Origin of the sequence: Clostridium beijerinckii, assembly GCF_008705175.1 — a bacterium.
Lineage (GTDB): Bacteria > Bacillota > Clostridia > Clostridiales > Clostridiaceae > Clostridium > Clostridium beijerinckii.
In genome coordinates this window covers 4,408,260-4,465,175 of record NZ_CP043998.1, presented here as the reverse complement: position 1 = coordinate 4,465,175, position 56,916 = coordinate 4,408,260, and the positions used below count along the sequence as shown (strand labels likewise).

Below are 56,916 nucleotides of genomic sequence, written 5' to 3'. Positions count from 1 at the left end.
AGATAGATAAAATAAATTCTAATATGAATATTTTAGATAGCGCAATAAAAGATATAAATGAAAAATCAGATAATGTTTCTTCGGCTGTACAAACTGCGTCTAGCTATTCTGAGAAGGGAAGCGAGGCACTCCATAAAGTTAACTCAAGTATGGTTAATATTCAAAGTTCAGTTAACGATACATCTAAAGTTATAGACAAGCTTGGAGAGCATTCACAAGCAATAGGGAAAATTACAGAAGTAATAAAGGGCATCTCAGAACAAACAAATCTGTTGGCTTTAAATGCAGCAATAGAAGCAGCACGTGCCGGAGAACAAGGAAAAGGATTTGCAGTTGTTGCTGATGAGGTTCGTAAATTAGCAGAACAATCTGGAGAAGCTGCGGGGCAGGTTAGTGCTCTTATAAATGGTATACAAAAAGAAACTGAAAATGTAGCTTTAGTTATGAATAAAGGCATAAATGAAGTTAATGATGGATCTAAAGTAGTGAATGAAGCTAATAGCTATTTTCAATTAATATTTAAATCTATACAAGAAGTTGCATCTAATATGCAGGAAGTAAGTAATGCTATAGATAATATGAATAAAACTGAAAAGGAAGTATTTATTAACATAAGTGATATTACACAACTTTCTGAGGCTGTAGCAGGAGAAACTCAAGGAATATCTGCGGCTACAGAAGAACAAGTAGCTTCAATTGAAGAAATGACAGCATCAGTTCAAAGCTTTAGCGATATGGCTACAACGCTTAAAGAATTAACAGATAAGTTTAAGACAAATTAATTCTATTTATCTGTAGTATAAATAAAACTTAATTGTAATCATCTAAGTTTTTTATAAATAAAGGTCTATTGCGTTAATAGATTAAAATTTAATATGCTCCCTTTTATGATTGATAGTTTTTTCATCTTAACTGTCTACCATATAGGGAGCATATCATTAATTTATAGTGCGATAGTCCTTTTTTGCTTATAAACCATGGAATAGTAGTGAAACTATTATACTTTATATAATAAAAATTTTAGTTTAGATAATATAGCTAAAATGAATTAATAAAACTAATAAATTCTAAATATTCAAGCCTTTGAGAATTTAAATAAGATTCGAAGTTTCTGATAATGAATCTATCTGAACTAGTTAAAATATTATTCTCGCACCACTTCTTATAAAATTTGTATCTATAACGTGCCGCTTCAGAAGATATTGAACAGTACGTTTCTATGTCATGAGAAGATCTAATATTCAACTTATGAAGAATTACTGGATTAGATAATAAAAGACCAGTAAAATAATTTGCTTCAGCCTCCATAATTTTATATTCAGATTCTGACAGGTAGTCATCAAATATTTTAGTATTATCAGATGAATAATGGCTACATAAAATATGACCTAATTCATGAGTTAAAGTCCATCTAATTCTTTCATCAGATTTAAAATCTAAATCATTATAATAAATTATATACTTATTTGAAGGTTTAAAATAATCAGTACATCCTTCGTCAGAAGTTAATATTTCAAAAGTTTCTTCTTTGGTTAAATTGTGATCAAGCATGAATCGATGATAAGAAACTATTTTTATATTATCGAAAGAACCTATTATTTCAAATACGTTTATAGGAAACTTACTAATATTTAATTTTATATAAATATCATTAACTATCTGTTTTATACGCTTATATCTAATCGTCGAAGTACTCATCAAAAGCAGACCTTAAAATTTTCATCATTTTTTCTTTGTTTTTAGGATCCATTTTTCTTCGAGCTCTCTCAATTCTTCTTATATCATCATCGCCAAATCCAGTGTCACTAATTCTCTTATCAGGAAAGTCTAATTCTTCTATATTATCAGACAATAAGTAATCAACAGTAGTATTTAAAGTATTTGCCAACTTAATTAATGTATCATTGCTAGCACCTTGTCTATTTCCTTCTATCATTCCTATAGTAGATTGACTTACACCAATAGCTTCAGCTAACTTTTGCTGTGTAATTTTTCTCTCTTTTCTAAGTAGTTTTACTTTATCACCTAACATTATAAATTCACCTCTTAAGATAATTTTATCATAGTGACCGATAAATTCAATAAAAAAATTAAAAAAATGAAAGTAATTTTATTATTAATCTATAAACCACATTATTTTCATAACATGAGGAGAAAATAATTAATAAAATTAACCTTAAAATTAAATAATTAAAGGAGAAAAATATGAAAATGAAGAAATCGGCAATTTTATTAACTGGCATAACAATACTCAGTTTCTTATTAATGAGAAATTTTCATGTTAATAATCTGAAGTGTATTAATCTAATAAAAAAAGAGGTTTTAGCTGTTAATAAAATTAATTATTTTAATATGGAAGTATCTTTACGTAATGAATCAAAACAATACGAAATAATTAATGAAGTTTATAGTAAAGATCATGTGAAGATTAATTACCCACAAGTAAAACATTATGCTGATGCAGTAAAGCTTGAATCCATAAATAAAGATTTAAAGAATGCAGCCCTAAGTATTATAAATATATATGTTGAGAATGATACAAATATTAATGATATAAGCATGGAAGTAAATTATGAAGTGAAAACTAAAAATAATAAATATATATCAATAGCTTTTAATGGACTAGTAAATATTAAAGGAACAGCATATCCAACTTCAATCTTTTATACGGTTAATATAGATTTAGAGAACGGTTTAACAGTTGGTCTTTCAGACTATGCTAATGCGCAGGGAGTACTAGAAAAATTAAAAAAGTTAGATGATGTTAAAATGCTTTCAGAGGATGATAAATTAATAGAAGCACAGAAGTCTGTTATAAAAAACATTAGTGATGATGAACTTTTAAATATATTAAAAGATGCTGATTTTCACGAGAAAGATGGTGTGATTGAAATTCCAAAGAAAGGAGCCTATAGCTATATGGAAGATAATAAAATAGTAATTAGCATTCCAATGATTCATGCTATAGGAGATCATGCGGAATTTATAATAGAAAAGCAATAGAAATCTTTAAGTAAAGTTTTTGTAAGATAAAAAATATAGTTGAGATTGACCACCTATATTTTTCAATTCATTGATGCTGTTTAGCCTCCGCCAGTAACATTTTTGAAAACTTATAATTCTAGTTTTTGAGCCTTATACATTTGAATAGTATAGAAAATGTAAGTAAGTTATTAAAAATTAAGAATTTAGTAATAAGAATATATTACTATTATATGATATAATTGGATAATGGATTTTGATGCAGATAATTATTTATTCAATTAAAATATATAATTTGGAGGGCGAAATATGGCAAGTGTATTAAATGATGAAGAAATACTATGTTCTATTAATTCTTACAAAGATATTAAAGCTTCAAGTAAAGTAGCAAATACGTTGGTTAATTTGCTAGCACAGGGAGTTGCAGGTGGAGTAGTAAATGATTTTAAATTGATTCTTACTCCTAAAAATTTATATATACAGGCTATTACTCATGCTGTTTGGGGAGGGCTATCTGATATTGCTTATACAGATAAAATATCAAGAGAAAATATAAAATCATTTAATGTCAAAAATGAAGATGCAAAAGAATATATTGAAATAATAACAAAAGATGATAAAGTAGCAAACTTTATTAGAGATAATGAAAAAAAGAACGATTTAGCATTAGTGATGTCGTCAATTTTAAAAGAAGGTAAATAAAATTCAATTGAAAAATCATTGAGAAAGTCATCTTGTATGGAAATGTCATTTAGTTAACTAAATGACATTATTTATATAGTGGCTTTTTTGATATAAGGTGAGTTTTAATGCTATTAGCCTAAACTATATATAGCTGTTCTTAAGCAGAAGTAAATCGCGTTTTGCTGATTGTAGTCTTAAACTTATAAATTGTACAAAATCTTAATTGGAATTTATAGTAATTATAAAAGTACAATCATTAAATACTAAATAGATCTTGTAGATTTATTCTCTTTTAAGATATAGTCACTTCTCCATTTCCAACTACAACTATTTTATATCCATCTTTAAGCGGAAGTAAATTATATTTCTGTGATTGAGGTCTCAATCGTAAAGACTGTATAAAATTTTGTTCGGAATCAAAAACAAGTATGTAAGCACGCTCATTATAAGAATCATTTTGAATAGTATAACTTGTATTAGGAGATAGTTTTAAATCTTCTAATGTGTAGAACCCCTTTTTTAAAACTCTAGATATGGACAGAGCCTGAATTGTTGAAATATTTAATGACAAAAATAAGAAAAATAATATTGAAACAGTAAATTTTTTCATAGATATGACCACCTTTATATTTTTTGCTAAAGTAAACTAATCTATATACTCTAAGAAATAGTAATTTCACCATCTCCAATTATTATTATCTCATATCCAATTTGGATAGGTGGTAAAGCATATTTTTCTGATTTAGGGACTAATCTTATAAATTCCTGAACAATTTCATTTGAATCAAAAAGCACTACAGAAACATATTCAGTGGGAGAGGTATTTTGTATTGTATGCAGAGCATCAGGGGATAAATTTAAATCTTTTGTTGTATAAAAACCCTGTCTAAGAATTCTAGGCTGATCGGCAGAAGCCGTTATTGTTATATTAAATAATAAGAAAATAAAAAATATAATGCTGATTTTTCTCATTAAAGTAATTAATCCACCTTTCTAAATTGAACTGCAAATATATTTTATTTTTTGAAGATAAAAAAAATATATTCACAAAACATAATTTTAAATATTTTAGTTCTTTGCTCAGTAACAATGCATTTCCAATTTTCATATTATGTTATGAAGAATATGCTGCATATGTAGCAGGGAGGGAAATTAATGACTGAAGAGCAATTTGTGGTGTTTCATATAGGAAAAGAGAGGTATGCGGTGCCAATAGAACAAGTTAATGAAATTATTGGCTATGTGGCTCCTAATAAAATACCATTGAGTAGAGAATATATACTAGGAGTCATAAATTTAAGGGGAAGAATAATACCGATAATTAATTTAGGTGAGAAGATCTGTATAAAAAATGAAAAAAGATATGATGAACAGAAAATAATAATTATTGAAGATAGTGAAGGCGTTTTTGGTGCCATGGTTGATGAAGTAGATGATGTTAAAAGGATTCAGAAAGATAGTATAAAAAAGATTAATTATGATGTATGTAACGGAAATGAATATATAATTGGAATTGCCAAACAAGATAATTATCTAATAGTTATATTAGATTTAAATTTATTTTGGAGGAAGTGTTCAAATGAAATTTACAATCAGAAATAAACTTATTGCTTCATTTGGGGTAATAATTTTGCTAACGTCTTTTTTAGGAGTGTATTCTATAATATCAATTAAAAATGTAAAAGATAAAGCAAGTGAAATTGCAGAAGTTTGGTATAAGAGGAGCGAATTGGCTCATACTATGGATCAAAATATGTCAGAATATAGACTTAGAGAATACAGACATGTACTAGAAGATGATCCTGACTTAATGAACGCTACAGAAAAAGAACTTCAAGATTTGAGAGAAGAGTTTGAAGATGAATTAAAAGAATATCAAGGAACTATGATATCAAGCGATGATATTGAGATATTTAAAGAAATTAAAGAGTATTATCCTAAGTATTTTGAAACTAGCAGGAAGACTATTCAATTAAGTAGAGAATCTCAAAATAAGGATGCATTTAATTTAATGTATGGAGAATCTAGACAGGATTTTGAGAATGTAAATAGCGCAATTGAAAAACTTGTTCAATATAACCAGGAACAGGCGAATTTGGCCAATATACAAAATGATCAAATTTATAATCACTCAAGATTAATGCTCACACTGAACGTAATAATTATAATAATAATCAGTCTTGTAGTAACAATATCTATAATAAATATTATTACAAAAAGAATAAACTTTTTGGTTAAATTTATTAATAAAACTGCGAATTTAGATTTAGTATTTGACCAAGCTGGTTTGAATATAATAAAAAGATATAAGGACGAATTTTACGATATGGGTATTGCAGTAGCAAACATGAGAAGAACACTAAGAGAACTTGTGGAAAGTATTAAACAGAACTCCGTAAATGTAGCATTAAATTCTGACGTTTTATCAAATATAATATCTGAAACATCTCAGTCAATAGAGGCTATAGCGAAGGCAATTGATGAAATGGCACAAGGTTCTACTGATCTTGCAAGGAATACTGAAACTGGAGTAGATAAATTAGAGGTTTTAGCAAAAGAAATTCATGATTCGGTAGAAAATACTAATTCAGTGAAGAATTATATAGAATTGGCGTTAAAATCAAATTTGGAAGGTATGGAGAATATAAATAAATTAAAAAGTGTTGTAGAATCAAACCATAAAGTAGCGGAAAATATACTTGATCAAGTTAGTGTTTTAAATAACAAATCTCAATCAATTGAGAAAATAACTGACGCAATTAAGGGCATTACATCACAAATTAATATATTGTCTCTTAATGCAGCCATAGAAGCAGCAAGAGCGGGAACACAAGGAAAGGGATTTGCTATTGTGGCTGAGGAAATTAGAAAACTTGCATATGAAGCCGCTGATTCAACAAAAGAAATAGATGCTATCGTTAGAGAGGTTAAGAAGGAAATAAATAAAACTAAATCAGAAATGATAACGGTAGGAAATATGGTAATTCAAATGGGTGAGGTATCAAATGATACTGAAAAGGCATTTAAAACTATAGAAAGTTCAGCATCTAATGTGGTTAAGCAAATAGATAGGATAGTAGTTAGTATAAATAGTATAGACAATAATAAAAATGATGTTATAGGAAGTATAAGCGATATGTCTGCAATAGCAGAAGAGTCAGCTTCTACTACGGAGGAAATATCGGCATCCATAGAACAACAGTCTGCAAGTATGGAACAAATAAATCAATCTGCAAAAGATTTAAAGAATGTTTCCATAGAGCTGCAAGATTTAATAGCTAAATTTAGAACTTAAACTAATGATGAGGTGTAGTAGGTATGAAGATTCTACACCTTAAATTTTTTTGAAGTATATGGAAGTTAATAAACAATGAAAGGAATGTTTACCAAATGTGTTATAATTGATAATAATAACAAAAGTTAAAGATATAATTTAAGCTTATGGGGGGCAAAAAATGCAAAACATATATCTTTTTATTTCTACTTTATTTGCATATTTTACGAAAGGTATAACTGGCTTTGGAAATACACTTGTTATGGGTTCGTTATTTTCCTTTGTAGTATCAAATAGGTTAACAACACCAGTAGATCTTCTATTTGGAATTCCAACAAATACATATATGGCATGGAAAGAAAGAAAAAATATCTCTTTAAAAATTGTCATTCCATTATCTCTCATGCTGCTGGCAGGTATTGTACCTGGAACATTACTATTAAAGGCTGGAAGCGATCGGATATTAAAATGTATACTAGGTGTTGTAATTGTTGGAATTGCAGTAGAAATGTTAACAAGAAAGCCTAGTAAAATTCAAAATAAGAAAGCTAGCATTATTTTTCTCATAGTAATAGGAGTAATTTCAGGAATATTAGCTGGGCTTTATGGAATTGGAGCACTTTTAGTTGCATATGTCAGTAGAACTACAGAGAATAAAAATGAATTCCGCGGAAATATTTGTTGTATTTTTTTAGTAGATAATATATTTAGATTTTTCTTATACTTATTTACAGGAATATTAACTAAGGAAGCATTAATTATGGCTTTATGTCTTTCTCCATCAGTTATTATTGGAATGATTATAGGAGTTAAAGTTGATTCAAAGATGGAAGAAGAAACAGTTAAAAAATCAGTAATTGCTTTACTTATAGCAAGTGGAATGATTTTATTTTTAAAGAGCTTTTTTAGCTAATAATGCATAACCCCAATAATAAAAGGACATTAGATATATCATTATTAAATTAATTTTTAAAATTAAAATTAGAATATTTAAGTAATATTAAAAACATATAATAAAGTAATGAAAACTATGTTATAATTTATATAGTATAGTTTTTACTATTGGATAAAATATATTAAATTTAAGGGGGAGTTAAATGACGAAAAAATATAATGATATTTGGGTTAAAGCAAGCAGAATATTATTTATGATAATAGGTTCAATTTTGGTAGCAGTAGGTTTAGAGATATTCTTGATACCTAATAATATAATAGATGGAGGCATGACTGGAATATCAATTATGGCAAGCTATCTAACAAAAGTACAACTAGGAGTATTTACATTTCTATTTAATTTACCATTTGTTATAATAGGATATAGGCAAATAGGAAAAACATTCGCTATTTCAACTATATTTTCAGTAATATGCTTGTCAGTTGTAGTAACATTGCTTCATCCAGTTCCAGGAATAACACAAGATGTACTTTTAGCCACTATATTTGGCGGAATTATAATAGGAGTTGGAGTAGGCTTGATTATAAGAAATGGTGGTTCTTTAGATGGAACAGAAATTGTAGCTATAATATTAGAAAAGAGAACTGCATTTTCTATTGGGGAAATAGTTATGTTTTTTAATCTTTTCATCTTAGGAACTTCGGGGTTTATATTTGGATGGGATAGAGCGATGTATTCTTTAATAGCATATTTCATTGCTTTTAAAACCATAGATATAACAGTTGAAGGCCTTAATGAGTCAAAAGCAGTAATAATTGTATCGGATAAAAATAATGAAATATCAGAAGCAATAATGGCTAGGCTTGGTAGAGGAATTACTTTGTTAGATGGAAAGGGCGCTTATAGTGGCACAGAAACAAATGTTATTTATGTGGTTCTATCAAGGCTTGAAATAGCAAAGCTAAAAAATATTGTCCATGGTTTTGATGAAGATGCATTAGTTACAATTACAAGTGTTGAAGGAACGGGCAAAAAATACGCAAAGAAAGCTATACATTAATTTATAGCAATCATAAAATATAATAAAAATATGTTAAATAATTGCATAAGATTATAGACTTAAAAGAGCCGAAATTAATTTTAGTTTTGGTTCTTTTTGCGTTCTTATTTACAAAATACCCTAAAAGTAGTAATATATATGCGAACGTATGTTTGTAATAGCGTCGTCTGATAATTTAAATATGTTTAGGTATTATATTGAAATAACCAAATTTAAACATTAAATGACATTATATATAAAGCTATAGGGAGATGGTTCTATGTTAACAGAAAAACAACAAGAAATATTGGATATTATAAAAAACTATATAGGCAAAGAGAAGATATCTCCAACGGTTAGGGAAATTGGAAAGTTAGCAGGATTGGCATCTACGTCAAGTGTACATGCACATATAGAGAGATTAGAAAGGAAAGGATATATCTATAGGTCAAGTAATTGCCCGCGAAGTATTCGAATAAAAGATAATATTTAATTAAGATGAATATTACAGAGCATAAAAGTTCAAAAAAATCAATAAAAACTTTAGATGGGACTATTAAATCTGTAAATGAAAATAGGAAGATTGTATTAGAAACATATCTCCCCAATAAAATTGATATCTTATTAATATGTAAAATTTTAAAGATTTTATAATATAAGACTATTCAAATGAATTTTAGATATTTTTTTGATTTGCTAGGAAAAGGTGATATTACCGCCTCCAATAATTATGATTATGGAACCAAATTCTAAAGGTTTTACAAGGTAATCAGGAGAATTCGGTTCAAGTCTCAAAAATTCCTGCATTTGTTGATTTGAGTCAAAAATAATGATAACAGATCTACCAGTAGGGGATGTATTTCTAACTTTATAAGTAGTATTTGGTATTAAGCCTATATCCTTAACTCTGTAAAAGCCTTCGGTTAAGGTCTTTGGGTTGGGATCAGCATAAGCGCTCCTTATACTCATACTAAGAGACATAAATAAGAAAACAGAAAATATAATAATAAATTTTTTCATTGGTACAACTACCTTTCATAGTTTTGTCTATAGAATCAAACTATTCTTTCTAGCTTTTCTTTAGTATGCGATTATTAAATAAAAATTATGTATAATTCACTCAGTGAAAGTACAGTAGAAGACATAATACTTCTAGCGGGTTTCTATCTACTATTTTTCTATATTTATATTTTGGATAGCCAACCATGACAGCTCCTGTTATAACTTTGTTATCAGGAATTTGAAGCAGTTCTAGTAGTGGCTTATAGTTTGAAAAAGCACACATTTCAAATAATCCAGCCCAGCATGAACCTAATCCAAGAGTAGTAGCAAATAATTCAAGATATGAGAATGCAGAAATAGTATTTTTTATTCCATTTTTAAAATCTTTTGTAGATGTTGCTAATATTATGTGTGGAGCATTACGTAAAATTGAGTCTTCACCAGCTTCTCTATAATTTTTGACATGTCTTGAAAAGCTCCAATGTGGAGATGGGGAATTTTTAAGTTGATCTTCCATCCATTCTACTACTATGCTTGCAGCTTGTTGTAAAATCTTTTTATTTTTTATTACAATATATGAAAGTCCTTGTGTATTACTAGCTGTAGGTGCAAAACGAGCTATGTTAACTAATTTTAATAGTGTCTGTTGAGGAACTTGGGTTTCCTTGTAGCAACGGATTGAACGGCGAGACCTAAGAAAAGATTCAGCAGTGCTAGAATCTATAATTGGAAATGATTCTAAATCCAATTGATTAGATAAAGGTGTTTTAATATTATCTATTGAACTAGAGGGACATACTGCAACACAATGGCCACAGGTAATACAATTATCTGGGTGAATAGCTATTGGTCCATTTTCATTCATAGATAAAACTCCACTTGGGCATACATTTGAACAAAGTCCACATTTAACACATGTTGATTGATTTACAGTAATTAATTCCATTGATATCACTCCTATTTGAGAATACTTAATAAAATCCTAGATTAATTATTTCAGGATACTTACAAAATATAATTTATATGTTATAGGAATTATTATCAAGAACGCACTTTTTAGTAACGTAGTTACTATTTATATACTTAAAATTAAAGAGGTAGTGAAAATGATGAGATTTAAAGGAATTGAATATAATTGCTCTATGGAATTAACTTTAGATATTATAGGAGGAAAATGGAAGCCAATAATTATTTGGCATTTAGGTAAAAGAACCATGAGATTCAATGAATTAAAAAGAAGTTTACCTAATATTACACAAAAGATGTTAACTCAACAGCTGAGAGCTTTAGAGGATGATGAGTTGATTAATAGGATTGCTTATAATCAAGTACCACCTAAAGTTGAATATTCTTTAACTAGCTATGGACGAAGCCTTCTGCCTATTTTAGCTAATTTATGTGATTGGGCAATTGATTATTCAAATACTGTTGAGGAAAAGAATATGCTTAAGGAAAAAATATAATAGGAAATTAAATGAAATTTAGAATACAGTTCTCTTATGTAGGAATACATTGGGATGGGGGGACTCCTACAACGAGGAGTCCGAAAAATAATTATGAAAACTTAATTTATGTCACATAATTAGTATTGCACATATAGAGAGAAATATTCAAAATAGGAATAAAAAATTGAATATTTTTAGATGTGGATTCTTGAAAGATGATTTAATTAAGAGCAATAAAGATAATAGCTAAAAATATTTGTATTTACTCATGTAAAATATTTATTGCTATAAAGTGTTTCTGCATTTTGTAAGATAGATACATTATGCATATTTGATAAAGTTGATATAAGCAAAGATTTACCGAGAACTATAGGCGATTGGATACTAATTGTATATACCAAAATGGAAAATAAGTATTTATTTGATAATTTGAGATTGTAATTAATATATAATTATTATAAAAATATAAAAAATAGAGGTAGTATCAGTGGGGGACACTAACGATACTGCCTCTATTTTAATTAAGATATTACTCTTTTCATATAAAAGTATTGACCATGTTTAAGTAAAATATACAATTACAACAAAAAATTTAATTATCATTAATTAAGTTAATATCAGAACTAATTATCATTATAAAAAGCATGATTGATATAACTAAGAAGAAAGTTCTAAGTGAGGAAGTACATATGCATAGGTACGTGTAACATAATTTATCATTTGCTCATAAAATATATTACAGTCAGTAAACTTATGATAAAGAGGAACTGAAATTATGTCAATTTAAACAAAGGAAATTGAAGTTACTACTGCAGAGAATCAATTTCAAGCTGAAATAAGTGATGGCAACATTGTTGATTCTTTATTTCAAAACTCTATACAAATATCGAAGACTGGTCCTGCATATAGCAGAGTTGGAGATATAGTAACTTACACCTATGCTATTACTAATACAAATCTACTAGGAGATGGAACAAATTTTTTGATTTAGCATACATTTATATAATTAGGGTGAGAAATATGTATACAGAAAGAACTTTAATAAGATGTATATTCAAGTACAAAGGAAAAAAATATAATATTGAGGATATAATGCCACATTGTTTAGAAAAAGAAAGCTTACTATTTTTATATGAACACGGGAATTATTCAGATGATATCTATAGAGCATCTTTAATAAGAATAAGATATGGTGATGATGAGATTCCTAAATTACCAAAAGGAAGTAATGAAATTGAGTTAGTAGATATTGATATAAATTGTAATTAAGCACCACAAATGTAGGTGCTATTTTAATGTTTAAAACTATGATACGAATTTTAGGTTGAAGTTCGAAGAGTATAATAATAAAAATACAGAATAACTGAACATTATGAATACAAAAGAATATAGTTAGAAAGTAAAATACATTATATGGAATATGTGGTATAATGAATTCAATATGTTAATATTAAGAGCTGTTAATTTAGAGAAAAAGGTATTGTTAGATGTTTCGTATAGTACATAAAATTAATAAAGCAGTATAAATTTATAGCTCCACAGGTTATAAGGTGTTATGTATCTTAGTTAAATAAATTAAAGAAATGTTTTGTAACAGGGGGGTAACCAATGAAAGTAGCAGTCTTATTAGATATTCATGGAAATGGAGTAGCATTAAAATATGCCATAAGAGACTTGAAAGAACTAGGGATTAGCAAAATTGAAATAGTTAATGAGCCTCTTTTTAGAGGAGGCTCATTAAATGGATTACAATGAAGGGAAAGTTATAATTTATCCCAGGAGTATTATATGGAGTTAAGAAATAAATATTCATTATAAGGAAATTATTATTGCTATAAGATAATAATTATGATTTGAATAAATTTAAGAGTGAGAGCTCTATTGCTGAATAGTGATTGCTATTTCACCTTTTCCAACTATAGCAATACGATCATCATCTAAAATAGTACCTAAATTTACAGACTCATTTGCAGTATCAAACTTTTTATAAAAAATTTCATTACCATTTGGGTCAAATATTATTAGGCTTGCAATCTCATCTGGCGTTGTAAGCATGGCTGTGGCTTTAACTTGTTGCGTATCTGTAATATCATATACCCCTTCTTTATATGTATTTGACTCGAAAATTGCTTTTGCGCTGTGTATAGTAGATACTATTAATATCAAAAGTGCTATTAAAAAAGTTCTTAGTTTCATTTATACTAGCCTCACTTCCCGATATTTGAATTTGGATAAAAAATTATGTTAATAATACATGACGTGTCAATATACTGTTATTATGTGAATACTTAGTTAGACTATTCATAATTAGCAATTGTTGAAAATAAAAAAAGCTCTCATGTTGAGAGCTTTGGAGATTTAAATTGTGTTCATTTAGGATATTTGTTTTTTAATTGCCAGAACTGACCCTTTTTACGAGGGCAGCTGTTAATTAATAGATTAAAATAAAATTCAGATTATCATCATTTCAATAGATAGTATGTGAAATTACAATTTAATTATTCAAATTATTAATTGGTAATTTATTCAATTAAGATTGTTTGCAAAGCTGATAGGTAAAAATTGTTGGCATCAAAATTAGGGTTGGAAATAAAGAGATGTTTTATTTAAAGAAGGGGGGAAGAGTAATGGAGGTTAAAAAGATCATAAATGACAAAAAGAAGTTTCTTGATTTATTGATGTTAGCAGATGAACAAGAAGATATGATTGATAGATATCTAGAGAATGGAGAAATGTTTTCTTTATATGATGATGATTTAAAAAGCATTTGTGTAGTAGTAAAAAAAGATAGTAATATATGTGAATTAAAGAATATGGCTACATATGAGAAATATCAAGGAAAAGGATATGGGAAAAAGCTTATAAGATACATCTTAGATTATTATAAAGGAAAGTGTACAACTATGATTGTTGGGACAGGCGATAGTAATCTAACAATTCCGTTTTATGAGAACTGTGGATTTCGTGTATCACACAGAATTAAAAATTTTTTTACAGATAACTATGACCATCCAATATTTGAAAATGGAATACAGCTCGTTGATATGATTTATTTAAAAATAGACTTATAGAAAATGAAATAGAAGAATCTAAGGCGAAACTGCAATTTTTTAATAATTGGCTATCTTTATTAAATTTGTTGCTAGAATTATGGATTATGAGGAATATACTAGGAGGCACATAATGATAATAGAAGATAAAATAATAGACGGTAAAAACTTAAGATGGATACTTAGATGTCCTAGAAAAGAGGATGCAAATGAGTTGTCTAAATTAAGAGGTCAGATTGATGGAGAAACAGAAAATCTTGATAGAGAATCAGGGGAAGCGTTCTTAACTCCAGAAGATTTTGAAGAAATTATTTGTGAGGATAATACTTCTAAGATAAATCTATTTTTAGTTGCTGAAGTAGGCGGAAAAATTGTGGGATTTTCACGCCTAGAAGGAAATAAATTAATAAATGATCGTATTCACAAAGATGGAAAATATTATAATACAGTCATAATGGGAAGAATAAATAGCAACAATTATTAAAAATGTAATGAGGTCGTATAAATAAAGAATTATAGTTTTATTTTCTTTCTTAAAACTTTATTAGAGGTTTTAATTATTATATTATAGTTTTTTGAGTCACTTATTGCTCCAACATTTTCAAAAATAGCATAACCAGTTACGGAAGTATGTTCAGGTATATTTGTATTATTTAGAATGTTTTCTAATAATACGTTTGAATCGAGAGCCTTAAGGTTATTTTTAGCAGATTGTGTTGTTGGAAAAGTTGCTAAATGTGATTTAAATCCAGAAGTTAATTTTACTTTTATAACATCTATTGGATTAGATGAGTTATTTTCTATAGTTAGATTTATAATTGCTATTTTATTGTTTTTATTATAGTAACTTTTTGAGTTGTTGCAAGACAGTTTTAAGTTAGTATTAATTATTAAAAAAGCTTTATAAGCTAGTAGAAAAGTATCAATCGTTAAAAATATAAGTAATAAAGGAATAAAAATATTTAAGTTCGACATTATAAATCCAGTCATTCTTTAGCCACCTTTCACAATGATTTTATCATATATTTAGATAAAATAGAAAATCAAAGTTTAAATTTCAAGAAATGGAGATATTAACAATGAAGATTATTGAAAAGAATCCAAGTGATCCTGATTCCATACGTTTAATGGATGAATTGTCTAAAGAACTGGAATTTATAACTGGAGATAGCGGAAAAAATTCCTTTAATCCAGAGGATGTATGTGTTACCCGGTCCTTGTTTGTGGTTGCATATGATGATAATGGAGAGGCCGTAGGATGTGGAGGAATACGGTATATTAATAAAGATATAGCGGAAGTTAAGCGGATGTTTGCGAAGATTAAGACAATGGGTGTTGGAAGTGAAATACTATCATATTTAGAGCTTCAGGCAAAGAAAATGGGATACTCTGTTATTTGGCTAGAAACTAGATTAATAAATGAGCAAGCAGTAAATTTCTATAAGAAAAGAGGGTACCATCAGATACAGAATTATGGAAAATACAATGGAAATTCTAAAGCAATCTGCTTTGAAAAGGAGGTTATCTAATAATATAATAATATGAAAATCAGTTTATTATACTTAATATAAGCTAACTGGTTTATTTTATAGAGATTTGTATAAAATTTAATATTAATAAAAGCCAAAATAAATATTTTCTTTCACTGATGACAACAATAATGTTAAACAAAAGTGAAAGAGAGGATTTAAAATGAATATATCAAAGAGAATATTAGCAATCCTAGAGATTATATTTATAGTTACTGCAATGGAGGTATCAGTATGTGATGCTAGAGTTATTGCAGGAACAAATGGGTTAAGGCAGAGAGCTGTAATGATAGATGTAGTAATATATAATTTCAAGGATAAATATGTCTCTTTAGTCAGACAAAACTTAGAAGAAATTCAAAAGAAGAATGAAGGTAAAGTAATATTTAGATTTTATGATGGAAAAGGTAATCAATCTACGCAGGATGAAGTACTAAGTAATTTGGTTAGTGATAGCGCGGATATTCTAATGGTAAATTTAGTTGATACAAAGGCTACCCAGGATGTTATTGATAGATTTAAGTCTAAAAATATACCTATAATTTTTTTTAATAGAGAACCATTAGTGACTGATGTACTTAAATCTTATGGTAAAGCTTATTATGTAGGAACAAATGCTAATGAAGCTGGAGAGATGCAAGGAAAAATTATTGTTGATATATGGAATAAGGATAGAAAGTTTATAGATAAGAATAATAATGGAGTCTTGCAATATGTTATGCTAGAGGGTGAACATGGAAGTATAGAGGCACGTGAAAGAAGTGAGTCTTCTATTGGAACAATAAATAAGGTAGGAATAAAAACTGAGCAGCTTGCATTAAAAGCTGCCGATTGGCAAAGAGATCTGGCTAAAACCAATATTAGTTCACTACTTTTGCAATATGGCAAGAATATTGAGGCAATAATTGCAAATAATGATGAGATGGCTATAGGAGCTGTTGAGGCATTGCAAAATAATGGATATAATTTAGGAGATAAAAATAAGACAATAGTTGTTGTTGGAATTGATGCTACAGCTGAGGCACGAGAATTAATTAAAAAAGGTTTTATGGCAGGTTCTGTTATGCAAGATCCATATGAAATGGCAGAAGCGAGTTATGTAATAGGTATGAATGTATTTGAAGGTAGAGATCCGCTTTATGGTACTAAATATAAGTTTGATGATACAAAAGTTGCTATCCGTTTGCCATATCATGAATATGCGGCTTAAAGTGATTTAGATAGGAACTTCAGATTAAAAAAATGAGAAGTTGGTTTTAGTAAATAGGGAAGGAGTTTATTATGTTTAAGAGACCTAGTTTTTCTAATGGAACGCTAAAAGCAATACAGTGTATTTGGTGGGCCGTTAGTTTATTAATTGCAATGGTTTTAAAAGATAATTTAGATTTGAAATTGTGGGAGTATCTTTGTATAGCGGTACCACTAATTTTAATTGGAGATGCTCTAATTAGAAAATTTACTAAAGGTAAGATATAATTAATTATGGAAATTATATACATTTAAAAATAAAATCTAGTAATATTTAATGAAGAAAATTACATGTTTGGTTGTTGCAGATTAATGATACAAGCTAGTGATTTTATCAAGTATTTAAGTATCCTCATTATAAAAATATTGAAATAATAACATGTATAGACCTCGTTAATGAATATATATTAAAGATAGTAATTTTGATTTTAAGAGGTTTAGGATGATGTTAGAAATAAAAATAGTATTCAAAAGTGGATATATCGGGTATTTTACTCCTTTAACTGATGAAGAACCAACAGAAGAGAATATATTAAAATTAAGAGAACTTATAAGGAATGCAAAGCAACAGGGAATGAGAGGAAGTTTTGAATTAAAAGAGTTAAAAACAGGTTGTATAACTGTAATAGATATTCAAGAGGTTGCCGCATTTGGCACTAAATTAATAGAAAAGACAGGGATGAATAATGAGCAAGGTAGCATAAGAATACGTAAGAAAAAGAAAAAAGCTTAAATTTACAATAAACATGAAGCCTATTGATAAAACTTAATTAATAATTTATAGACAGAGGAACTGTCCATTAAGTAAGGCATTCACAAAGCAGAATGAAAATGGTTTTATTTTGGTAGGAAATAAGGAGAAAAAATGATTAAAGATTTTAAATTGGATAATTTGGATAAGGTAATGGAAATATGGCTTGATACAAATATAGAGGCTCATGATTTTATACCTAAAGAATATTGGAAGGATAATTTTGAATTAGTTAAGCAAATGCTTCCGTCAGCAGATATTTATATATTTGAAGAAAATAATATTATAAAAGGATTTATAGGAATAGTAGAACAAAATTATATAGCTGGGCTTTTTGTAAAAAAAGAATATCAAAGAGAAGGTGTTGGTAAGAAGCTTATAGAGTATTGCAAATCTAAATATGATAAGCTTACATTGCACGTATTTACAAAGAACATAACTGCAGTAAATTTTTATATGAAGAATAATTTCAAAGTTATAGATGAACATATAAATGAGGATATAAAAGAAAGTGAGTATACAATGATTCTTTGAAAAAAATAGCCCATAAGATTTTGTGATAGTATGTACATGCATTAATGCAGAGCATTAACTTCTAATTTTCATGGAGATAAAATGAAAGTTTTAAGTACAATATTTTTTAAGTTAGTTTGTGATACTTTTTTAGGCTAATAAAAAATTTAATTTAAGATAATTGTAATTTAGGATTAAGGTTGAATTAATTTTTTTCAGTTAAAATTAAAACACTTTGAAGCAATTAAAATTAATAATATATTAGTACTATGATTTATTATACTGGAATTAGTTGCTGATAATTAGTAAGTATAAGAAATAGAGGTTGATAAAATGAAAAAACAATATCTAAAAAGATTAGTTGCAATTAGTTTAATATCTACAAGCATTTTAGCGGTAGCTCCAATTAAAACATTTGCAGCTTGGAAACAAGATAATGTTGGATGGTGGTATACAGAAGGAAATCAATATGCTACAGGTTGGAGAAGCATTAATGGAGAATGGTATTATTTTGATGGCAATGGTTATATGAAAACAGGTTGGGTACAATATCAAGGAAAATGGTATTATCTATATAGTAGTGGTGCTATGGCTAAAAGTACTACAATTGGAAGTTATTCAGTAGATTCAAATGGAGTCTGGATTCAAAAGAATGATGGCACTACCGGAAATACGGCTGCCACTGCATCCACAAATAATAGCACAATCATTACTTCAACAAATGCTGACTCTGAATCTCAAAAGATAAGTGGTGTAACTGGTATAAAGTTTGATGATGTTATAAAAATAGTATTTTATGATGGAAGAGGCGGTAAATCAATAACAATAGGTGATAAAGAGAAAGTTAAAGAATTCATGGGATATTTAGATGGGTATACCATTAAAAAAGCAACAAATGTTGAAGCATCAGATGGATATATACATTCTGCACATTTTTATATAAATGATAAGGATGTAATGGATATAACATTTGTAAATCCTATAATTATCAATAATAATTATTATAACGTAATAAAAGGTGAATTAGATACAGATAAAATTGATAAATATCTAAAATCAATTGATTCTTCTTATGTTACGACAAGTGAATGGAATGATACTTATAAAAATCAATGAGATTAGTTAATGTTGTTAAAGCTTAAATATTAGAGTAAAGAATAAATAATAGTATAATAATTATTGACTTAAACAAAAAAATATAATCATAATGAAAATTAAAAATATAAGCAAAATAAATGGGCAGTAGCCATAAATTTAGAAGTACATTTTAGTAGATAGAATTATTTATATTTTTACATTAGGTATCTACCGTAAAAATGATATCAAAAATTTGGCTGCTGCCTTTGTTTTTGTATTAAAGAACTAAAGAATATGTCATTAATTTATAACATAAATTTCAGTGAGAAGTGAAGAAAATGTCATTTACAATGATTAATATATTATGGAGTAGTAAAAATGTTACTAGAAATGGTTTTTAAAAGATCAATTATATAAATATAAGATAAGGCAGCAATTTAAAAAGCTGCCTTATCTTATATTTAATGTTAGGAGAATAGTAATTCATGTCTAATATAATTATAGACAAAAATAGTTATATATAATCATTAAATAGAATATTAATTTCCATATAATTAAGGATAGCTAATTAAGGAAAGTTATTTATGATTAAAAAAACTATGATTGTTTAGAATATTCATTGTAAGGAATCATAACTGTATTACCTGTCTCATCGAATTTATAATTTGTTCCGTTAAGCGGATTTTGCCCTGAAACAATATTCATTCCTATGGAATAAACTGCATTTGCATAATTAATAGTTAATTAGAAATCGTTATCTATAATTATCAGCACAATAAAAAATATAATGACTAAGCATTTTTAAGTAAATGTTACTGGACTAGTGCCAAAAATTATTATAGATGAACCATAGTCAAGAGGTTTTATAGTATGTTGAGGCGATTGGGGACCAAGACGTATTAATTCCTGCAACTGCTGATCGCTATCAATAACTATTATAATAACTCTGCTGTTTGGTGAGTCAATTTTAGCAGCCATAGGTGAACCTATTTTTAGGTTTGCATCTCTTGCACTGTATATTCCTTGACTAAGAGTTTTACCAACCTGGCCATAGGCAAGTTGTGATATGGTAGTAGATGAGATTAATAGAAATATAAAAATTAATATAACATATCGTTTCATTAAAACTATCAACCTTTCATAAATTTAGATTATTTAAATAATGTATTAATTATTATGTGAATATTAAGTGAAATTATTCAAAGGAATTAATCAAGAGGTAGTGGATTTTACAATTTGATTAAAGGTAGTTCAATTTAATTTATTAGATAAAGTTAGAGAATTTGTTAGTTCGGGATTATAGCTAAAGAGATATGTATAAATAAGTTAGGAATTTGTGAAATATACATGAAAGAAATTATATTAATAAATTTTAGATATTATAATGTTGTAGGGAATAAATGTATAAACATATTTAAATATAAGTTCATATACTATTAACTAGAATAAATAATACTAAAGGAAGAGTAGAATGCAATCTTCTTACGAAGCTTCAGCTGACAAAATAGAATTTACAGAAATATTAGGTAGGTATTCATTTAAAACATCTATAGATAATGGAGCAATAGATGGAATTGTAAATTTAACTGAGCTAGCTCCAAATGGAGTTGTGGGTCGATATCCGTATATTTATGGATATTATAATGCAAGTATATTGACTTTAACAGGTATATGGTCAACAGTATCTTATCCTTATGCATACCCTGAAAGCGCTTGTGTATTTGGCTCATTTAAATTTTATTTCTATAAAAATAATGGAAAGATAGGATTTAATGGTACATGGGGATGTGGACGTAATCAATATGGCGGTCTTAATGGTGTTGATTATTGGAATGGTGTGAAAATAGAAAAGTAAAATTGATGATTCACAAATTCATATCCTAATTGATATGATATAGATTATAGATAGTTTTTTGGAGGTTATTATAATGGGTTACTATGTCAAAGTAGAACCAGATGTAAAGATCTATGTAGAAGACCTTAATGAGGGTGCCGATAAAACAATTTTATTTATACACGGTTGGCCAGGAAGTCATAAACTGTTTGAATATCAATTTGATGTTTTGCCAAAGATGGGATATAGATGCATTGGGATAGATACAAGAGGATTCGGAGAGTCAGATAAGCCATATAGGGGTTATAATTTTGATACCTTGTCAGACGATGTTAAATGTGTAATTGATACATTAAAGTTAAAGGATATAACATTAGCAGGACATTCAAATGGAGGTGGAATAGCTGTTAGATATATGGCGCGTCATAAAGGTTATGGAGTATCAAAACTTGCTCTTTTTGGGGCAGTAGCTCCAAGTCTTATTAAACGTCCTGATTTCCCTTATGGTTTAGATAAAGAAACAGTTTTACAGCTCATTGAAGGAACATATACCGATAGACCTAAAATGCTTCAAGGATTTGGAGATATGTTTTTTTATCAACATATAACAGAAGCTTTTTCACAGTGGTTCTTTCAATTAGGATTGCAGGCAGCGGGATGGTCAACAGCAGCAATTGCAAAGGCTTGGATAAATGAAGTTTTCTTTTCTGATTTAGAAGAGATAGATGTTCCAACTTTAATTATTCATGGAATCCATGACAAAATTGTTCCATTCGAATTAGGACAGATACAAGAAAAGATGATTAAGAATTCTAAGCTTATTCCATTCAAATACAGTGGACATGCAGCGTTCTATGATCAACGTGAAGAATTTAATAAAGAGCTAATGAAGTTTATTGGAGAATAAGATTTTATAGTTAAGAAAATATTTTTATAAAAATATTTTGTATGAATAATTACTTTAATGCCGTATGATTCATTAATTTGGATTTGCGGTATTTTTATTTACTGGAAATATTAGAGTCTATATGAATCTAATATTAAAGCTAAGACTTAATATTTAAATATAATACGTTAATTAAAACGAAATTCCTTATATGTAATTATAAAATGTTACACAATATGTAGAAAGTATTTAATGATGAAGAAAAGGGCACGTTTATTTTGAGTAAATATGCAGAATTGCTCGATAAGTTACCTATTAACATAGGAGACCGGTAGTATTACATGGAATATCATGGTAAAATAATGAATAGGTGCAAAAGCACAAATGAAAAAAGCTGAAAATTGGAGGGCTTTATTATGGAATTATATAACTCCTTCGATTTCATTGGGGAACAATCATATATAATGGTAGACAATGGGATCGCTACTGAAATCAGTAAGTTATTTATTGAAATGACTGAATATTCAGAGGAAGAACTATTAAATAAAAATATTAAAGAATTATTCAATATATTGAAAATTGGGCCTAATGCCGATTTGGAAGATATTGATGACAAGAAAGATTACTTTCTATTTACTAAATCATTAGATGCTAGGTTTATAAATATAGATGTGGCAGAAGGTGCAATTGGAAAGGTGTATATTTTCTCAGAAAAACCAAATTCACGTCTAGATGTTAAATTCGCAGCAGTAGACGCTCTATGCGCTCATAATAAATTTGGAATTGCTATTTTTAGTACTCCAGATATAACTCTATTGAAAGCAAATCAAACTTATCTAAACTTTCTCGATAAACCATTTAATAGTATAGAAAATTCAATAGGCAAAAAGTTAAATGAAATAATAAAAGGATGGACTGGAAGCTCATCAGAAGAAGTATGGAAAGGAGTGCTTTCAACAAAGAAACCGTTTTACAGTGATGAATATATATTTGAATTTGAAAGAGGAGTGACGTATTGGGAGGCTAGTCTCGCTCCGGTGTTTGAGGATGGAATTCTAAAATATTGTATTGAAATTACAACAGATATAACAGAAAAAGTTTTAGACAGAAAAAGAATGGAAGAGCAAACAAAGGTCATTAAAAAACAAAATGAACAGCTGATGATGCAGGCAAACCTATTAAATCTTTCTCATGATGCTATCTTAGCTTGGGAGATTAATGGGTCTATTATATATTGGAACAAGGGAGCAGAGGAAAAGTATGGTTATAACAGCGAAGAAGCTATAGGAAGTATTGGTTATGAACTGCTAAAAACTACATTTCCTATTAGCTTTAGCAGTATAAAATCAACACTTTTAAGTGATGGAATTTGGCATGCTGAAATAGAGCAAATTAAGAAGGACGGAAGTAAGCTTTTAGTTGAAACTAGATTGCAGTTAATAGTAGATGAGAATGGAAAGCAAATTGTCCTTGAAACTAATCGTGATATTACAGAGAATAAGAAAATGGAAAAAGAATTACAAATTCAAAACCAAATTATAAAACAGCAAAAAGAAGAATTAGAAATAATAATAGATAATATGGCAGATGGCTTAACTGTTGTGGATAACTGTGGTAAGTATAGAAGAACAAATAAAAGAGTAGAAGAATATACTAAAAAGGTTACTTCGCTTGATAATCCAGTCGATAAAGTTGGTGATTCATTTGAAAGTGGAGAAATATACTATGATGAAAAAGGCAAATGCATTTCACTTGAAGATTTTCCTTCTATGAAGGTCATAAGAGGTGAAAAAGTTAAGAATCAGAGAATAATCATAAAGCACGGAGACGATGCGTCATATTTTGATTTTAATGCAACTCCTGTCTTTGATGAATATGGGAAAGTTAGTTTAGGAATCATTATTAATCGTGATGTGACAGAACAAGTTAATTATGAGAAGCATATTAAAGAACAGAAAGAACTTTTTGAAGCTATATTAGATAATATGCAAGAGTCGATTTATGTATTTGACAAAGATGGTAAGTATATAATTAAAAACAAAGTGGCTAGGAAACGTTTTTCTGGAGAGTTTAAAGAGTTAGGGGAAGGTTATAAAGTTACAGAGCTTTATGATTTAGAAGGAAACAAAATGCCAATAGAGGAAACTCCAATATATCGTGTGAAATCTGGAAAAATAGTAAGAAATAATATTGTGAAATTTAAAAAAGACGATATGGAATATTACAATATCATTAGTGGAACGCCGATTTATGATAATAGTGGTGATTTTTTATATGGAGTTGTAAGTTTTCTTGATGTAACAGATATGATCAAGAGCCAACAAGATTTACAAGAAGTACAAGAAAAGTTGCTAGCTGTAGAGCGTGAAAAAAATGAAGGACTTGAGCAGGCAATGGAAATGAAAGATGAGTTCTTATCATTTATTTCTCATGAGTTTCGAACACCACTTAATGTAATTAATACAGCTATACAAACTTTAAATTTAGTTTACTCAAATCAAATGACCGAAAAGATAAAAGCATATATGGGAACTATTAAGCAAAATACTAATAGGCAATTAAGATTAGTTAATAATATTCTTGACATCACTCGTGTTAATGCTGGCCGGATAACGATAAATAAAAAAAATATAGATATAGTTTTTCTAACAAAAGCTATAACTGAATCTGTATATGAATTTGCATCAAAAAAGGGTGTAAGGTTAACATTCGTATCAAAACTTACAAAAAAGATAATAGGGATTGATGATGAAAAATATGAACGAATCATTTTAAACCTTCTTTCCAATGCGATAAAGTTTACACCAGAAGGAAAATCTATTATTGTAAATTTACATTCTGCGAAAACTAATATATGTATTGAAGTAAAAGACAATGGTATAGGTATACCAAAAAATAAGATAGATGTAATATTTGAAAGATTTGGGCAGGTAGAGAGTTCTTTATCAAGGCAGGCAGAAGGAACAGGTATAGGTTTGTCATTGGTAAAGAGATTTGTTGAAGCACTAGGTGGGAGTGTAAGTGTAAAAAGTAATTTAGGCAAAGGTACAACTTTTAAAATATTACTTCCTAATGAGAAAGTAATAGAAGAAAAAAATGAAAAACCGATGATTGATTTAATGACTGATAATAGACTTGTTCAAACTACCAATATAGAATTTTCAGATATATATTTATAACTAAAGGTATTTAGATATGAGTGTTTTATGGTGTAAATAATACATTAATAATAGTAAGTATAAAATTATTTGGAGGTGCATTACTATACTTTTTATCGAAAAAATAATAAGGAATAGGAGCTAATAACGCATAATTAAGCTCCTATTCTAATGAAACAAGTGACAACTACCATTTTGAGGAAATGGTCGGGGTGTAGTTATCAGATTGCACTATTATTATGTGAAAGAATGATGTAGATATTCTAATTATATTTTAGAATAATTTCACATTGCAGGAGATTATAGATGATTTAACATAGACTGTTTTAAAGGTGGACATTTTGGAAAGAATTAAATTAATAGAATATGTTAAATCAAAGGAGATAATACAATTATGATGTGCAGTGGAGAGCTATTAGAAGAAAAAGTACAGAAATTTTGCAATAATAACAACAAGGATGAAGGACAAATATGGCAGGTTATAAATAATGTTCATACAAGGACGTATGGACGCAACATAATGTTGGAAAAGGAACAATATCAAAAAGAAAATAACTTGGAAGATATACCAATGGCTGAACAATTTGCTAAATTAAATTTGGTCCATAGAGCAATAGAAATATTAAAAGGGCTCCAAGAATGTATTAAAAATGGTTGGGAGTTAGAATAGAAGGCATACTTCAATTAATATAAATATTAAAGTTAAATGGAAAATTAAGATGAAAATCTAAAGCCTAAGTATGGCTTTAGATTATGATGGTTTGGATAAGGCTTTCAGTTATTTGCTTTCAACCTTGAAATCTCTTAAGCAAGCGACAATATTTCCATTACCTCGATGAAAATTTACACATTCGCAGCACTTACCATGTCTTTCGCAATTAATATTAGAGCATGTACAATTCTTTTCGTTACAACCAGCCATTATGAATTCCCCCTACAATCTAGATAAAATATTTTAATTCATTAACAATTATAAACTAATTTCTAGGAAATATATAGAAAATTGAAGATGATTACTGAAATTTTAATGATTATAATTTATATGTATGAATTATCATTTAACTTAAAAAAGCTTATTAATTAAAGTTGTATTGTTCATTTTGTAGAGAGCAAAATAATAAATGGACTAACAGGTGATAATAGTATATTATTATTTAAGTCGAAAACTTAAAATAAAGTCATAAAACACCCGTGAAGGTAGATTAAGTAGAAAATGCTTAATCTACCTTTATATTTATTTGAACTTAAGATAATGGTTATACAGAATAATGATAAAATTACAATATGTGTTATAATTAAGGATAAGAATGAATTGATTCTAAATGAGGCAAAATTGTTATTTATTGTTTGAAGATTTACTATTATATAAATTGGAAAAATGATATGATGAATTACAGATAAATTAGTGTTATTTCTAAGTGATTTCACTACTTAATCAGAAAGAAATTTGTATGCAATGTTCTAATAATTAAGTTAATTGAAGGAAGGAAATAAATATGGAACTTATTATCCGGAAAATGAAAGAAGAAGATTGGGATAGTGTTGCTGATATTTATATGGAAGGAATAAAAACTAAAAAGGCTACATTTCAAGCAGAAATTCCTAGATACGAAGATTGGGACAAGGGACATTTAAATATAAGAAGGTTTGTCGCTACTAATAGTAATAATAGAATTATTGGTTGGATAGCGCTAAGCCCAACAAGTAGTAGATGTGTGTATAAAGGTGTTGCAGAAGTCAGCATCTATATTAGTGAATCTTGTAGGAGGAATAATGTTGGATATGAACTTATGAATAGAGTAATAGAGGAAACTGAAAAAGAAAATATATGGACACTGCAATCAGGAATATTTTCTATTAATGAACCAAGTATTAAATTACATGAAAAATGTGGTTTTAGAGTTGTTGGAATAAGAGAAAAAATTGGATGTGATGTTGACGGGATATGGCATGATACTATCCTTATGGAGAGACGAAGTAAAATAGTAGGTATATAGAAAAGATGACAGTGCTAAGAGTTAACAGCTATTAATTATAAATGATTCTATATTTTATCTATAGCGATGAATTAGAGAAGACAATATTATTTAAGATAGACTTAAAATATCAATGAATAATACCATATTCTTGATATGTGATATAATAATTACAAGATAAAAAAGAATGAACACAAAAGGAGAGAAGTAATGGACAGTGCAGTTAATCACAACTATAAGAATCAAGGTATAAAATTTTTAAAGGAATGGGTAATTCCAATAGCAGTAGCCCTTATAATAGCTATGTTAATAAAAAATTTCTTGTTTTTTAACATATATGTTCCTAGTGAATCAATGGTACCTACTATAAACGTCGATGATAAGATGGTTGTTACAAAAATATATAATATGGGTAATATTAAAAGAGGAGATATTATTGTATTCTATTCTGATGAATTAAAGAAAACACTTATTAAAAGAGTTATCGGGCTACCAGGAGATCATATTGTAATACATGATGGTGTTGTTAATATAAATGGAAATGATATTAAAGAAGATTATGTAAAAAACAATGAAAAATATAATAGAACCTTTGATGTTCCAGAAGATAAGTTTTTCTTTTTAGGCGATAATAGACCTGATTCTTTGGATTCAAGAAGATGGAAAAACCCCTATATAGATAAAAGTAACATAAAAGGTAAAGCTGTTTTTAGATTTTATCCATTTAGCAAAATGGGCTCATTATCACAATAAAAAATAAGAATAAATAACATATTAAAAATCGCAGTATTCATAATAATATATTTTACTTAAAGTAGTGGATTTTGATTTTTCTATCTATCTACTTTAAAAAGAATAGATTGTAAGTGAATTTGTGATTTTTTATTATTTAGCTTTAAAATTTTAAAAATAGTTTGGAGTTAATTAACAAATAAAATTGTTGTAGATGAGACTAAAATATAGAAATCTAATCTAAATATATATAACAAATAATTAAAAATAATATAATAGAATAATTGGAGGAGAGAATGAAAAGATTAAATTTTATATTACCAACTTTAGAAGATAAGAAAAAACTCATGGATTATAAAAGAGAGTTTATTGAAAATAATGACAGCATGGATGGTACAGCAGGATTAGGTAGTGCTGAAACTTTTGAAGAATGGTATAGCGCATTTTGTGATAATTCAAAAGAAGAAACTGTAAGAGATAGCTTAGTTCCAGCAACTACATACATGGCTGTTTCTGTTAGCGATGGGCATTTAATTGGAATGATTGATATTAGACACCGATTAAATGACTATCTTTTAAACTTTGGTGGTCATATAGGCTATAGTGTTAGAAAATCAGAAAGACGACAAGGATATGCAACAGAGATGTTAGGACTAGCACTAAGGGAATGTGTAAAACTAGGAATTAAGAAAGTATTAATCACTTGCAACAAAAATAATATTGGCTCTGCAAAAACAATAGTAAATAATAATGGAATATTGGAAAATGAAGTGAATGAAGGAAATAGGATTACACAAAGGTATTGGGTTTATTTATAATATCTGTAGAGTTTCAAATATTACTAATTCTTATATAGAATAGAATTTTTATAATAGCTAAATATAATTAATGAATATCAACAAGTTATTCGTAATTTAGAAGAACATAAGAGAACTTATAGTGATTCAAATTCAGATGTATTTTTTTCAGAACAAATATCATTTATAGCCCAAAGTTTTATTATAAGCTTACGTCATCAGCAAAGCTTAATAAGAGCGCTTCAAGGAAATGAAGAAGAGGCAAAAAGGCTATTTTATTCAAGTTATTTAATACCTGCATACTACTATCTAACTTTAGGTGATGAAATGACAGCGTATATTGATAACTATTTTACTTTACCATCTTAAACTTAAAGAAAATTTTAAACACGTTTATAATTTTATATCCAAAGGTCGCATATGAGAATTATATGCGATCTTTTTATATTATAATACTTATAGAGTGAGAAATATTACATAAAAACATGTAAAGAAAGTTGGGATTAATATGAAAGTAATAGATTTAACACATACCATTTCAGAGAATATGCCGGTATATCCAGGAACAGAGAAACCTAAATTAGAAGTTGCAAGTACCTATGAGAAAGATGGTTTTAAGGAAACATTGCTAACTATGTTTTCTCATACAGGAACCCATATGGACTCTCCGGCACACTTATTCTCTCAAAGAACAACTTTGGATTCATTTAGTGCAGAACAATTTGTTGGAAAAGGCATAGTAGTTGATTGCAGCAATTTAAAAGAAGGTCAAAAGATCACGATGAAGTATATTGAAGCTGTAAAAGAAAAAGCTGATATAGCTCAATATATTTTGTTTTATACAGGTTGGGATAAATACTGGGGGACAGATGCTTACTTTGGAAATTATCCATATATTACAGAAGAAGTAGCTGAATACTTAATAAAAAGCAAGAAGAAAGGGGTAGGTATAGATGTTATAGGAATTGATCCTATTAAAGATGAAAATTTAACTATTCATAAAAAGCTTTTTGCTGAAACAGATATAGTTGTAATAGAAAATTTGACATCTTTAGATAAAGTGAGAAATAACATTTTTACATTCTGTGCTCTTCCAATAAAATTTAAAGATTCAGATGGAGCGCCTGTTCGTGCAATAGCTATTCTAGAGGATTAATTATTTAAGCAGAAATGAGGGATAACATGAATTGTATTATTAAATCTCTATATCTATGTGTTAAGGATATGAATAGAGCAATTGATTTTTATGAAAATTTATTTGAGCAAACTGTAACCGTTCGAGATGAGATTTATAGTGTGTTTGATATTAATGGTTTTCGTCTCGGCTTGTTTGCTTATGAAAAAGTTAATGAAAAACATGTTTTTGGAAATAGTTGCTTACCAAGCATAGAAGTTAATAGCTTTGATGTTCTTAAAAGCAAATTAGAAAAATTAGAAATTGTATTTCCAATAAAACAGATTGGAGATGATTGGGTTGCTGAATTTAGAGATAGTGAAGGTAATCATATTGAAATAACAACTCCTATAACAAATTAGAAGTTTGTAAATAAACAGCGGTAGATATAAAAATAAAATGTAACAAGGGTTTTGGTTAATATGACTATAAATGTTGAATAATTGCACAATAAATATTATAATGTAATTAATGGAATAATTAGGTTGATAAGGAAGTAGAGGGAATTTGTTTGATAGTCTAACACAAGATAAAACTTGATAGATACACATTTCCAATTTTACATCTCTGATTTCTTAGATAGAATTATTTCTTTTCATATATCAATTTAATTATTCTAAATAAGTTAATTTAAATAATAATTAAGAGGTGGGTATTATGGGAATAAAAAAAATGATTGCAAATTTACTATTAAATCTTTCTAGATCTATGACTAAATCACCTATGGTATCATTTTGTTTCGCTGGTATTGAAGATATGCCAGAGTCAATGAAAAAGTTAAGATAATAAAACTTGTTTATATGATTATTTAACATTATAAAAGGAGATGTAAATTGGAAGTGCAATACATTGATGCATTAATTACTATTTTTCAAAGTATATTGTTTATTTATATAGTTAATTATTGCTTGGAAGAGGACAAAATAGTAAAAATAAAAGAATTGATATTAAGTGTGATACTTCTATCGGTAGATGGCTTTTATATAACATACTTACTTGGAAATTTATCAATATGTATATTTATAACACATGCTTTAGGAATATTAATTATATATTTTACTTTCAGAAAAAATGTACTGAATCCAATAATAGCATACAGTTTAATATATTCAATAGTAATTATATGGGTGTCGACATTTGGTAATATACTATATGTAATGCTAGATGTTAATTCATTGGAAGATCATATAGCGAATATATACATTACACTTGTGTATCTCTCTCAGATACTCTTATTTATTTTATGCTTTTTATTTAAAAGCAAAATTAAGCAGATTTATAAGCTATTACTAGATGAAAGTAACTCTGTAAAATACATAATTATAATAAGTTTCTTTCCTGATTTTTTGATTTCTTTATATAATATTTCATACGATATTGAGCCGGTATTATCAAGAAATATTATAGTTATAGCTTTAATTGGATTTATAATCTTTAATATAATAGATTTTAGAAAGATTAAAAGAGATTCAGATGAAATATATAAATTGAATGGGATTTTAACATCAAAAAATATTGAACTTAAAAATATAAAAGATAATTACAATCTAAATATTTTAAGTTTATATGAACTCTGTGATATGAATATGTATCAAGATGCGTCCAACTTATTGAAAAGAATTATAAATACATATCAAAACAGCGGAAATGTTTATGAAAAAGATGCTGAAGGCTCTTCACTTCTATCGCTAGCTACTAAGCATGTTATAAGAGATGATATAAAAGTTATTGTATACGATAATGCCAATTTTAGGTTAACAACAATGAAAGAGATGGATTTATATCGAATAATAATTAATATAGTCAACAATGCGGTAAAGGCTATGAAGAATAAGGGGACTATAATTGCTGAATCATACGAGGATTTAAATAATATAGTTATAAATATAGCAAATGACGGGGAAAAGATTCCCGATAACATAATTAATAAAATTTTTGATTCTGGATTTACTACTAAAAATAATAATAACAAGAATCATGGCTATGGTTTAAGTATAGTAAGAGAATTAATTGAAAAGAATAATGGAAGAATTAAAGTTGAAAGCAATGAATATATGACTGAATTTACAATTGTATTGCCAATAAATGTGGACGCATAATTACATATATATTTGGAAAAGTTAGTTCATAGAAACTTATGCTAAACCTTCTATATTATAAAAGTTTAATTGATTAAAACCAAATTTAAAATGTAGTCATTTATACAGCAAATAAAATAATTTAGGTCATTTAGAATCTTATATGATTTAGGGAATAAAAGAATATCTTTTTAATAAAAAACGGCTATTGGACTTTTCTAGTATATCTGAAGGTGGAAATCTAATAGCTTCTTTTTTATTCTCTTTACGAATCGTAACCGCTTAAAGAATAAAAAAGGCAGCAACTTTCGTTGCCACCAAGTCCATTTTGCAAAATTAGTATAACTTAAGTTATCTATAGAAATCAAGGGGGAGTAGCTAAAATAATTTAGCATATTGAATTAAATAAATAGATTCAATATTATACTATAGCTCATAATTAAAGATTAATTATGCCAGTATTTACAATTTATGATATAATTTATTTATATAAATTAGAAGAGGTAGATGATTTTGCAGTATGGGGGAAAAAATGAGTGATAAAAATAAGGGAAGAGTTACTTTATATTTGATGAGGCACGGGCAAACTATCTTAAATAAAGTAGGAAGGACTCAAGGATGGTGTGATGGAGTTCTAACTAAGGAAGGAATTGAAGTAGCCGTAAATACGGGATTAGGACTTAGTGATGTGAAGTTTAAAGCAGTTTACAGCAGTGATTTAGGAAGAGCAATAAAAACAGCTCAAATTGTCATAAAAGAGAATAAGGCAAGTGGGGACTTAGAACTAAAAGAATTTGAAGGCTTAAGAGAAGTATATTTTGGAAAATATGAAGGAGAATTTGAGAAGATAAAGTTTAAGGCGATACTTGATTTCCTTAATGTAACTTCATTTGAAGAAATGGCAGAAAGGTATGATTTCCAAAGGGCATATTGTGATTCATGTGCTGCATTAGACGAAACACATGAGGCTGAAAATTATAATACAGCTTTAAAAAGATTTGTAACAACTATAAATAATATATGTATTGAAAATGAAGAAGATGGTGGAGGGAATATTCTAATAGTAGTTCATGGAGGAATGCTTAGAGTATTTATTGAACATTTAGATAAAAATTTCGATATAAGGAATATGGATAATTCAAGTATATCAAAAGTTGTATATGAAAACGGAAAATTTAAGGTTCAATCTGTAAATGATAGTAGTTATAGTGAAAAAGGTAAAGCTATGAGACAAATACTAAAATAGTGAGATGCTTAGTACTTATTTCGGCGAGCTATATGAATAAGTTCAGATTTTAGTTTGTTTGGTATCTATAGATATCCAAATTTAAAACTAAACTTATGTGATAACTTACCGAAATCATAAATATTTTGTTCCGAAAAGCTATGAAAATATCGCTGAAGTTTCTAAGCGGCAGATTGTATCCAATTTAGCATGCTCCAACTTTCAGTTTGACAAGCTAAATTGGAACAACCTACAGCTAAGAACCTTTAGCAGCTCATTTTCAAATGTTTTCTTCACAAATATATTTATGATTTCTAGTGAAGATATGAACTTGAAGTTTTAGAAAATTTGTAAATATGTTCATCTAATAAGTCTAATTCTTGAATTGTTTATCTATATAGTGGATAGTATTACAAACTCATACGTAGCATTGAAAATATAAGGACTGAACTTCATTAGTTCAGTCCTTATATTGTATTGGATTTAAAATGGAATATTATAAATCACAATTGGTTGATAGAATTAGATTAATGAAAGCAAAGAAGCGAACATTAGCATGTTGAGGAACTGTAAAGTCATGAATTAGGTGGCAAGTTGCGCCTAAATTAAACATTGTACCTTTAATATTCCCCTGGAAATATTCATTAAGTGCTTTTGTATAATAAGATATGCATTCTGATTTGGTATTTCAATATATTTATCTCTTAATTATTATAAACATAAGTAAAACTATTATCCGTAGAGTCGTATAGATGTTGGCAGATATATTTTTTAAAAATCAATATGAAATTGTAGTAAATGAAAAATTTAGTGTTATGTATCATGGGAGATAATAAATTTAAAAGTTAGAAAGCCAGGTTCTTAGTTGAAGATAACATGTAATAGCTCAATGGCAAAAGAGATATTGTGAAACATGGATTTAAAGAATATAATGTATATATAAGTAATTAAAGTTAAAATATTGTTTAAATAGAGGTGTGAATTTTGAGTAAAATTAACAGAAAGGTATTGCTAGGAATAACTTCATTAATGTTGTTTGCTTTAGGAATATTATTTGGAATTTCATTGGGCGGAAATCCTAGTTACGGGGATCTTATATTAAAGTCTGTAGGTTTAGGTCCATGGTCAAATATCGATACAGGACTACATTATACAGCAATTATATCTTTAATATTTTTAATACCGGCAGTTGTTTTTGGATATATGTTCTTAAAAGAAACTTTAGAATTAGAAAATATGAATGGTAAGAGAAGAATAGAGACTTTGGAATGTAAATTAAGTATATTTATAGTTTTAACAAGCACCTTTGTTTTGCCAGGGAAAATAGAACAGAATATGGGAAGCTTTTTTGAGTACGCGTTTGGCTTTCCTTTAAATTATTGGTCTGTATATCAAGGAGACGAAGGAAGTTCTTATTTATTCAGTAACCTATTTAATGGAAATATTGGAATGAACATTAATATAGTAAATTTATTCCTTGATATAGTGATTCTTTATTACGTTTTATTAATAATAAGAAAAGTATTTATAAAATTATATGCCGTATATAAAAAAAATTAATTTAGAGGATTACTTAAATATGGTAATATTCAGAAATGAATTTACCATATTTTTTGTTTTCATATAGAAATTCTATAAAATGTAGGTTTAGAATGTTAAATATGAAGTATTCTTTAAAATTAAAGTGAATATCAATTAATATATAAAAGAAGTATAAAAAACTTAAATATCATATTATAAGAACGTATTTATAATTATTAATATAGAATTTAGAATAAATTTCTTTTTAAAAGTAATCCTATAAATTAGATAGAATTACAGGAGGTTTTAGAATGAAGCTATTAAAAAAATTTATAATAATAATTATAGTAACAGTTATAGTAATGGAAACCTTAATTGAAGCAGTCCCATTAAATAGTCACAATGATTCAATAAATCCAGTAAATGTAGGAGTAGTTTTTTATAGATTCGATGATCCTTATGTTATTGATTTAAGGCATAGCCTAGAAGATATTGAATCACGAAATGAAGGAATAGTTAAATTTAATTTTTATAATAGCGAAAATAACAGAGATATACAAAATCAAACTATTAATAATCTTCTAGAAAGCGGAAATATTGATCTTCTCATATTAAGTTTAGTGGATTTAGTAAACGATCCTAAAGAACTAATTAATTCAATCAAAGAAAAAAATATTCCAGTAATTTTTGCTAGTAAAAGAATACTTAAGGTAGATGAAAATATAGTTAAATCATATGATAAAGCATATTATATACTTCCAGATTCAGAGCAGGCAGGCAGGCTACAAGGAAAATTATTGGTTAATTTATGGAATGGTAATAAAAATACTATAGATACAAATAAAGATAATATTATGCAGTATATAGTATTGCAAGGTGGAATTAATAGTAATAGTAATGATTCAACAGATAGAACTAAATATTGCATTATGACAATCAGAGATGCTGGAATAAAAGTTGAACAACTTGCATCAGAATTTTGTAATTGGAGTGAAGAGTTAGCTAGAGATGCGACAGATGCTTTATTAACTAGATATGGAAATAAAATTGAAGTAGTAATAGCTAATAACGATACTATGGCTGTTGGTGCTGTAAAAGCTTTACAAAAGCATGGATATAATAAAGGTGCTGGTACAAAAAATATACCCGTTGTTGGAATTGATGCTATTCCAGAATCACTATATTTCATACAAAAAGGATATATGGCAGGTACTGTTTTCCAGGATCCAGATGTTATGGCAAATGCATTTTTTGACGTTGCAATGCATTTATCAGGCAAAATACGTTTTGAATGTCCTAAGGAGTATCGATGTGATGAAAGTGGAAGAATAATTCAATTGCCATTTAAAGAATATATGGCTTAGGATAAAAGTATATTTATTGGATTTAAAAATGATGTCGTTTTGATAATGAATTTTATTTACCTCGAAGTTAATAATTATAAATTAGTGGTAAATAAAATTCATAGTTAAAAAATTAACAATGCATTAGTTATGAATTAGAATAAACATCATGATTAATTCTATTATTATTTTAAAAGCTATAAGCAAAGTTTTATGGACAAAGAACAATGAGGAGCTTGTTTAATTTTTCATTAGAATCTACTTTAAATTATAAATGAATACAAACCAAATAATTCTATGCGAATGAATCAAGTTACTTAGCGTTCATATTTAATAATTTCAACATAGAATACTTGTAAAAAAATACATTTATAGTATAATGTGTACATGCAATATTAAAAGAGAATTGATCTATATATTGTAATTAAATTTCTATATTTGGGGTTTTTATTTAGCATGAGAGTTCTAGGATTTAAAATATTCAGCATATATATGGGGGAATGTACATGGAGATAACAGTATTGATAGCATTTTTTCAGTTATTGCAGTTGTAATATTTCAGACGGTTTTCACAATAATTGAAACAAGAGCTGAGAGTAGATGACTCTGAACAAATATTTTATATAGTTGAGTAGATGTAAAGAAGAATATTTGCAAATAATTGTACGCTAATAAATAAGGAGTTATATTATGGGGTTAATTGGAATTTTACCTGTGTTTGCATTAATTATAGCTGGAATTATATATTTTGCAGTGAAAGTATTGGAACGTTTATTAAATAAAAACATAATGGGATATGTAATTTTATTATTAATAATTGCTTTTATAGGTATTTATGGACTTTTATATTTTTCAGAAGATGATGGATGTGGTGGAGGAGCAATATTTTTACTTTTATCTACCTTTACAATAGATTTCTTTATAATCACTTTTTTCATAATTGAAAAGTTATATAAGAAATTCAGAGCGCGGTTACGATAAATTTAGGTGAATTGTGGACAAGAAATACAGTAATTAGAAAGGGAGTTGAATTAACGTGGATAGAAAGATAAAAATTTTTATTGCAGGTGATTCTACAGCTGCTACAAAATTACCGGATGAAAAACCAGAAACAGGATGGGGAGAAAGAATTGGAGAATTTTTTACTAGTGATATAGAAATTTGTAATTTTGCTATCAATGGAAGAAGTTCTAAAAGCTTTATAAATGAAGGAATATTACAAAAGATATCTGAATTAATTAAGGCGGATGATTTTTTATTTATAGAATTTGGCCATAATGATAAAAAAGAAAATGAGGAATTATATACAGATCCATTTACTACATATAAAGCTTATTTAACTGAATATATTAAAGTTGCTAGAAATGCTGGTGCGCACCCAGTATTACTAACATCTATACATAGAAGAAATTTTGATGAAAATGGCATTATAAAAGATACACATGGAGATTATCTTGTAGCAGTAAGAGATCTTGCGGCTGAATTAAGCGTACCATTAATAGATATGGGTGAAAAAAGTAAGCGTTTATTTGAGCAAATAGGAATAGAGAAAACTAAAGAGATATTCTTATGGGTGAAACCAGGCGAAAATCTCAATCATCCCGATGGGATTCAAGACAATACTCACTTTTTGGAAAAAGGAGCAAAGGAGATAGCGAGATTAGTAGTAGAAGGAATAAAAGAAAATCACATAGAATCATTGATAGGATGTATGAAATAATCAGGTGTATTACTACGATGCAGTCATTAATAATTATCATCATAATGTGTGTTACTTCTCTAAAGTATAGATGATATGTTTTATTTTATGTAATATATTGCAATTCACAATGCACAGTTCAAAATTACGGATAAAATTATTGCAATATTTTTAGAATTACTATGAAGAATTATTTTTACAAGATATATATTTATTTTATTATGAAAATTGCTATAATAATTTAAAAAATGGGATGATATTCACTAGAAAAAATCAGAAAGTAGAAAAATAATTATAATGTGTGAGAGGTGTTAAAATTGAAAATTAACAATAAAGTATTTTTTATAGCAAGCATTATATTTAGCGGACTCACAATTATTTCAATATTTTTTATTCATAGTGATATTTCATTTATATTTCTGGGGTTTTCTCTATTATTTGGTGGTTTAGATGAAATTAACTTATTAAAAGGTATGGATTCAGAAGAGACTAATAAAGGAAGTAAGACTGGCGGAATAATTGCGATAGTCGCAGGTTTATTTATAATAATTACTTATATTGTTAGATTGTTATCTTAGATGAGGAGTACTTCCAAGTTACGTAAGATATTTGCGATTAAGAGAGGAATATAATATAGACAAAGAATACTGTAGTAAATATCAGATTGTTTTAAGAAAACTAAGAATGATATTGTTTATAAGATTTGTTATAAGAAATTGAAATAGTAAAAATAAAAAGAACTAATGGGATTATATGATTAAATTCCATTAGTTTTTCTATTTGCAAATACAAAATTATTTCTTGATTGTTATTATTAATTATATTAAATCTCTAAGCCATTATTGATTCAGTATCATCATTTATAGAAGTTGCTTTCTTGCTGTGTAGGCAATAATATAAGAAAATGCAGAGAACTGCAACTGCTGCCATCATCATATATAAGCCACGATATCCTATTAATGGGACAAAGTAACCTAATATAAATGGTCCAATACCAACCCCTAAATCTTGAAATATAAAGTTAGTAGAAGTCGCTAATCCTATACGATGTTTTGGTGAAACCTTTATTGCAATTGCTTGTACACTAGATGAGGTTGTACCATAACCAAGACCTAATATAGCAGCAGCTAATAAAAGAGTTAAGCTTCCATGAGTTTGACTAAGGAAAAATAAAGATAAGGCAAACAATGCTATTGCTGGATACATAACAAAATTCTCACCTTTTTTATCAAACATTTGTCCAGTAAAAGGTCTTGAAAGCAAAACAAATACTGCATAAACGATAAAGAAGAGACTTCCAACGCTCATTAAATTAATTTCTTTAGAATAAGAGCTAATAAAAGTAAGTATGCTTGAATAACCAAGAGCAATTACTCCAGCAATAATTGAAATAGGAATAGCTTTTATTTCAAAGAAATTATGCAAAGAAAAATCTTTATTATTATTTGAATGCCCTTTTACAATTTCTAACTTTGGAATTTTTATAAAAAAGACAGCAAAAAAACTAAGTATTAAGAAAATAATACATACAACAAAATTCATATAAAAGTTTGAATGCTCAGTAATAAACATACCTAAGAAAGGTCCAATTGCAGCAGCAATAGTAAGACTTAATGCATAATAACCAGTACCTTCTCCACGACGTTCATTTGGAATTATCTTTGCTACAATAGTTCCAGTTGCTGTTGAAGCAATTCCCATTGCAGCACCATTTAAGAAACGATTAATGAATAAGAATACCATACTATTCACTAAAAAATATAAAAATGTAGTAGCTAAAAATAAAATAAATCCGATATAAAGCATTTTCTTCCATCCAACTTGATCAATATATCTTCCAGAGAAAATACGTGAAAGAAGTACTCCTATTACAAATATACCAGAAGCTAATCCAGCCTCACTTGGTGATGCATGAAATCTTTCTGTTGCAAATGTGGTTATAGTAACCATCAATAAATAAAATGTAAAATAAAGAAAAAAGTTTGCCGTCGAAACAATTAAGAAATTTTTCGTCCATAATTTAGGTTTATCCATTTTTTATATCTCCTTTTCATTCGTAATGTTTTTTTGTATTTTAGGAAGTGTCTCAAATGTTATGATTTGATCATCTTCTGAAATACCCTTTACCACGTCATTTTCTAATTGAGTTATTCTTTCACGGCATACATCATAAAGTTTTTCACCGATCTCAGTTAGCTCAATTATTTTTTCACGTCTATCCTTACCGGATATTGTTTTTACTATTAGTCGTTCTTCTAAACGTTGAACTCTTCGTGTTATGCTAGGCTTTTCTATATTATAGTAGTTAGCAATGTCTACTAGGGAAGATGGTTGATTATTTTTTAGATATAGAATAACTTGCCATAATGAATAGGAAAGATCATATTCACCTAGTAATTCATTTAGCTTACTTATAAGAGGTCGATGTAGTGAAAAAAAGCGTTGAAATAGTCCTTGCATATTATACCCTCCCGAAAATATATAGTTATCATGGTTAACTATTACCCAGGGTAATTATACTATTTTTATTTATAATGTCAAGTTGATTATATAGAAATATATATTGCAAAAATGATTCTTAATGATAATTCTAAAAATATTGCAAGAATTTTAGCTGCAATTGTGAATTGTAACATATATATTAAGTTATTTTTAATTTTATACTCATAAATAGTTAATATTATACGGATATACTAGAAATAGTAAGTGGTATATGATGTGATAATAAACTTACAGTTAATATTTCAGTAGAATAAGTGCTTAATTAAATTTAGAATAAAAAAAATTTAGCTGTAGCATTATTATTGGAGTATTAATAATAATTTTTGCAAAAGTATTAAGGGAGATGGGAAATACATATGGAAAATAAAAAAACAAAGCAAGAGACACTAACAATTTGCTTACTTTTAGTATACTTAGTAGTGTTAACCTGGATTATATTATTTAAGATGCAATTCTCACTTAAGGAATTAGGATACTTTCGAAGTATTAACATAATTCCATTTCATGAATCTGTAATAGTAAATGGTAGGATTGAATTTTCGGAAATATATGATAACATACTTATATTTGTGCCGTTTGGAATCTACATTGATATGATAAAGCGTAAATGGTCTTTCGTGAAAAAAGCAGCTTTGATAGCAGGAGTAAGTCTGATATACGAGGTGTTACAATTCATATTCGCAATAGGTGCATCAGATATAACTGATATTATAGGAAATACCTTTGGAGGAATCGTTGGAATTACGATTTATGGTGTTTTCCTCAAATTATTTAAAACAGAGTTTAAAGCAAATAAAATCATAAATACTATTGCATTGATTGGAACAATTTTAGTTATTTTATTGTTAGCATTTTTGGTTTTGGCTAATAATTAGAAATTTGAATTTTATAGAACTAAAGGTTTAGGGGTTATAATTGTTCTGTTATTTCTAAATAATAAAATATCATTAAATTTGCAAAATATAGTTAGTGTAAGTGTAAATATTTTTAAGGAATCACGGAACGCTTCAATTACAAGAATGTGTTACAATTTACATATATTACATGAAAAGGCGTGAAGATATTATGAAAAGAAAAATTATTGCATTTTGTAGCGTTTTAGTTTGTTGCATTATAGCTTTTTTAATTTTTTATCACAATACACAATATAATAAATATACAATAAAAGGCGCTGCGTACATTACAGAAAAGAATAAGCACTTAGTTGGGACGGAAGTTGTAGAGGGAAAAGGGCAGGTAGAAGAATATGATGAGTATAACATGCTGAAATATAGTAAAACCATAAAAAATATACCTGATGAAATGAATCTAGTGGATTCAGCTTTGATTAGTGATTTTGTAACAAAGGAAAAAAATAATGAATATATAACTCCAGAGATAATAGAGACAAATGGCAGTATAGGTGTGTTTACGAAGGATGATGGTAGTGGCTGGAAACTAAATAAAGGAGATTCATTAGTATTTACTTTTGAAAAATATCAATCAAAAGTAATGAAGAATCAAACAGCAGTAATCGGCTATGTAGTAAATGGGAAAATGGTAAAAGGAGAAAATTTTAAAGATTTATCAGGAAATTATAAAATAACAGCAGACGAGCCTGGAGAATATTATATCTATATAATTGATGCGAGCTCAGAATATCTTGCATTCAAACAAGGAAGCATTAGTGTTCAAGAGTGTTAGTTTATCTGCGGTTTGAAATGTAAAGGCAAGAAGTGTATCGTAATATAAAGGTAATTAAAAGAGAAATGGTAACTTTGTTGGAGGAGATAATGTTTTCGTATGATAATATTCAAAAATTTAATGAAACTGAAATATATTAAGTATATTATTGATGTTTGTAGTTTGAAGATATTTTTAGAAGGAACAATTTAAATTATTTTAAAGATATATACTGGAGGCGGATAAAAAATGATTACAGAAGGAGATATTAATATAAGAACTATTGAGGAACGTGATTTAAAAGTAATTTATAAATTTAATTCACAAAAGACACGTGGAAATTATCAAGAATTTCAATTTGAATCATTTCGAAAACTACAACTTGAATATGAGAAAGATGGTTTTTGCTCCTCTGAGTTTCAAATATTGAATGTAGAAAAAGAAGAGCAAACAATTGGATTGCTCTACTTAAGTTTTTATAGACAAGGAATTGTGAGAATTGGCTTAGTTTTAAGTTCTGATAATTGTAACAAAGGAAATGGAACAGTTATACTTAATTTAATAGTAAAGTATATATTCGAGAATTACCCAATAGTAAGGATAGAAGCTGATACTGACGTGGAGAATATCATTGCTCAAAAGGTATCGCAAAAAGCAGGATTTCTAAGAGAAGGTATATTGAGAAAATATCGTTATCATCATGGTACATATCATGATTCATATATTTATAGCATTATAAAGTAGTTATTTAGAAAAGATATCCTTCTAAAATAAAGAGTAGTGTTCTATTGAATATGTTATAATTATTTGTAAAATCTACTAAATTTCCATGAAGAGAGGGATTTATATAAATGATCAAAGAAATTGAAATGCGCAGAAGTATAAGAAAATATAGTAATAAACCAGTAGAAGACGAAAAAATTAATGAATTACTAGAAAGTGCAAGGCTTGCTCCATCAGGTAACAATACTCAGCCTTGGCATTACATAGTGGTTAAATCTGAAGAGATGAGACAAAAAATAGTAGAAGCTTCTCATAATCAAAAATGGATGTTTACAGCTCCAGTATTTATTGTATGTGTTGCAGATATACGTTGCAGAATTAAAGAAGGGGATGTGTATTTAGATGATAACAGTCCTCAGGATGAATTAAAAAGAATAATTAGAGATACTTCAATTTCAACAGGGTATATGCTACTGGAAGCTAATAGCTTGGGGCTAGGCGTTTGCTGGGTGGCAGAATTCACACAGGAAGAAATTAGACCAGTATTAAATATACCATCAGACAAATATGTAGTTGGAGTCTTAACTATTGGATATCCAGATGAAACTCCTAAAGCTCGTCCAAGAAAGAAGCTTGAAGATATGATTCATTACGAAAGTTGGGAGTAATATAGAGTAATAACTACATTAACATTTAATATATTGAAATCTAGCTCTAATTAGGAAATTGTTTTTCTAGAGTTTTAAATTTAAATCTATTAAAGAAATATATATAATGATTTATAAACCATAAAAAGTAAATATTCGATTAAAGTATCACACTATTAAAATTTCAAGTTGGTAGTGTGATTATTTTTATCTAATGAAATAATTTTAATAAGAATTAATTCATAATTCAAGAGAAGCTAGCAGAAATAGTTGGAGTAAGCCGCCAAGCAGTTTCTAAATGGGAGCAGGGTAGAGGCTGTTCAAATGTAACGGCCTCTATTTGCTTTAGATAACTAGTGTATTCTAATATTCTTTACCATAAATATTGTGAAGAATATATATTCTAAGCCATATTTATTCTGAAGAATATTAGAATATATATTCTTCAGAATATGCTTGAATAATGCGGGCTTAGGGGATATTGGCTAAAAAACTTTGTTTTTTTAACAGATAAAAGTATTAAACATATCCACCATTAATTCGAAGAGTTTGACCTGTTATCCATTGAGCCTTATCACTAACCAAAAATTCAATGGTATTTGCTATATCATCTGGTTCACCAATACGTCCAAAAGAATTCATTTGTCTAATTGCTTCTATCTGCTCATCTGTCTTTCCAACGTTGAAAAGTTCGGTATTTATTGGACCAGGAGCTACAGCATTAATTGTAATTTTTTTAGGACCAAATTCCTTTGCTAATTGGCGTGTGATTTGTTCAACTGCTCCTTTTGTAGCTGCATAAACGCTATAAGTAGGAAACATACTTCCAACCACTGAGGTAGAGAAATTAATGATTCTTCCGTTATTCTCCATATGTTTCATAGCTTGTTGACATGCAAAATAAGTACCTTTTACATTTATATTAAAAAGCTTATCAAATTCTTCTTCTGTTACATCAGAAAGTAATTTATAAAGTATTACGCCTGCATTATTTACTAATATATCTACCTTTCCAAATTTAGTTATTGTTTCTGAAAATAATCTTTCAACGTCTTTTATATTACTAACATCGGCTTTAATTGCAACAGCTTGCTCACCTGATTTAGTTATTTCTTCTACAACTTCTTCTGCTTTTACTGCATTATTAGAATAATTGACAACTACTTTAGCTCCAAGTGCAGATAATTGTTTAGCTATAGCACTTCCTATTCCTCTAGATGCACCTGTTATTATTGCAACTTTACCTTCTAAGTTTCTCATTGATATAAACCTCCATTAAAATAATTTACTTATAATTAAAGATATATGAGAGTATTTACATTGAGTAAATATTTTTGTCTTGCATATTCTTTATTTATTGATTTGATTATAGGATAATTTAGATATGAATAGGTAGCCTATTTATTCCTAATCATTGCACAATCCTGCAAAAGAAATTATAATTTTTTTATGAGGAGATATTATTATGGAAAAAAGGATTTACAATATAAAAAATTATAAATTATGTAATCAGCAAAAGCGTCTGGCTTCTCTAGTTGAGAAATTTACTTATAGAGATGGATTTCAATCAACTGATATACCATCATTGGATTTAATACGTGCCTCTAATATTTCAGAACCACTACATTCGATTTACATCCCATCCATATGCGTAATTGTACAAGGTGCGAAAACTGTAATTCTAGGAAAAGAAAGTTATAGATATGATGCAAGCTCTTATTTAGTTGCATCTGTTAATTTGCCTATTATAGGTAAAATAATTGAAGCTACTCCTGACCAGCCATATTTATGTGTCAGGCTTAGTTTTAATTCAGATCAAATTCTTGATATCATTAAAGAATCAAAACAAGATTTTGAAGAAAAGCCTGGATTGGAAAGAGGATTAACTGTAACAAAAGGTAATTCATTACTTCTTGATGCATTGCTAAGGCTTGTAAGCCTCTTAGAAACTCCAGAGGAAATTCCAGTTCTTGCTCCTTTATTCATTAGAGAAATACTTTATAGAGTTTTACAAGATAAACACGGATACATATTGAAGCAATTTGCTATGATAGGTACCCATGCACGGGCTATCTCAAAAGCTATTAACTTGATTAATAATAATTTTGAGAAACCGCTGCGGATTGATGAATTAGCAAAGGAAATTAATATGAGTTCTTCATCGTTGCATCATTGCTTTAAGAAGGTTACTGCAATGAGTCCGTTACAATATCAAAAGCAGATTAGATTACAAGAAGCAAGGAGATTGCTGCTTTCAGAAGTGCTAGAAGCAGCGGAGGCAGGTTATAAGGTTGGTTATGAAAGCCCATCTCAATTTAGTCGTGAGTATGCGCGAATGTTTGGATTACCACCTATAAGTGATATAAAACGGCTTAAGGACTCTATATATATTAATTTTTGAGAGTGGTACATTAATATATCATTGTAAGAGAAGCGATATAATAAAAAGCTCGATTCTTTACTTATGATTCGATGAATTATACCATAAGTAAATAGGGGGACTAAAATTGGGAGATGTCTATGTTTTATTGATATTCCAAAAAAATTTACAAATGATACAAGTTTAGAGAGACTAAAAATTAACCCCATGATAATATAAAAAAATATTCTCATGGGGGTTAGCTATACTTTGATTAAGCTAAGTGGTAAATGGTAAATCCTTTGATTGTTTTCGAGTTGTAATGACGGATTTTCTTCTAGTCCCCCTTATTGTAGGTATGTTTTAGACGTCGCTATTTTTGTCATCATAGAGGTATCATAATTCAGTTTCAAATTTTGGATTAGAAATAGCTATTCTAGAGTATATTATTAAGATCTAAATCTGGTTCTAAAGTATTAACTTAATTTCTTATCTCATTCTTAAAATCCTTTAAAATATTTTTTTAATTTGATGTGAAACCACAAAGCAGGTCCCAACACCAACTGTACTTTTTAGTTCTATTTCCCAACCATGTTTTTCAATTATTGATTTCACTAAGGACAATCCTAATCCTGCTCCAGCAATCTTTCTGGACCTTGACGGATCAACTCTATAAAAGGGCTCAAATATTTTATTAATATCCTCAGGCGGAATTCCTATACCAGAATCAGAAATAATAATTTTTTCCACATTATTGTCTATCAATGTCTTAATTTCAACTTTTCCTTTAGGAATGTTGTACTTAATAGCATTTTCAATCAAATTAAAAAATGCACCATACATAAGTGTTGCATTTCCTATAATCGTACTAAATCCAAATTCGTGGGTAATACAGATACTTTTGCCATTATATATTGGCTGTAATTCAGTTTCTATCTGTGAAAATAATTGATTTAAATCTATCTCATCTGCAATATCTATACAACTTTCATTTGTAAGTACAAATAAATCATCTACAATATTCATCAGTCGTTTTGTATTACGTTCTACTATTTCTACTGTTTCCTTGTAGTCTTCAGTTGTAGGTTCATCATCAATATGAAGAACCTGTAAGCCAGCATTCATGATAGAAAGTGGGGTTTTTAGTTCGTGAGATACACTTGAAGAAAAACGTTTTTGCCTTAAGAAGGATTCATTTAGTCTTTCTAACATTGCATTGTAAGAGGTTACTAAGTTTCCAATTTCGTCATTTACAATATAAGCAGGTATTCTACCTTTAAGATTATGTTCTGTAATATTAATAATAGAATCATTTAACTCCTGCAAAGGTTTCAAGGCTTTCCCTGTAATTATATAAGTAACTATCATTCCTATACTAGAAAAAATAATTAAATATATATAACTCCATATATCAAATTGTTTTTTTGCCAGAAGCATTTGAGACGAAGAGGTTTTTTCAGATTTTAAAGTATTGTTATTTTCTATCGGTAATATCTTTATTTCACCAGAGGTAGGGTCTTTTGTTATTGCAATTTCATTTGGCAGTACAAATTTATCATTAGCATTATACATACTAGAAAATGTTAAAAGTAAAGATATTCCAAATAATATTCCACCTGTCAAAAGAGTGATTCTCATCCTAATAGAAACCTTATTCAGTAACTTCATTATTATCCTCCATCAAAATATAGCCCTGAGACCTGATATTTTTTATATACTCCACATTACATCCTAATTCATTCATTTTCTTCTTTATTGAATGGATATGGTATTTTAAAGAGTTTGAGAATAAATCTGCTTCGCTATCCCATACATGCTCTATAAACTGTTCTGCGCTTATTACCATATCTTTATTAAGGAAAAGATACTCTAATATTTCATATTCTTTTTTTGTTAATAGTAACGAAGACTGACCAAGGTAAGCAGTTTTGGAAACAGTGTTTATTTTAAGATCTCCGCATTTCAGCACTGCTGATTTTTGTGTGAAGGAAATTCTCAAAAGCATCCGTATCCTTGCTTCTAGTTCCTTATAGTCAAATGGTTTAATTAGATAATCATTGGCTCCCATATCTAAACCAATTACTCTATCTTCTATATCGCTACGAGCAGATAAAATAAGTACTTTCGTGTAAATATCCTTTTCCCGTATGACCTTTAAGACCTCTAATCCGTCTAGATTTGGCAGATTTAGGTCTAGAATGATTAAATCGTATTCATTGATTTCATACATAGATACTGCTTCTTCACCATCGTAAGCATTATCTATTGCATATCCACTTTTTTTCAAACCTTTTGATATAATTGCGGCTAAATCTTCTTCATCCTCAACTAAAAGTAATTTCATCTTGTTATAATCTCCTTTGCATGGTATAAAAAGCAAAGCAGCAGCATGTATAGCTACTGCTCCAAAACTATTTAGAGCTATCTGCCTTTGTTGGCTCGACTTTGTTTAAATCAACATTGTTAAGATTATCTGTTGTAGTTGTTTGTATACTAATACCATCACCAGATTTGCTTATAAATATCTGATTAGGCATATCTGGTGCATTAGTTCCTGATGCTTTAGTTGATCCAGTCTTACTCAAATTAGTATTGTCAATTTTATCTGTTGTAGTTGTTTCTATATTAATACCGTCACCAGATTTGCTTATAAGTATCTGGTCAGGCTTAACTGTTGTAGCTGATTCTGAAGTCTTAGCTGTTTTATTAGATTCAGTTGATGCAAATGATACCATAGACGTTGATGCTATCAATGTTAATGCTGCTAGTGAAGTAAAACCAATTGTTTTCATTTTTTTTGTTATATTCATAATATAGCCTCCGTTATAAACTTTTATTTTGTAAGGTTGCAACCTATGTACCTAGTATATCAAAACAAAAGTTAGGAGACGGTTAGTTTTATTATAATAGTAAATAATCTTTAATTCAATATTTCGCCCTGTGAGAATACACCTATAAGCTGATTTCATGAATGTTTTATCTACTGATCTGCATCTTAAATTATTATTTATTATTTTCACTGTCTACTTAACAAGGAGCAGTTCATTGAAAATAAGGGGTACCATTTTTTGGATTTTTCATATAAGAATCACAATCAATATTAATAGTGACATTAAGAATAACCCGACTTGAAGTAGAAGCATAAAACTTCTTGTTTTGTTTCAAGAAGAAAATTCATAATAAATTCTGCAAATACAATACCGCTATTTAGGTAATCTACCAATAATAGTATTATATTAAGAAATATACTATATCATTTATTGACATATATATCTTTTAATGATATAGTTTATTTAATGATATATCGTTAAATGATATAGAGGAGGTGTATGAGAGCTGGCTAGAAATAATTCTTTAGATATGGGCGAACTTACGGATGCGTATTACTATATTTTATTATCTTTAATAAGGCCTAAGCATGGTTATTTAATTATGAAATCAGTTGAGGAAATGTCAGAAGGGGAGTTCTCAATAGGACCTGCATCATTATATACTAGCATAAAAAAACTTCTTGATGCAGAATTTATAGAACTTACGCAAGAATCAGAAAAGAAAAAAGTTTATGTAATAACTGATAAAGGGATTGAATCTTTAAAAAATGAGCTTGAAAGAAAGCGTAAAATGGTTAAAATTGCTGAGAATGCATTTAATGATAGGGAGATGTTATAATAGATGTTTGGTACAAAATATATTATGAGTAAGGGATTATCATTTGCTGAGTACGAGGAAATGCAGATGCTATCTGAATATGCTAGTAGAGGATGGAAATTAGAGAAATTTGCATTTATGGGATATAAATTAAAAAAAGCTGAGCCTGAAAAACTTCAATATGCTTTAGATTATAGAATAAATCCAGATGAAGAATATTTTTTATATTTTAATGAAGCAGGATGGACTAATGTGTGTTCGATAGGAAATATAATTCATATATTTAGTGCTCCTGAAGGAACAAAAAAAATTTATACTGATAATGATACTGAAATAGAAAAGCATATAAGCATGTATCAATCGCTAAAAAAGATGGCAATACCATTTTCTATTTGTTCTATTATACTTTTTATTTTAATGGCTTTTGTTAAATATAGCTATTTACCTGATATATATAATACAGTACTTTTAATTATTTCTATACCAATAATGGCAGTTTCTATTTTTACAACAATACCATGTTTAGAGCATTATAACCAAATAAGTGAACTTCAAAAAATGTCTGATTCAGATAAGAAACCTAAAATAAGTAGAGTTTCAATACTAAATTTAACAATATTTATATTGTTACTTGTTCTAATGGTTTCAAAAGTTATAAGTATGCCTACGGGAATATATTTAATTGTTTTTGATATTATTTTGTTACTGTCTGTATATAGACGAAAATTCATAAAATAGAAATGAGAGACTTATATATTTTAAGTATTATTTGATATAGATACTTATATACTTTTAATTTATTAATAATATGGGGAATGCAGAAATTTTAGTATTTTATACTGATACGATGAATTATATAATAAATATGACTTACAGCTTTGGGCATTTATATATTGTCTAAGGCTATTTTTATAAGTGATTGCAATGTGTCATGAACAATGTCATGTTTACAAAATATGTTATAATCTAAAGAAGTGAGAGATGTTTTTAATATAAAATAAATATGAAAATAATGATTGGTGAAGCTTATATTTTCTATTTATTGTTGTTATTGAAAATCAGCATTTCAGTAATATTTCTTTATAATGAAAGTAAACTTTTATCAAAACGAAATTTTTAGTTTATGTAAAAAGTATTTGGAAGAGAGCCTTAAAGTGATAATTAAAAAATCTTTGATAAATAAAAGCATTGAATACATTTTGCAGCATATAGATGAGGAGATTTCTATTGAAGATGTTGCCAATTACTGTAATTTTTCAAAATATCATTTTAGTAGAATGTTTAAAGCAGAAACAGGAATAAGTTTATATTCCTTTATTAAACGTGTAAAAATGGATCAAAGTGCAGTAAGTCTTAAGGTTGAAAAAGACAAAACTATTACTGATATTGGAATTAATTATGGATACAGTTCTTCCAATTATAGTTCAGCCTTTAGTAAGCAATATAGTATTTGTCCAAAGGGGTCATATGGCAATAGAGAAGAAATATCATATTAATAATGATTATTTAACTATGTTATAATTACCACATGAAGGTAACACTAAACAAAATACACGGAATACTAGTGGAGGAAAAAGTAATGAATGCAAGTGAAATAAATATTTTAACGGAAAGATTAGAATTAAGGTGTATTACGCTTTTAGATGCTGAATCAATTTTTGAATATCGTTCAAGTGAAGAAGTAGGTAAATTTCAAACTTGGAGGCCTAAGTTGCTTAAAGAAGTAGAGGAATTTATTTCTGAAAAAGTATCAAGAATTCCCAATATACCAGATACATGGTACCAGCTTGGAATTATAATTAAAGAAAATAATGAGTTTATAGGAGATGTTGGTATTCACTTTTGTGATGAAGATAATTTGCAAGTTGAAATTGGATATACATTATCTGAAAAATATCAAGGAAAAGGGTATGCTACTGAAGCAGTAACAGGCGTGATAGATTACTTGTTTAATGTTTTAAATAAACATAGAATAACGGCATCGGTTGATCCTCAAAATAAAAAGTCTATTACTTTGCTTGAGAGAATTGGAATGAGAAAAGAGGCACATTTTAAAAAAAGTTTTTGGTTTAACAATGAGTGGGTTGATGATGTAATATATGCGATTTTAAAAGAAGAATGGAATATTCAGTGACATGGAATTTGGCGCAAATAAATGATAAAAAAATATATGACAGAACTCTTGGAAGAGAGCTTTTAACTATTTAAAGTTCTTACTAAGTAGTCTATTTAATTCAGCACAAAAGCCAGTTTCCCATATAAAAATTATATTTAATGTATAATATGTTTAAATATATATACCGCAAAAATAATTCTTCATCATAACTCTAAAAATATTGTAAGAATTTTAGCTGTAATTGTGAATTGTGAAATGTGCATTGTGAATTTAAACATATATATATAAATGGATAGATGTTTTGAGCTCTATCCATTTTTTTATTTTGGTATGATATTTAAATAGATACTAATCCAGTTGATTTAGATACTTACGAAAGAGTTTTTCATTTTCCTGTAAAATACCAAAAAAATCATCATCTATTTTTTCAACAACAGGAAGAGCAAGTTTTACTATTTCTTGTCCTTTTGGTAGTAGTATAATTGCATTTGCTCTACTATCTTTCGGATTTACAGTTTTTTGTATAAATTCCTTTTTTTCTAATCCCTTAACGATTTGTGATACTGACATGACATCCATATCTGCCATTTTAGAAATACTTACTTGAGTCACATTATCGTCAGATTGACTAAGAAAGTTTAAGGTAGTAAGCACTACAAATTGAGGATGAGTGATTCCTAATTTACGTAATTCTTGATTTATAATAGAATGCCATTTATTATATACGCGAATAAAAAGAAGTCCAGTTGATGATTCTGCATCATCTTTAAAGCGGTTTGATGGAAATTCCAATTTATTTTTCAACCTCCTTTTTAATTATCATAGTAGATTTAGGTACATCAGAAAATACATTGCAAAGAAAATTTAAATCATCTTCTGATGGTTTTTCTTTATCCAATCTCACAGTATGTTGAATGAAAGTTTTACCATCTTGTTGCAATATGTCATGTCCAAAATATATGCCTCCAACCCCAGGGACATCAGTTTTATCCCAATAAGAACAATTAGGAACTATATTAGTAAGAGTAAAAGACATCTCTGGCATTCCCTCTAGTTTCATTGTTCCAGTGGTTCCTGTTTTTAATTCTCCATTAAATTTAATGCTTTCTAAATCTTCTTCCCAAACATGTCTTTTTTCAAGATCAGCATAATAAGACCAAATAGCTTCCTTAGGTGCATTTACTTCTAATTTGAATGTTAACTCCATTTTAACATCTCCTTTAATATATATATTTATTATAAGTACATTTATTATATATATATTTATAATATTAATTCCTTATTTTGTCAAGTTAAATAAATCAATTAATTTATGTGAAGATTATTTTAGGAGGACTTCTGAAAATAATTATGTAGTATAATTATTTATTATAAATCTACATTAAGGTACAACTAAAAAATAATAGCCTAGTATGTTTGCATATTTCGCATCATGCTGAGACAGTAAATTCTTCTAGTAGATCGGCTATAAGCAGAATTTACATATCTGTCTGGCACGAAATATGAAGGGCATATTTAATTTATTATTTTATTTCATATGCTAAAATATAATAAGAAATATTACTGAGGGAGTTGGTGTATTAATCATGGAAAAGTTATATTCTTTAATAAATGAAAAAGTGAAAGAAAATTCAAAGGCGTTAATTGGTATTAGCGGCATAAGTTTAAGTGGGAAAACTACTTTCGCTAATAAATTAAAAGAAAGATACCCAGGCCAATATAATGTTTATACAATTTCTTTAGAGGAGAATCAAGATGTATTAAAAGAATCTCTTAGTAATATTAATCCATCTAAGTATTACTATGAAAATGCTTATGATTTTTCTTCAATAAAAAATGAAATTGAAAATGCATGTAAAAGTAATGATATAGTTATAGTTGAGGGAGCATTAATATTTAAGAATACTGTAGATATTAATTTTGATATAAGCGTATGGTTAGATTGTACTTTTACATCGTCCATAGAAAGAAGTGATGAAGATAAAAAAGATCTTTATGGAGATTATTTCATGTGGCTTCAAAGACAGCATTTTTCAATAGATAATCCTAAGGCAAAGGCAGATATAATAATAAAAAATGATAAAATATTAGAAAAAGAGTCAGAGGTTTTTATTGATTTAGTAAATGATCCTTCGTCAGTAGATAAGATGAAGTGGCTATATGAACCTAAAGTGTGGAAAGTGGGAGAAAAGGGAATTTACGTGGAACCTGATAAGGTAACTGATTTTTGGCAAAGGACTCATTATGGGTTTAGAAATGATAATGCTCATATGTTTTATATAGAAATCGAAAAGGACTTTACTATGACAACAAAGGTTAAGTTTAATCCAATCAATCAATTTGACCAGTGTGGATTGGCAGTAAGAGTGGATGAGGATAATTGGCTGAAGACTTCTATAGAATATGAGTTAGATAATCCTCCAAAACTTGGTGCTGTTGTAACTAATTTGGGATATTCAGATTGGTCTACACAAGAGTTAGATAAACAAGTTGATGAAGCTGAATTTAGAATTAGCAGACAAGGAAACGACTATAAAATAGAGGTTAATGTTCTAAATAAAGGTTGGAGACAACTTAGAATTTGTCATCTACACAGTCCAAAGAAAAATGTTAAATGTGGGATATATTGCTGCAGCCCTATTGATAGTGGTTATAATGTTTTATTTACAGAATTGAAGATAAAAGAGGATTTTTTTTAATATATTGCAAGGATAATTCTTCATTATAATTCTAAAGATATTTCAAAAATTTGGCATTAATTGTGAAATGTACATTGTGAATTTCCAAAATAGCAAACTTATAATGGATACGAATATGAATAAAAGAGCCTGCTATAAATATTAAATATGGATAGCGAGGAAACAGCCTAAAGCATAATACAACGTGTTTTAGGCTGTTTTTTTATTGTAATTTAATTTCAGTTGCTCATTTTTATTTTAGTTCGTTAGGGTTTATTAACATGTTGCGTTAAATTAATGATTATCTTTAGAAGGAATAAATCCATTTTGAATTTTAGATGTTAGTACTGAAGTTATTTCAGGAGTTATTTCATCAAATTCTATTTGTTCAAGAATACCAAAAAGTCCACATACAATAAAGGAGATGTTACTCTTATTTACAAGTCTTGATTTTTCATCATTTTGAGTTTTTTCTAAAAGCTTTTTAATAATAAGCTGTTTCGTCTTATACATAGAAAAAGAGTGCCTTGGTGAATTGAAAAATGGAACATAAAGATCCCTATTTTCCCTAAATATATCTAATGTTTTTTCAATTATTTCTGGCATGTGATTTATTAACTCGGTAAAATCATAAGGTTCTATAACTTTAATGGTTTTATCGACGGCATAATTCATAAAACTATCTGCACAATCGTAAATATCTTTGTAATGTAAATAAAATGTACTCTTATTAATGTCTGCTTCTTCACATAATTCTTTTATAGTAATATCTTTTATATCTTTATTTGATATTAATTTAGCAAAAGCAGTTTGAACAGCTTGTTGTGTTTTTCTTTTACGCCTATCTGTCATTTGTAATCCCCCATTTAATAGACAAATTTACCATTTTAGTTTATTAACAGACTTATCCATTAATATTGATTATTGAATAAGAATCCACATATTTCTATAATAGACCTGTGTCTATATAAAGGATAATTCATAAAAAATATAATGTCAATATATGTATTAATCCTAATTAAGTTAACAATAAATATACAATTTATGAGGTTTAAATTTTAGAAAATAAAGTTTTCTAGATTATATTTTAGGAGGAATTTTATGAAAGTAAAAAATGCAGCATTAGTAGTATTTTCAATGGTTGTAGCTAATATATTTACAGGATGCACGCCAGTATCTACATTAACTGGAGACAAGCTAGTAAAGCAGACTCAGAGTAATTTAATAGTGCAGTCAAATGTTGACATGACAGATGTTAATGTAAATACATTAATTCCTGGAAAGGTCAAAGAAATTAAAGTTAAGGAAGGTGATAATGTAAAGAAAGGAGATGTTCTCCTTATAGTTGATAGTGATACATTGGCAGCTCAACAAGCTCAAGTACAAGCTCAAATTGAAACAGCAAAATCTCAGCTAAATGCTGCGCAGGCAGCTAGGGATGCTGCAAGTGCAAAGCTTGAGTTAGCTCAAAATGGTGCAAGACCAGAAGAAATTGACCAAGCTAAGTCTGCTTATGATCTTGCGAAGATAACTGTAGATAGACTAAAAGTTTTATATGATCAAGGTTCAATTCCTAAATCGGATTTTGATAATGCTGAAACTCAAATGCAGGTAGCAAAAGATAAGTATGATATTGCACAAAGCGGTGCAAGACCAGAAGATATAAAGGCTGCTCAGGCACAAGTAGATCAGGCAAATGCATCAGTTGAAGCAGTTGAAGGGCAAATAAAACAGGCGGAAGCAGCACTTCAAGGAGTTAATGTAAATCTTAATTATGCTACAGTTACCGCACCAGAAGATGGGACAATAACACAAGTCAATGTTGAAGCAGGAGAAGTTATATCAACAGGAATGCAGCTTATTGTAGTTACTAAAACTGATGAACCATCAATATTATGTAATGTTAGAGAAACAGATTTATCTAAAGTAGACTTAGAACAAGAAGTTTCTGTAAAGATTCCAGCATATAAGGACGAGGAATTTAAGGGGAAAGTAGTTAGAATTAATAAAGATGCTGATTTTGCAGTTAAAAGAGCAACAAATGATAATGGTGAATTTGATGTACTATCTTATGGTGTTAAAGTTGAATTGACTGATAACGATAAGCCACTCCGTTCTGGAATGACTGCTTTTGTTGATTTTGGAAAGTGATGTGAGAATAGGTATGAAGGAAATAGTATCGAAGCTTAAAGAAAGATTTATAAAGTCTAAAGAAATTATAGTTTCTGTTATGTTACTTTTGATAATACCAGCTATTTCTAGTTATGCTTTAGGTTATACATATAGTGAACATGTAGTAAAAAATGTCCCTACAATGATAGTTGATCATGATGATTCAGCTTTGAGTAAAAATTTTATTACTAAAATAAATACAAACGAAGTATTTAATGTAGTTAATTATAGTGAGAATGATAATGATGTTAAAAATTCAATGGATGAAGGGAAAGTCGTGGTTGGTATTATCATTCCTGCAAATTTTGCTAAAGACTTAAACGATGGAAAGGCCCCTAAAATCATGGTTTGCTATGATGGTTCCCAGATGTCAGCAGTAAGTGCAGGTAAGACTAGAATAGCTGAAATTTTAGGGACTATTAAAGTTAGTTATTTAATGAAGATTGGGGAAGGTAAACTTGGGATAATGCCTCAGGAAATTAAAAATAATATTATTC

Annotated in this window: 67 protein-coding genes and 2 pseudogenes (2 of these 69 running past the window's edge); 49 read left to right on the top strand and 20 right to left on the bottom strand. The window is 28.2% G+C overall.

The window, feature by feature from the left end:
• Nucleotides 1-782, top strand: partial view of a methyl-accepting chemotaxis protein gene (locus tag F3K33_RS20220; RefSeq protein ID WP_039769581.1) — the end only. Its footprint begins 1,189 nt before the window's first position; the window shows 782 of its 1,971 coding nt (coding positions 1,190-1,971); the start codon falls outside the window, past its left edge; its stop codon occupies nt 780-782.
• Nucleotides 783-1,038: 256 nt separating this feature from the next.
• On the opposite strand, the gene F3K33_RS20215 is transcribed toward F3K33_RS20220, so the two are convergent.
• Both F3K33_RS20215 and F3K33_RS20210 read right to left on the bottom strand, forming a co-directional pair.
• Nucleotides 1,039-1,698: an ImmA/IrrE family metallo-endopeptidase gene (locus F3K33_RS20215; protein WP_039769583.1), complete on the bottom strand. Its 660-nt coding sequence runs from the start codon at nt 1,696-1,698 to the stop codon at nt 1,039-1,041.
• Nucleotides 1,679-2,032, bottom strand: a complete 354-nt coding sequence (locus F3K33_RS20210) for a type II toxin-antitoxin system RelB family anti-toxin (protein ID WP_017211864.1) — start codon at nt 2,030-2,032, stop codon at nt 1,679-1,681. The genes F3K33_RS20215 and F3K33_RS20210 overlap by 20 nt, the downstream gene beginning before the upstream one ends.
• Nucleotides 2,033-2,205: 173 nt before the next feature.
• On the opposite strand from F3K33_RS20210, the gene F3K33_RS20205 reads away from it, so the two are divergent.
• Together F3K33_RS20205 and F3K33_RS20200 are read left to right on the top strand one after the other, a co-directional pair.
• A complete protein-coding gene (locus tag F3K33_RS20205) occupies nt 2,206-3,003 on the top strand; it encodes a polysaccharide deacetylase family protein (protein ID WP_039769586.1) in 798 nt (265 codons plus the stop codon).
• Between the two features lie 288 nt (nt 3,004-3,291).
• Nucleotides 3,292-3,684, top strand: coding sequence for a hypothetical protein (locus tag F3K33_RS20200; RefSeq protein WP_039769590.1), 393 nt, complete (start codon nt 3,292-3,294; stop codon nt 3,682-3,684).
• 274 nt (nt 3,685-3,958) lie between these two features.
• Here F3K33_RS20200 and F3K33_RS20195 read toward each other — a convergent pair whose 3' ends face one another.
• Nucleotides 3,959-4,276: a hypothetical protein gene (locus F3K33_RS20195; RefSeq protein ID WP_012060114.1), complete on the bottom strand. Its 318-nt coding sequence runs from the start codon at nt 4,274-4,276 to the stop codon at nt 3,959-3,961.
• 50 nt (nt 4,277-4,326) lie between these two features.
• On the bottom strand, nt 4,327-4,638 hold the full coding sequence (locus tag F3K33_RS20190; RefSeq protein ID WP_012060113.1) for a hypothetical protein: 312 nt from the start codon (nt 4,636-4,638) through the stop codon (nt 4,327-4,329).
• Between the two features lie 183 nt (nt 4,639-4,821).
• Here F3K33_RS20190 and F3K33_RS20185 point away from each other — a divergent pair, with 183 nt between their 5' ends.
• The 5 genes from F3K33_RS20185 (at nt 4,822) to F3K33_RS20165 (ending at nt 9,367) form a co-directional block, all read left to right on the top strand.
• The gene (locus tag F3K33_RS20185; protein ID WP_039769594.1) at nt 4,822-5,268 is read left to right on the top strand and encodes a chemotaxis protein CheW; all 447 of its coding nucleotides are present in this window, start codon (nt 4,822-4,824) and stop codon (nt 5,266-5,268) included.
• Nucleotides 5,246-6,961: a methyl-accepting chemotaxis protein gene (locus tag F3K33_RS20180; protein WP_039769597.1), complete on the top strand. Its 1,716-nt coding sequence runs from the start codon at nt 5,246-5,248 to the stop codon at nt 6,959-6,961. The genes F3K33_RS20185 and F3K33_RS20180 overlap by 23 nt, the downstream gene beginning before the upstream one ends.
• 160 nt (nt 6,962-7,121) lie before the next feature.
• The gene (locus F3K33_RS20175) at nt 7,122-7,853 is read left to right on the top strand and encodes a sulfite exporter TauE/SafE family protein (protein ID WP_039769599.1); all 732 of its coding nucleotides are present in this window, start codon (nt 7,122-7,124) and stop codon (nt 7,851-7,853) included.
• A 184-nt stretch (nt 7,854-8,037) separates the two neighbouring features.
• Complete coding sequence (locus F3K33_RS20170; RefSeq protein WP_017211870.1) at nt 8,038-8,895, top strand: YitT family protein; 858 nt, start codon at nt 8,038-8,040, stop codon at nt 8,893-8,895.
• A 259-nt stretch (nt 8,896-9,154) separates the two neighbouring features.
• On the top strand, nt 9,155-9,367 hold the full coding sequence (locus tag F3K33_RS20165) for a LexA family protein (protein ID WP_023976641.1): 213 nt from the start codon (nt 9,155-9,157) through the stop codon (nt 9,365-9,367).
• A 203-nt stretch (nt 9,368-9,570) separates the two neighbouring features.
• Here F3K33_RS20165 and F3K33_RS20160 read toward each other — a convergent pair whose 3' ends face one another.
• Nucleotides 9,571-9,894 (bottom strand): hypothetical protein, encoded by a 324-nt coding sequence (locus tag F3K33_RS20160; protein WP_023976642.1) that lies wholly within the window; start codon nt 9,892-9,894, stop codon nt 9,571-9,573.
• Nucleotides 9,895-9,994: 100 nt separating this feature from the next.
• Nucleotides 9,995-10,822 (bottom strand): nitroreductase family protein, encoded by an 828-nt coding sequence (locus F3K33_RS20155; RefSeq protein ID WP_039769603.1) that lies wholly within the window; start codon nt 10,820-10,822, stop codon nt 9,995-9,997.
• 160 nt (nt 10,823-10,982) lie between these two features.
• Here F3K33_RS20155 and F3K33_RS20150 point away from each other — a divergent pair, with 160 nt between their 5' ends.
• The 3 genes from F3K33_RS20150 to F3K33_RS20140 all read left to right on the top strand — a co-directional run bounded on the left by F3K33_RS20150 (nt 10,983) and on the right by F3K33_RS20140 (nt 13,076).
• Entirely contained in the window at nt 10,983-11,339 is a 357-nt protein-coding gene (locus tag F3K33_RS20150) for a winged helix-turn-helix transcriptional regulator (protein WP_039769605.1), read from the top strand.
• A gap of 1,002 nt (nt 11,340-12,341) precedes the next feature.
• Nucleotides 12,342-12,590, top strand: a complete 249-nt coding sequence (locus F3K33_RS20145) for a hypothetical protein (protein ID WP_012060104.1) — start codon at nt 12,342-12,344, stop codon at nt 12,588-12,590.
• A gap of 339 nt (nt 12,591-12,929) precedes the next feature.
• On the top strand, nt 12,930-13,076 hold the full coding sequence (locus F3K33_RS20140; RefSeq protein ID WP_023976645.1) for a hypothetical protein: 147 nt from the start codon (nt 12,930-12,932) through the stop codon (nt 13,074-13,076).
• A 123-nt stretch (nt 13,077-13,199) separates the two neighbouring features.
• Here F3K33_RS20140 and F3K33_RS20135 read toward each other — a convergent pair whose 3' ends face one another.
• Nucleotides 13,200-13,517, bottom strand: coding sequence for a hypothetical protein (locus tag F3K33_RS20135; protein ID WP_012060102.1), 318 nt, complete (start codon nt 13,515-13,517; stop codon nt 13,200-13,202).
• A gap of 431 nt (nt 13,518-13,948) precedes the next feature.
• On the opposite strand from F3K33_RS20135, the gene F3K33_RS20130 reads away from it, so the two are divergent.
• The gene (locus F3K33_RS20130; RefSeq protein WP_012060101.1) at nt 13,949-14,392 is read left to right on the top strand and encodes a GNAT family N-acetyltransferase; all 444 of its coding nucleotides are present in this window, start codon (nt 13,949-13,951) and stop codon (nt 14,390-14,392) included.
• 112 nt (nt 14,393-14,504) lie between these two features.
• Complete coding sequence (locus tag F3K33_RS20125) at nt 14,505-14,855, top strand: CFAP61 family protein (protein WP_039769608.1); 351 nt, start codon at nt 14,505-14,507, stop codon at nt 14,853-14,855.
• A gap of 29 nt (nt 14,856-14,884) precedes the next feature.
• Here the strand turns inward: F3K33_RS20125 and F3K33_RS20120 are convergent, their stop codons facing one another.
• Nucleotides 14,885-15,361: a hypothetical protein gene (locus F3K33_RS20120; protein ID WP_023976648.1), complete on the bottom strand. Its 477-nt coding sequence runs from the start codon at nt 15,359-15,361 to the stop codon at nt 14,885-14,887.
• Nucleotides 15,362-15,450: 89 nt separating this feature from the next.
• Between F3K33_RS20120 and F3K33_RS20115 the strand changes: the two genes are divergently transcribed.
• The 6 genes from F3K33_RS20115 (at nt 15,451) to F3K33_RS20090 (ending at nt 19,528) form a co-directional block, all read left to right on the top strand.
• On the top strand, nt 15,451-15,900 hold the full coding sequence (locus F3K33_RS20115) for a GNAT family N-acetyltransferase (protein WP_039769611.1): 450 nt from the start codon (nt 15,451-15,453) through the stop codon (nt 15,898-15,900).
• 163 nt (nt 15,901-16,063) lie between these two features.
• Entirely contained in the window at nt 16,064-17,110 is a 1,047-nt protein-coding gene (locus F3K33_RS20110; protein ID WP_039769613.1) for a galactose ABC transporter substrate-binding protein, read from the top strand.
• Nucleotides 17,111-17,181: 71 nt separating this feature from the next.
• Complete coding sequence (locus F3K33_RS20105) at nt 17,182-17,376, top strand: hypothetical protein (RefSeq protein WP_023976651.1); 195 nt, start codon at nt 17,182-17,184, stop codon at nt 17,374-17,376.
• 214 nt (nt 17,377-17,590) lie between these two features.
• Nucleotides 17,591-17,881 (top strand): hypothetical protein, encoded by a 291-nt coding sequence (locus F3K33_RS20100; RefSeq protein ID WP_012060096.1) that lies wholly within the window; start codon nt 17,591-17,593, stop codon nt 17,879-17,881.
• Between the two features lie 132 nt (nt 17,882-18,013).
• Nucleotides 18,014-18,433 carry an N-acetyltransferase gene (locus F3K33_RS20095; RefSeq protein ID WP_039769615.1) on the top strand — a complete coding sequence of 140 codons (420 nt, stop codon included), beginning with the start codon at nt 18,014-18,016 and terminating at the stop codon, nt 18,431-18,433.
• A 312-nt stretch (nt 18,434-18,745) separates the two neighbouring features.
• Nucleotides 18,746-19,528 (top strand): cell wall-binding protein, encoded by a 783-nt coding sequence (locus F3K33_RS20090; protein ID WP_039769618.1) that lies wholly within the window; start codon nt 18,746-18,748, stop codon nt 19,526-19,528.
• 558 nt (nt 19,529-20,086) lie between these two features.
• Here F3K33_RS20090 and F3K33_RS26890 read toward each other — a convergent pair.
• Both F3K33_RS26890 and F3K33_RS20080 read right to left on the bottom strand, forming a co-directional pair.
• Nucleotides 20,087-20,221, bottom strand: a pseudogene (locus tag F3K33_RS26890) (galactose ABC transporter substrate-binding protein); the annotation flags it as partial.
• A gap of 69 nt (nt 20,222-20,290) precedes the next feature.
• Nucleotides 20,291-20,611 carry a hypothetical protein gene (locus F3K33_RS20080; RefSeq protein ID WP_023976654.1) on the bottom strand — a complete coding sequence of 107 codons (321 nt, stop codon included), beginning with the start codon at nt 20,609-20,611 and terminating at the stop codon, nt 20,291-20,293.
• Between the two features lie 349 nt (nt 20,612-20,960).
• Between F3K33_RS20080 and F3K33_RS20075 the strand changes: the two genes are divergently transcribed.
• The 4 genes from F3K33_RS20075 (at nt 20,961) to F3K33_RS20060 (ending at nt 26,037) form a co-directional block, all read left to right on the top strand.
• Entirely contained in the window at nt 20,961-21,344 is a 384-nt protein-coding gene (locus tag F3K33_RS20075; RefSeq protein ID WP_039769620.1) for a hypothetical protein, read from the top strand.
• Between the two features lie 73 nt (nt 21,345-21,417).
• The gene (locus F3K33_RS20070; protein WP_023976729.1) at nt 21,418-22,230 is read left to right on the top strand and encodes an alpha/beta fold hydrolase; all 813 of its coding nucleotides are present in this window, start codon (nt 21,418-21,420) and stop codon (nt 22,228-22,230) included.
• 395 nt (nt 22,231-22,625) lie between these two features.
• Nucleotides 22,626-25,388 (top strand): PAS domain S-box protein, encoded by a 2,763-nt coding sequence (locus F3K33_RS20065; protein ID WP_039769622.1) that lies wholly within the window; start codon nt 22,626-22,628, stop codon nt 25,386-25,388.
• A 373-nt stretch (nt 25,389-25,761) separates the two neighbouring features.
• The gene (locus F3K33_RS20060) at nt 25,762-26,037 is read left to right on the top strand and encodes a hypothetical protein (protein ID WP_039769624.1); all 276 of its coding nucleotides are present in this window, start codon (nt 25,762-25,764) and stop codon (nt 26,035-26,037) included.
• Between the two features lie 108 nt (nt 26,038-26,145).
• Here the strand turns inward: F3K33_RS20060 and F3K33_RS26500 are convergent, their stop codons facing one another.
• Complete coding sequence (locus tag F3K33_RS26500; protein ID WP_017211888.1) at nt 26,146-26,289, bottom strand: hypothetical protein; 144 nt, start codon at nt 26,287-26,289, stop codon at nt 26,146-26,148.
• A gap of 574 nt (nt 26,290-26,863) precedes the next feature.
• Here F3K33_RS26500 and F3K33_RS20055 point away from each other — a divergent pair.
• The 13 genes from F3K33_RS20055 (at nt 26,864) to F3K33_RS19990 (ending at nt 38,490) form a co-directional block, all read left to right on the top strand.
• Nucleotides 26,864-27,364: a GNAT family N-acetyltransferase gene (locus F3K33_RS20055; RefSeq protein WP_039769626.1), complete on the top strand. Its 501-nt coding sequence runs from the start codon at nt 26,864-26,866 to the stop codon at nt 27,362-27,364.
• Nucleotides 27,365-27,553: 189 nt separating this feature from the next.
• The gene (lepB, locus tag F3K33_RS20050; protein WP_039769628.1) at nt 27,554-28,096 is read left to right on the top strand and encodes a signal peptidase I; all 543 of its coding nucleotides are present in this window, start codon (nt 27,554-27,556) and stop codon (nt 28,094-28,096) included.
• 275 nt (nt 28,097-28,371) lie between these two features.
• Nucleotides 28,372-28,893, top strand: a complete 522-nt coding sequence (locus F3K33_RS20045) for a GNAT family N-acetyltransferase (RefSeq protein ID WP_039769630.1) — start codon at nt 28,372-28,374, stop codon at nt 28,891-28,893.
• Between the two features lie 487 nt (nt 28,894-29,380).
• Nucleotides 29,381-30,028: a cyclase family protein gene (locus F3K33_RS20035; RefSeq protein WP_039769632.1), complete on the top strand. Its 648-nt coding sequence runs from the start codon at nt 29,381-29,383 to the stop codon at nt 30,026-30,028.
• A 26-nt stretch (nt 30,029-30,054) separates the two neighbouring features.
• Nucleotides 30,055-30,408: a VOC family protein gene (locus tag F3K33_RS20030; RefSeq protein WP_039769634.1), complete on the top strand. Its 354-nt coding sequence runs from the start codon at nt 30,055-30,057 to the stop codon at nt 30,406-30,408.
• Nucleotides 30,409-30,703: 295 nt separating this feature from the next.
• Nucleotides 30,704-30,832: a hypothetical protein gene (locus F3K33_RS27005; protein ID WP_023976738.1), complete on the top strand. Its 129-nt coding sequence runs from the start codon at nt 30,704-30,706 to the stop codon at nt 30,830-30,832.
• A gap of 53 nt (nt 30,833-30,885) precedes the next feature.
• Nucleotides 30,886-32,145 carry an ATP-binding protein gene (locus tag F3K33_RS20025; protein ID WP_069187749.1) on the top strand — a complete coding sequence of 420 codons (1,260 nt, stop codon included), beginning with the start codon at nt 30,886-30,888 and terminating at the stop codon, nt 32,143-32,145.
• 511 nt (nt 32,146-32,656) lie between these two features.
• Nucleotides 32,657-33,370, top strand: coding sequence for a histidine phosphatase family protein (locus tag F3K33_RS20020; RefSeq protein WP_023976740.1), 714 nt, complete (start codon nt 32,657-32,659; stop codon nt 33,368-33,370).
• Nucleotides 33,371-34,333: 963 nt separating this feature from the next.
• Entirely contained in the window at nt 34,334-34,909 is a 576-nt protein-coding gene (locus F3K33_RS26630) for a hypothetical protein (protein WP_023976741.1), read from the top strand.
• A 272-nt stretch (nt 34,910-35,181) separates the two neighbouring features.
• Nucleotides 35,182-36,234, top strand: coding sequence for a galactose ABC transporter substrate-binding protein (locus tag F3K33_RS20005; RefSeq protein WP_039769636.1), 1,053 nt, complete (start codon nt 35,182-35,184; stop codon nt 36,232-36,234).
• Between the two features lie 669 nt (nt 36,235-36,903).
• Nucleotides 36,904-37,194 carry a hypothetical protein gene (locus F3K33_RS20000; protein WP_023976743.1) on the top strand — a complete coding sequence of 97 codons (291 nt, stop codon included), beginning with the start codon at nt 36,904-36,906 and terminating at the stop codon, nt 37,192-37,194.
• A gap of 55 nt (nt 37,195-37,249) precedes the next feature.
• Nucleotides 37,250-37,933 (top strand): rhamnogalacturonan acetylesterase, encoded by a 684-nt coding sequence (locus tag F3K33_RS19995; RefSeq protein ID WP_023976744.1) that lies wholly within the window; start codon nt 37,250-37,252, stop codon nt 37,931-37,933.
• A gap of 296 nt (nt 37,934-38,229) precedes the next feature.
• Nucleotides 38,230-38,490 (top strand): hypothetical protein, encoded by a 261-nt coding sequence (locus tag F3K33_RS19990; protein WP_023976745.1) that lies wholly within the window; start codon nt 38,230-38,232, stop codon nt 38,488-38,490.
• A gap of 253 nt (nt 38,491-38,743) precedes the next feature.
• Here F3K33_RS19990 and F3K33_RS19985 read toward each other — a convergent pair whose 3' ends face one another.
• Nucleotides 38,744-39,946, bottom strand: a complete 1,203-nt coding sequence (locus tag F3K33_RS19985; protein ID WP_023976746.1) for an MFS transporter — start codon at nt 39,944-39,946, stop codon at nt 38,744-38,746.
• Nucleotides 39,947-39,949: 3 nt separating this feature from the next.
• A complete protein-coding gene (locus F3K33_RS19980; RefSeq protein ID WP_012060075.1) occupies nt 39,950-40,372 on the bottom strand; it encodes a MarR family winged helix-turn-helix transcriptional regulator in 423 nt (140 codons plus the stop codon).
• 398 nt (nt 40,373-40,770) lie between these two features.
• Here F3K33_RS19980 and F3K33_RS19975 point away from each other — a divergent pair, with 398 nt between their 5' ends.
• The 5 genes from F3K33_RS19975 (at nt 40,771) to F3K33_RS27065 (ending at nt 43,799) form a co-directional block, all read left to right on the top strand.
• Entirely contained in the window at nt 40,771-41,289 is a 519-nt protein-coding gene (locus F3K33_RS19975; protein ID WP_023976747.1) for a VanZ family protein, read from the top strand.
• A 190-nt stretch (nt 41,290-41,479) separates the two neighbouring features.
• Nucleotides 41,480-42,097 (top strand): hypothetical protein, encoded by a 618-nt coding sequence (locus F3K33_RS19970; RefSeq protein ID WP_023976748.1) that lies wholly within the window; start codon nt 41,480-41,482, stop codon nt 42,095-42,097.
• A gap of 228 nt (nt 42,098-42,325) precedes the next feature.
• Nucleotides 42,326-42,820 (top strand): GNAT family N-acetyltransferase, encoded by a 495-nt coding sequence (locus tag F3K33_RS19965; protein WP_023976749.1) that lies wholly within the window; start codon nt 42,326-42,328, stop codon nt 42,818-42,820.
• Nucleotides 42,821-42,927: 107 nt separating this feature from the next.
• Complete coding sequence (locus tag F3K33_RS19960; RefSeq protein WP_023976750.1) at nt 42,928-43,467, top strand: nitroreductase family protein; 540 nt, start codon at nt 42,928-42,930, stop codon at nt 43,465-43,467.
• Nucleotides 43,468-43,688: 221 nt separating this feature from the next.
• Nucleotides 43,689-43,799, top strand: a complete 111-nt coding sequence (locus tag F3K33_RS27065) for a helix-turn-helix transcriptional regulator (RefSeq protein ID WP_077723723.1) — start codon at nt 43,689-43,691, stop codon at nt 43,797-43,799.
• A gap of 166 nt (nt 43,800-43,965) precedes the next feature.
• Here F3K33_RS27065 and F3K33_RS19950 read toward each other — a convergent pair whose 3' ends face one another.
• Nucleotides 43,966-44,706, bottom strand: coding sequence for an SDR family oxidoreductase (locus F3K33_RS19950; protein ID WP_039769639.1), 741 nt, complete (start codon nt 44,704-44,706; stop codon nt 43,966-43,968).
• 205 nt (nt 44,707-44,911) lie between these two features.
• On the opposite strand from F3K33_RS19950, the gene F3K33_RS19945 reads away from it, so the two are divergent.
• Entirely contained in the window at nt 44,912-45,847 is a 936-nt protein-coding gene (locus F3K33_RS19945; protein ID WP_039769641.1) for an AraC family transcriptional regulator, read from the top strand.
• 468 nt (nt 45,848-46,315) lie between these two features.
• Here F3K33_RS19945 and F3K33_RS19940 read toward each other — a convergent pair whose 3' ends face one another.
• From F3K33_RS19940 to F3K33_RS19930, 3 genes are all read right to left on the bottom strand, one after another.
• Nucleotides 46,316-47,473, bottom strand: coding sequence for a sensor histidine kinase (locus tag F3K33_RS19940; RefSeq protein ID WP_039769643.1), 1,158 nt, complete (start codon nt 47,471-47,473; stop codon nt 46,316-46,318).
• Complete coding sequence (locus tag F3K33_RS19935; protein WP_039769646.1) at nt 47,457-48,149, bottom strand: response regulator transcription factor; 693 nt, start codon at nt 48,147-48,149, stop codon at nt 47,457-47,459. The genes F3K33_RS19940 and F3K33_RS19935 overlap by 17 nt, the downstream gene beginning before the upstream one ends.
• 67 nt (nt 48,150-48,216) lie before the next feature.
• Nucleotides 48,217-48,615: a hypothetical protein gene (locus F3K33_RS19930; protein ID WP_039769648.1), complete on the bottom strand. Its 399-nt coding sequence runs from the start codon at nt 48,613-48,615 to the stop codon at nt 48,217-48,219.
• Between the two features lie 526 nt (nt 48,616-49,141).
• Between F3K33_RS19930 and F3K33_RS19925 the strand changes: the two genes are divergently transcribed.
• The 4 genes and pseudogenes from F3K33_RS19925 (at nt 49,142) to F3K33_RS19910 (ending at nt 51,587) form a co-directional block, all read left to right on the top strand.
• Nucleotides 49,142-49,474, top strand: a complete 333-nt coding sequence (locus tag F3K33_RS19925) for a PadR family transcriptional regulator (protein ID WP_026886994.1) — start codon at nt 49,142-49,144, stop codon at nt 49,472-49,474.
• A gap of 3 nt (nt 49,475-49,477) precedes the next feature.
• Nucleotides 49,478-50,191, top strand: a complete 714-nt coding sequence (locus tag F3K33_RS19920) for a DUF2812 domain-containing protein (RefSeq protein ID WP_039769655.1) — start codon at nt 49,478-49,480, stop codon at nt 50,189-50,191.
• Between the two features lie 416 nt (nt 50,192-50,607).
• Nucleotides 50,608-50,910 (top strand): annotated as a pseudogene (locus F3K33_RS19915) (AraC family transcriptional regulator); the annotation flags it as partial.
• 122 nt (nt 50,911-51,032) lie between these two features.
• The gene (locus tag F3K33_RS19910; protein WP_039769657.1) at nt 51,033-51,587 is read left to right on the top strand and encodes a GNAT family N-acetyltransferase; all 555 of its coding nucleotides are present in this window, start codon (nt 51,033-51,035) and stop codon (nt 51,585-51,587) included.
• Nucleotides 51,588-51,917: 330 nt separating this feature from the next.
• Here the strand turns inward: F3K33_RS19910 and F3K33_RS19905 are convergent, their stop codons facing one another.
• Nucleotides 51,918-52,361, bottom strand: coding sequence for a MarR family winged helix-turn-helix transcriptional regulator (locus F3K33_RS19905; protein WP_039769684.1), 444 nt, complete (start codon nt 52,359-52,361; stop codon nt 51,918-51,920).
• Between the two features lies 1 nt (nt 52,362).
• The gene (locus F3K33_RS19900) at nt 52,363-52,776 is read right to left on the bottom strand and encodes an SRPBCC family protein (protein WP_023976766.1); all 414 of its coding nucleotides are present in this window, start codon (nt 52,774-52,776) and stop codon (nt 52,363-52,365) included.
• Between the two features lie 379 nt (nt 52,777-53,155).
• Here F3K33_RS19900 and F3K33_RS19895 point away from each other — a divergent pair, with 379 nt between their 5' ends.
• Entirely contained in the window at nt 53,156-54,268 is a 1,113-nt protein-coding gene (locus F3K33_RS19895; RefSeq protein WP_023976765.1) for a DUF1349 domain-containing protein, read from the top strand.
• 273 nt (nt 54,269-54,541) lie between these two features.
• Here F3K33_RS19895 and F3K33_RS19890 read toward each other — a convergent pair whose 3' ends face one another.
• Nucleotides 54,542-55,099: a TetR/AcrR family transcriptional regulator gene (locus F3K33_RS19890; protein ID WP_039769659.1), complete on the bottom strand. Its 558-nt coding sequence runs from the start codon at nt 55,097-55,099 to the stop codon at nt 54,542-54,544.
• Nucleotides 55,100-55,348: 249 nt separating this feature from the next.
• Here F3K33_RS19890 and F3K33_RS19885 point away from each other — a divergent pair, with 249 nt between their 5' ends.
• Nucleotides 55,349-56,398: an HlyD family secretion protein gene (locus tag F3K33_RS19885; RefSeq protein ID WP_039769662.1), complete on the top strand. Its 1,050-nt coding sequence runs from the start codon at nt 55,349-55,351 to the stop codon at nt 56,396-56,398.
• Nucleotides 56,399-56,411: 13 nt separating this feature from the next.
• Nucleotides 56,412-56,916: the 5' portion of an ABC transporter permease gene (locus F3K33_RS19880; RefSeq protein WP_174775798.1), read on the top strand. The gene runs 686 nt beyond the window's last position; only the first 505 of its 1,191 coding nucleotides appear in the window; its start codon is at nt 56,412-56,414; its stop codon lies off the right edge, out of view.

Bases quoted from the DNA above. Each gene is read 5' to 3' on its own strand.
- F3K33_RS20200 (WP_039769590.1), top strand. From the start codon at position 3,292: ATGGCAAGTGTATTAAATGATGAAGAAATACTATGTTCTATTAATTCT.
- F3K33_RS19920 (WP_039769655.1), top strand. From the start codon at position 49,478: ATGTTTGGTACAAAATATATTATGAGTAAGGGATTATCATTTGCTGAG.
- F3K33_RS20065 (WP_039769622.1), top strand. From the start codon at position 22,626: ATGGAATTATATAACTCCTTCGATTTCATTGGGGAACAATCATATATA.
- F3K33_RS20215 (WP_039769583.1), bottom strand. From the start codon at position 1,698: ATGAGTACTTCGACGATTAGATATAAGCGTATAAAACAGATAGTTAAT.
- F3K33_RS20080 (WP_023976654.1), bottom strand. From the start codon at position 20,611: ATGAAACGATATGTTATATTAATTTTTATATTTCTATTAATCTCATCT.
- F3K33_RS19960 (WP_023976750.1), top strand. From the start codon at position 42,928: ATGATCAAAGAAATTGAAATGCGCAGAAGTATAAGAAAATATAGTAAT.
- F3K33_RS20060 (WP_039769624.1), top strand. From the start codon at position 25,762: ATGATGTGCAGTGGAGAGCTATTAGAAGAAAAAGTACAGAAATTTTGC.
- F3K33_RS20190 (WP_012060113.1), bottom strand. From the start codon at position 4,638: ATGAGAAAAATCAGCATTATATTTTTTATTTTCTTATTATTTAATATA.
- F3K33_RS20175 (WP_039769599.1), top strand. From the start codon at position 7,122: ATGCAAAACATATATCTTTTTATTTCTACTTTATTTGCATATTTTACG.
- F3K33_RS20090 (WP_039769618.1), top strand. From the start codon at position 18,746: ATGAAAAAACAATATCTAAAAAGATTAGTTGCAATTAGTTTAATATCT.
- F3K33_RS20020 (WP_023976740.1), top strand. From the start codon at position 32,657: ATGAGTGATAAAAATAAGGGAAGAGTTACTTTATATTTGATGAGGCAC.
- F3K33_RS19890 (WP_039769659.1), bottom strand. From the start codon at position 55,099: ATGACAGATAGGCGTAAAAGAAAAACACAACAAGCTGTTCAAACTGCT.
- F3K33_RS20075 (WP_039769620.1), top strand. From the start codon at position 20,961: ATGCAATCTTCTTACGAAGCTTCAGCTGACAAAATAGAATTTACAGAA.
- F3K33_RS20210 (WP_017211864.1), bottom strand. From the start codon at position 2,032: ATGTTAGGTGATAAAGTAAAACTACTTAGAAAAGAGAGAAAAATTACA.
- F3K33_RS19950 (WP_039769639.1), bottom strand. From the start codon at position 44,706: ATGAGAAACTTAGAAGGTAAAGTTGCAATAATAACAGGTGCATCTAGA.
- F3K33_RS20130 (WP_012060101.1), top strand. From the start codon at position 13,949: ATGGAGGTTAAAAAGATCATAAATGACAAAAAGAAGTTTCTTGATTTA.
- F3K33_RS20205 (WP_039769586.1), top strand. From the start codon at position 2,206: ATGAAAATGAAGAAATCGGCAATTTTATTAACTGGCATAACAATACTC.
- F3K33_RS20035 (WP_039769632.1), top strand. From the start codon at position 29,381: ATGAAAGTAATAGATTTAACACATACCATTTCAGAGAATATGCCGGTA.
- F3K33_RS20160 (WP_023976642.1), bottom strand. From the start codon at position 9,894: ATGAAAAAATTTATTATTATATTTTCTGTTTTCTTATTTATGTCTCTT.
- F3K33_RS27005 (WP_023976738.1), top strand. From the start codon at position 30,704: ATGGGAATAAAAAAAATGATTGCAAATTTACTATTAAATCTTTCTAGA.
- F3K33_RS19945 (WP_039769641.1), top strand. From the start codon at position 44,912: ATGGAAAAAAGGATTTACAATATAAAAAATTATAAATTATGTAATCAG.
- F3K33_RS19935 (WP_039769646.1), bottom strand. From the start codon at position 48,149: ATGAAATTACTTTTAGTTGAGGATGAAGAAGATTTAGCCGCAATTATA.
- F3K33_RS20165 (WP_023976641.1), top strand. From the start codon at position 9,155: ATGTTAACAGAAAAACAACAAGAAATATTGGATATTATAAAAAACTAT.
- F3K33_RS20140 (WP_023976645.1), top strand. From the start codon at position 12,930: ATGAAAGTAGCAGTCTTATTAGATATTCATGGAAATGGAGTAGCATTA.
- F3K33_RS19900 (WP_023976766.1), bottom strand. From the start codon at position 52,776: ATGGAGTTAACATTCAAATTAGAAGTAAATGCACCTAAGGAAGCTATT.
- F3K33_RS20005 (WP_039769636.1), top strand. From the start codon at position 35,182: ATGAAGCTATTAAAAAAATTTATAATAATAATTATAGTAACAGTTATA.
- F3K33_RS19985 (WP_023976746.1), bottom strand. From the start codon at position 39,946: ATGGATAAACCTAAATTATGGACGAAAAATTTCTTAATTGTTTCGACG.
- F3K33_RS20095 (WP_039769615.1), top strand. From the start codon at position 18,014: ATGATTAAAGATTTTAAATTGGATAATTTGGATAAGGTAATGGAAATA.
- lepB (WP_039769628.1), top strand. From the start codon at position 27,554: ATGGACAGTGCAGTTAATCACAACTATAAGAATCAAGGTATAAAATTT.
- F3K33_RS20155 (WP_039769603.1), bottom strand. From the start codon at position 10,822: ATGGAATTAATTACTGTAAATCAATCAACATGTGTTAAATGTGGACTT.
- F3K33_RS20115 (WP_039769611.1), top strand. From the start codon at position 15,451: ATGAAGATTATTGAAAAGAATCCAAGTGATCCTGATTCCATACGTTTA.
- F3K33_RS19975 (WP_023976747.1), top strand. From the start codon at position 40,771: ATGGAAAATAAAAAAACAAAGCAAGAGACACTAACAATTTGCTTACTT.
- F3K33_RS20145 (WP_012060104.1), top strand. From the start codon at position 12,342: ATGTATACAGAAAGAACTTTAATAAGATGTATATTCAAGTACAAAGGA.
- F3K33_RS19940 (WP_039769643.1), bottom strand. From the start codon at position 47,473: ATGAAGTTACTGAATAAGGTTTCTATTAGGATGAGAATCACTCTTTTG.
- F3K33_RS20110 (WP_039769613.1), top strand. From the start codon at position 16,064: ATGAATATATCAAAGAGAATATTAGCAATCCTAGAGATTATATTTATA.
- F3K33_RS20070 (WP_023976729.1), top strand. From the start codon at position 21,418: ATGGGTTACTATGTCAAAGTAGAACCAGATGTAAAGATCTATGTAGAA.
- F3K33_RS20170 (WP_017211870.1), top strand. From the start codon at position 8,038: ATGACGAAAAAATATAATGATATTTGGGTTAAAGCAAGCAGAATATTA.
- F3K33_RS20030 (WP_039769634.1), top strand. From the start codon at position 30,055: ATGAATTGTATTATTAAATCTCTATATCTATGTGTTAAGGATATGAAT.
- F3K33_RS20150 (WP_039769605.1), top strand. From the start codon at position 10,983: ATGATGAGATTTAAAGGAATTGAATATAATTGCTCTATGGAATTAACT.
- F3K33_RS20185 (WP_039769594.1), top strand. From the start codon at position 4,822: ATGACTGAAGAGCAATTTGTGGTGTTTCATATAGGAAAAGAGAGGTAT.
- F3K33_RS26500 (WP_017211888.1), bottom strand. From the start codon at position 26,289: ATGGCTGGTTGTAACGAAAAGAATTGTACATGCTCTAATATTAATTGC.
- F3K33_RS20125 (WP_039769608.1), top strand. From the start codon at position 14,505: ATGATAATAGAAGATAAAATAATAGACGGTAAAAACTTAAGATGGATA.
- F3K33_RS19970 (WP_023976748.1), top strand. From the start codon at position 41,480: ATGAAAAGAAAAATTATTGCATTTTGTAGCGTTTTAGTTTGTTGCATT.
- F3K33_RS20000 (WP_023976743.1), top strand. From the start codon at position 36,904: ATGGGGTTAATTGGAATTTTACCTGTGTTTGCATTAATTATAGCTGGA.
- F3K33_RS20195 (WP_012060114.1), bottom strand. From the start codon at position 4,276: ATGAAAAAATTTACTGTTTCAATATTATTTTTCTTATTTTTGTCATTA.
- F3K33_RS20180 (WP_039769597.1), top strand. From the start codon at position 5,246: ATGAAATTTACAATCAGAAATAAACTTATTGCTTCATTTGGGGTAATA.
- F3K33_RS19965 (WP_023976749.1), top strand. From the start codon at position 42,326: ATGATTACAGAAGGAGATATTAATATAAGAACTATTGAGGAACGTGAT.
- F3K33_RS20135 (WP_012060102.1), bottom strand. From the start codon at position 13,517: ATGAAACTAAGAACTTTTTTAATAGCACTTTTGATATTAATAGTATCT.
- F3K33_RS20105 (WP_023976651.1), top strand. From the start codon at position 17,182: ATGTTTAAGAGACCTAGTTTTTCTAATGGAACGCTAAAAGCAATACAG.
- F3K33_RS20055 (WP_039769626.1), top strand. From the start codon at position 26,864: ATGGAACTTATTATCCGGAAAATGAAAGAAGAAGATTGGGATAGTGTT.
- F3K33_RS19895 (WP_023976765.1), top strand. From the start codon at position 53,156: ATGGAAAAGTTATATTCTTTAATAAATGAAAAAGTGAAAGAAAATTCA.
- F3K33_RS20045 (WP_039769630.1), top strand. From the start codon at position 28,372: ATGAAAAGATTAAATTTTATATTACCAACTTTAGAAGATAAGAAAAAA.
- F3K33_RS20120 (WP_023976648.1), bottom strand. From the start codon at position 15,361: ATGACTGGATTTATAATGTCGAACTTAAATATTTTTATTCCTTTATTA.
- F3K33_RS19885 (WP_039769662.1), top strand. From the start codon at position 55,349: ATGAAAGTAAAAAATGCAGCATTAGTAGTATTTTCAATGGTTGTAGCT.
- F3K33_RS19910 (WP_039769657.1), top strand. From the start codon at position 51,033: ATGAATGCAAGTGAAATAAATATTTTAACGGAAAGATTAGAATTAAGG.
- F3K33_RS20100 (WP_012060096.1), top strand. From the start codon at position 17,591: ATGATGTTAGAAATAAAAATAGTATTCAAAAGTGGATATATCGGGTAT.
- F3K33_RS19980 (WP_012060075.1), bottom strand. From the start codon at position 40,372: ATGCAAGGACTATTTCAACGCTTTTTTTCACTACATCGACCTCTTATA.
- F3K33_RS19930 (WP_039769648.1), bottom strand. From the start codon at position 48,615: ATGAATATAACAAAAAAAATGAAAACAATTGGTTTTACTTCACTAGCA.